The 57,010-nt window shown below is 71.1% G+C and carries 45 protein-coding genes and 2 pseudogenes (2 of these 47 cut by a window edge); 31 read left to right on the top strand and 16 right to left on the bottom strand.

Annotated features, from left to right (window positions below):
• Nucleotides 1-1,225 carry the 5' portion of a phytoene desaturase family protein gene (locus GTZ93_RS22780; RefSeq protein ID WP_139919806.1) on the bottom strand. Its footprint begins 359 nt before the window's first position, so 1,225 of the gene's 1,584 nt are visible here — the first part of the coding sequence; the start codon lies at nt 1,223-1,225; its stop codon lies off the left edge, out of view.
• A gap of 213 nt (nt 1,226-1,438) precedes the next feature.
• Here GTZ93_RS22780 and GTZ93_RS22785 point away from each other — a divergent pair, with 213 nt between their 5' ends.
• From GTZ93_RS22785 to GTZ93_RS22815, 7 genes are all read left to right on the top strand, one after another.
• Complete coding sequence (locus tag GTZ93_RS22785) at nt 1,439-1,924, top strand: chemotaxis protein CheW (RefSeq protein ID WP_121754558.1); 486 nt, start codon at nt 1,439-1,441, stop codon at nt 1,922-1,924.
• On the top strand, nt 1,921-3,681 hold the full coding sequence (locus GTZ93_RS22790) for a CheR family methyltransferase (protein WP_139919801.1): 1,761 nt from the start codon (nt 1,921-1,923) through the stop codon (nt 3,679-3,681). Before GTZ93_RS22785 ends, GTZ93_RS22790 begins: the two co-directional genes overlap by 4 nt.
• Nucleotides 3,682-3,693: 12 nt before the next feature.
• The gene (locus GTZ93_RS22795; protein WP_139919802.1) at nt 3,694-4,311 is read left to right on the top strand and encodes a chemotaxis protein CheW; all 618 of its coding nucleotides are present in this window, start codon (nt 3,694-3,696) and stop codon (nt 4,309-4,311) included.
• On the top strand, nt 4,308-5,951 hold the full coding sequence (locus GTZ93_RS22800) for a methyl-accepting chemotaxis protein (protein WP_139919803.1): 1,644 nt from the start codon (nt 4,308-4,310) through the stop codon (nt 5,949-5,951). Before GTZ93_RS22795 ends, GTZ93_RS22800 begins: the two co-directional genes overlap by 4 nt.
• Nucleotides 5,952-5,954: 3 nt before the next feature.
• On the top strand, nt 5,955-8,105 hold the full coding sequence (locus GTZ93_RS22805) for a hybrid sensor histidine kinase/response regulator (RefSeq protein WP_139919804.1): 2,151 nt from the start codon (nt 5,955-5,957) through the stop codon (nt 8,103-8,105).
• Nucleotides 8,102-9,169, top strand: a complete 1,068-nt coding sequence (gene cheB / locus GTZ93_RS22810; RefSeq protein ID WP_161662981.1) for a chemotaxis-specific protein-glutamate methyltransferase CheB — start codon at nt 8,102-8,104, stop codon at nt 9,167-9,169. Before GTZ93_RS22805 ends, cheB (GTZ93_RS22810) begins: the two co-directional genes overlap by 4 nt.
• Nucleotides 9,170-9,281: 112 nt before the next feature.
• Nucleotides 9,282-11,015 (top strand): sensor histidine kinase, encoded by a 1,734-nt coding sequence (locus GTZ93_RS22815; RefSeq protein ID WP_139919275.1) that lies wholly within the window; start codon nt 9,282-9,284, stop codon nt 11,013-11,015.
• Between the two features lies 1 nt (nt 11,016).
• Here the strand turns inward: GTZ93_RS22815 and GTZ93_RS22820 are convergent, their stop codons facing one another.
• Complete coding sequence (locus GTZ93_RS22820; protein WP_139919276.1) at nt 11,017-11,937, bottom strand: LysR family transcriptional regulator; 921 nt, start codon at nt 11,935-11,937, stop codon at nt 11,017-11,019.
• A 122-nt stretch (nt 11,938-12,059) separates the two neighbouring features.
• On the opposite strand from GTZ93_RS22820, the gene GTZ93_RS22825 reads away from it, so the two are divergent.
• The 3 genes from GTZ93_RS22825 to dctA are packed head-to-tail and all read left to right on the top strand — an operon-like array spanning nt 12,060 to nt 15,994.
• On the top strand, nt 12,060-12,827 hold the full coding sequence (locus tag GTZ93_RS22825; RefSeq protein WP_139919277.1) for an SDR family oxidoreductase: 768 nt from the start codon (nt 12,060-12,062) through the stop codon (nt 12,825-12,827).
• A gap of 55 nt (nt 12,828-12,882) precedes the next feature.
• Nucleotides 12,883-14,664, top strand: coding sequence for a monovalent cation:proton antiporter-2 (CPA2) family protein (locus GTZ93_RS22830; protein WP_139919278.1), 1,782 nt, complete (start codon nt 12,883-12,885; stop codon nt 14,662-14,664).
• 16 nt (nt 14,665-14,680) lie between these two features.
• Nucleotides 14,681-15,994 (top strand): C4-dicarboxylate transporter DctA, encoded by a 1,314-nt coding sequence (gene dctA / locus GTZ93_RS22835; RefSeq protein ID WP_139919279.1) that lies wholly within the window; start codon nt 14,681-14,683, stop codon nt 15,992-15,994.
• Here dctA and GTZ93_RS22840 read toward each other — a convergent pair whose 3' ends face one another.
• Complete coding sequence (locus GTZ93_RS22840; RefSeq protein ID WP_257979254.1) at nt 15,995-16,417, bottom strand: response regulator; 423 nt, start codon at nt 16,415-16,417, stop codon at nt 15,995-15,997.
• 259 nt (nt 16,418-16,676) lie between these two features.
• Between GTZ93_RS22840 and GTZ93_RS22845 the strand changes: the two genes are divergently transcribed.
• From GTZ93_RS22845 to GTZ93_RS22860, 4 genes are all read left to right on the top strand, one after another.
• Complete coding sequence (locus GTZ93_RS22845; protein WP_120577172.1) at nt 16,677-16,868, top strand: hypothetical protein; 192 nt, start codon at nt 16,677-16,679, stop codon at nt 16,866-16,868.
• Between the two features lie 100 nt (nt 16,869-16,968).
• A complete protein-coding gene (locus tag GTZ93_RS22850; protein WP_139919281.1) occupies nt 16,969-18,447 on the top strand; it encodes a sensor histidine kinase in 1,479 nt (492 codons plus the stop codon).
• The gene (locus tag GTZ93_RS22855; RefSeq protein ID WP_139919282.1) at nt 18,429-19,835 is read left to right on the top strand and encodes a sigma-54-dependent transcriptional regulator; all 1,407 of its coding nucleotides are present in this window, start codon (nt 18,429-18,431) and stop codon (nt 19,833-19,835) included. Before GTZ93_RS22850 ends, GTZ93_RS22855 begins: the two co-directional genes overlap by 19 nt.
• Before the next feature lie 401 nt (nt 19,836-20,236).
• Nucleotides 20,237-21,760: a sensor histidine kinase gene (locus GTZ93_RS22860; RefSeq protein ID WP_139919283.1), complete on the top strand. Its 1,524-nt coding sequence runs from the start codon at nt 20,237-20,239 to the stop codon at nt 21,758-21,760.
• Between the two features lie 21 nt (nt 21,761-21,781).
• On the opposite strand, the gene cheB (GTZ93_RS22865) is transcribed toward GTZ93_RS22860, so the two are convergent.
• The 7 genes from cheB (GTZ93_RS22865) to GTZ93_RS22895 are packed head-to-tail and all read right to left on the bottom strand — an operon-like array spanning nt 21,782 to nt 31,439.
• Complete coding sequence (gene cheB, locus GTZ93_RS22865; protein ID WP_139919284.1) at nt 21,782-22,813, bottom strand: chemotaxis-specific protein-glutamate methyltransferase CheB; 1,032 nt, start codon at nt 22,811-22,813, stop codon at nt 21,782-21,784.
• Complete coding sequence (locus tag GTZ93_RS22870) at nt 22,810-23,631, bottom strand: CheR family methyltransferase (RefSeq protein WP_139919285.1); 822 nt, start codon at nt 23,629-23,631, stop codon at nt 22,810-22,812. Before GTZ93_RS22870 ends, cheB (GTZ93_RS22865) begins: the two co-directional genes overlap by 4 nt.
• Before the next feature lie 13 nt (nt 23,632-23,644).
• Nucleotides 23,645-26,014, bottom strand: a complete 2,370-nt coding sequence (locus GTZ93_RS22875; protein ID WP_139919286.1) for a HEAT repeat domain-containing protein — start codon at nt 26,012-26,014, stop codon at nt 23,645-23,647.
• Complete coding sequence (locus tag GTZ93_RS22880) at nt 26,011-28,554, bottom strand: methyl-accepting chemotaxis protein (RefSeq protein ID WP_139919287.1); 2,544 nt, start codon at nt 28,552-28,554, stop codon at nt 26,011-26,013. Before GTZ93_RS22880 ends, GTZ93_RS22875 begins: the two co-directional genes overlap by 4 nt.
• Nucleotides 28,535-28,981, bottom strand: a complete 447-nt coding sequence (locus tag GTZ93_RS22885; RefSeq protein ID WP_120577126.1) for a chemotaxis protein CheW — start codon at nt 28,979-28,981, stop codon at nt 28,535-28,537. Before GTZ93_RS22885 ends, GTZ93_RS22880 begins: the two co-directional genes overlap by 20 nt.
• A complete protein-coding gene (locus GTZ93_RS22890; RefSeq protein WP_139919288.1) occupies nt 28,978-31,050 on the bottom strand; it encodes a chemotaxis protein CheA in 2,073 nt (690 codons plus the stop codon). The genes GTZ93_RS22885 and GTZ93_RS22890 overlap by 4 nt, the downstream gene beginning before the upstream one ends.
• A complete protein-coding gene (locus GTZ93_RS22895) occupies nt 31,047-31,439 on the bottom strand; it encodes a response regulator (RefSeq protein WP_139919289.1) in 393 nt (130 codons plus the stop codon). Before GTZ93_RS22895 ends, GTZ93_RS22890 begins: the two co-directional genes overlap by 4 nt.
• A 202-nt stretch (nt 31,440-31,641) precedes the next feature.
• Between GTZ93_RS22895 and GTZ93_RS22900 the strand changes: the two genes are divergently transcribed.
• Nucleotides 31,642-33,186 carry a sensor histidine kinase gene (locus GTZ93_RS22900; RefSeq protein ID WP_161662982.1) on the top strand — a complete coding sequence of 515 codons (1,545 nt, stop codon included), beginning with the start codon at nt 31,642-31,644 and terminating at the stop codon, nt 33,184-33,186.
• 80 nt (nt 33,187-33,266) lie between these two features.
• Nucleotides 33,267-33,662 carry a response regulator gene (locus GTZ93_RS22905; RefSeq protein ID WP_161662983.1) on the top strand — a complete coding sequence of 132 codons (396 nt, stop codon included), beginning with the start codon at nt 33,267-33,269 and terminating at the stop codon, nt 33,660-33,662.
• A gap of 10 nt (nt 33,663-33,672) precedes the next feature.
• On the opposite strand, the gene GTZ93_RS22910 is transcribed toward GTZ93_RS22905, so the two are convergent.
• Nucleotides 33,673-34,050, bottom strand: coding sequence for a response regulator (locus tag GTZ93_RS22910; RefSeq protein ID WP_139922813.1), 378 nt, complete (start codon nt 34,048-34,050; stop codon nt 33,673-33,675).
• 185 nt (nt 34,051-34,235) lie between these two features.
• On the opposite strand from GTZ93_RS22910, the gene GTZ93_RS22915 reads away from it, so the two are divergent.
• The gene (locus GTZ93_RS22915) at nt 34,236-37,121 is read left to right on the top strand and encodes a sensor histidine kinase (RefSeq protein ID WP_139922816.1); all 2,886 of its coding nucleotides are present in this window, start codon (nt 34,236-34,238) and stop codon (nt 37,119-37,121) included.
• Between the two features lie 35 nt (nt 37,122-37,156).
• Here the strand turns inward: GTZ93_RS22915 and GTZ93_RS22920 are convergent, their stop codons facing one another.
• The gene (locus GTZ93_RS22920; RefSeq protein ID WP_139922818.1) at nt 37,157-38,488 is read right to left on the bottom strand and encodes a hypothetical protein; all 1,332 of its coding nucleotides are present in this window, start codon (nt 38,486-38,488) and stop codon (nt 37,157-37,159) included.
• A pseudogene (locus tag GTZ93_RS22925) lies at nt 38,485-38,979 on the bottom strand (hypothetical protein); the annotation flags it as partial. The gene GTZ93_RS22920 and the pseudogene GTZ93_RS22925, both read right to left, overlap by 4 nt.
• 163 nt (nt 38,980-39,142) lie before the next feature.
• On the opposite strand from GTZ93_RS22925, the pseudogene GTZ93_RS43290 reads away from it, so the two are divergent.
• From GTZ93_RS43290 to GTZ93_RS22940, 3 genes and pseudogenes are all read left to right on the top strand, one after another.
• Nucleotides 39,143-40,570: pseudogene (locus tag GTZ93_RS43290) on the top strand (hypothetical protein); the annotation flags it as partial.
• An 896-nt stretch (nt 40,571-41,466) separates the two neighbouring features.
• Complete coding sequence (locus tag GTZ93_RS22935; RefSeq protein ID WP_139923407.1) at nt 41,467-42,801, top strand: hypothetical protein; 1,335 nt, start codon at nt 41,467-41,469, stop codon at nt 42,799-42,801.
• Between the two features lie 124 nt (nt 42,802-42,925).
• Complete coding sequence (locus GTZ93_RS22940; RefSeq protein ID WP_139923409.1) at nt 42,926-44,569, top strand: hybrid sensor histidine kinase/response regulator; 1,644 nt, start codon at nt 42,926-42,928, stop codon at nt 44,567-44,569.
• Here GTZ93_RS22940 and GTZ93_RS22945 read toward each other — a convergent pair.
• Both GTZ93_RS22945 and GTZ93_RS22950 read right to left on the bottom strand, forming a co-directional pair.
• Nucleotides 44,511-44,921, bottom strand: coding sequence for a hypothetical protein (locus GTZ93_RS22945; RefSeq protein ID WP_139923411.1), 411 nt, complete (start codon nt 44,919-44,921; stop codon nt 44,511-44,513). The two genes, GTZ93_RS22940 and GTZ93_RS22945, sit on opposite strands and share 59 nt — an antisense overlap.
• Before the next feature lie 94 nt (nt 44,922-45,015).
• Complete coding sequence (locus GTZ93_RS22950; protein WP_161662985.1) at nt 45,016-46,980, bottom strand: sensor histidine kinase; 1,965 nt, start codon at nt 46,978-46,980, stop codon at nt 45,016-45,018.
• 274 nt (nt 46,981-47,254) lie between these two features.
• On the opposite strand from GTZ93_RS22950, the gene GTZ93_RS22955 reads away from it, so the two are divergent.
• The 5 genes from GTZ93_RS22955 to GTZ93_RS22975 all read left to right on the top strand — a co-directional run bounded on the left by GTZ93_RS22955 (nt 47,255) and on the right by GTZ93_RS22975 (nt 51,694).
• Nucleotides 47,255-47,707 carry a Fur family transcriptional regulator gene (locus GTZ93_RS22955; RefSeq protein WP_120527796.1) on the top strand — a complete coding sequence of 151 codons (453 nt, stop codon included), beginning with the start codon at nt 47,255-47,257 and terminating at the stop codon, nt 47,705-47,707.
• 180 nt (nt 47,708-47,887) lie between these two features.
• On the top strand, nt 47,888-48,265 hold the full coding sequence (locus tag GTZ93_RS22960) for a response regulator transcription factor (RefSeq protein ID WP_120560878.1): 378 nt from the start codon (nt 47,888-47,890) through the stop codon (nt 48,263-48,265).
• A gap of 47 nt (nt 48,266-48,312) precedes the next feature.
• Nucleotides 48,313-48,798 carry a hypothetical protein gene (locus tag GTZ93_RS22965; RefSeq protein ID WP_139924138.1) on the top strand — a complete coding sequence of 162 codons (486 nt, stop codon included), beginning with the start codon at nt 48,313-48,315 and terminating at the stop codon, nt 48,796-48,798.
• A 203-nt stretch (nt 48,799-49,001) separates the two neighbouring features.
• On the top strand, nt 49,002-50,561 hold the full coding sequence (locus GTZ93_RS22970) for a hypothetical protein (RefSeq protein WP_161662986.1): 1,560 nt from the start codon (nt 49,002-49,004) through the stop codon (nt 50,559-50,561).
• 224 nt (nt 50,562-50,785) lie between these two features.
• Nucleotides 50,786-51,694 carry a metallophosphoesterase gene (locus GTZ93_RS22975; protein WP_139923914.1) on the top strand — a complete coding sequence of 303 codons (909 nt, stop codon included), beginning with the start codon at nt 50,786-50,788 and terminating at the stop codon, nt 51,692-51,694.
• Nucleotides 51,695-51,718: 24 nt separating this feature from the next.
• Here GTZ93_RS22975 and GTZ93_RS22980 read toward each other — a convergent pair whose 3' ends face one another.
• A complete protein-coding gene (locus GTZ93_RS22980) occupies nt 51,719-52,156 on the bottom strand; it encodes a DoxX family protein (RefSeq protein WP_120577140.1) in 438 nt (145 codons plus the stop codon).
• A gap of 218 nt (nt 52,157-52,374) precedes the next feature.
• On the opposite strand from GTZ93_RS22980, the gene GTZ93_RS22985 reads away from it, so the two are divergent.
• The 6 genes from GTZ93_RS22985 to GTZ93_RS23010 form a co-directional block, all read left to right on the top strand.
• Nucleotides 52,375-53,265: a transporter gene (locus GTZ93_RS22985; protein WP_126933367.1), complete on the top strand. Its 891-nt coding sequence runs from the start codon at nt 52,375-52,377 to the stop codon at nt 53,263-53,265.
• A gap of 74 nt (nt 53,266-53,339) precedes the next feature.
• The gene (locus tag GTZ93_RS22990; RefSeq protein ID WP_257979482.1) at nt 53,340-54,008 is read left to right on the top strand and encodes a hypothetical protein; all 669 of its coding nucleotides are present in this window, start codon (nt 53,340-53,342) and stop codon (nt 54,006-54,008) included.
• Nucleotides 54,005-55,312, top strand: a complete 1,308-nt coding sequence (locus GTZ93_RS22995; protein ID WP_139922674.1) for an ATP-binding protein — start codon at nt 54,005-54,007, stop codon at nt 55,310-55,312. Before GTZ93_RS22990 ends, GTZ93_RS22995 begins: the two co-directional genes overlap by 4 nt.
• The gene (locus GTZ93_RS23000; protein ID WP_139922671.1) at nt 55,309-55,866 is read left to right on the top strand and encodes a response regulator transcription factor; all 558 of its coding nucleotides are present in this window, start codon (nt 55,309-55,311) and stop codon (nt 55,864-55,866) included. Before GTZ93_RS22995 ends, GTZ93_RS23000 begins: the two co-directional genes overlap by 4 nt.
• Nucleotides 55,867-56,037: 171 nt before the next feature.
• Nucleotides 56,038-56,562, top strand: a complete 525-nt coding sequence (locus GTZ93_RS23005; protein WP_139922668.1) for a hypothetical protein — start codon at nt 56,038-56,040, stop codon at nt 56,560-56,562.
• Nucleotides 56,563-56,907: 345 nt separating this feature from the next.
• Nucleotides 56,908-57,010, top strand: the 5' end (the start) of a protein-coding gene (locus tag GTZ93_RS23010; protein WP_139922665.1) for a type IV toxin-antitoxin system AbiEi family antitoxin domain-containing protein. Its footprint extends 479 nt past the window's final position; only the first 103 of its 582 coding nucleotides appear in the window; its start codon is at nt 56,908-56,910; its stop codon lies off the right edge, out of view.

Raw genomic sequence — 57,010 nt, forward strand, 5'->3', positions numbered from 1 at the left:
CCAGCATCTTCGGGATGCGCTCGCGCAACGTCGCTTCCGTCTTCGCCCAGTCCACCGGGCGCGCCGTGTTGGGCGTGGGCACCAGCACGTACAGCGTCGAGTGCCCCTTCGGTGCTCCCGTGCCGTCCGTCACTCCCGGGTTGCACACGTAGAAGGGCGGGTCGTCCACGTCCACCGTGCGGTCCTCCAGCGCGTCCTTGTCCGTGCGCCTCGCGCTCTCCGACAGGTAGATGAGGTGGTGCGGCAGGTCCGCGTACGTCGTGTCCAACCCGTAGTACGCCATGAACGTGCTGCACGAATACTTCGCCCGCTCCAACGCCCCGTCCGACAGCCTCGAGCCCTCCCGCAGCTCCGGCGCCAACAGCTTCTGCGCCGCGTACGCCAGGTCCGCGTTCACCACCACCGCGTCCGCGTCCAACACCTCGCCGCTCGCGAGCTTCACTCCCACCGCGCGCCCGGCCTCCGTGCGCACCTGCTCCACCGCCGTGCCCATCCGGAACGTCACGCCCAGGTCCTGGGCGCACTTCATCATCCCTCGCGACAGCTCCCGGAAACCGCCCTGCACGTGCCACACGCCGAAGCACAGCTCGATGAACGGAATCACGCTGAACACCGAGGAGCACGTCGTCGGGTGTAGCCCCAGGTACTTCGACGGGTACGCCAGCGCGTACGTCATCCGGTCGTCGTGGAAGAACGAGTCCAGCTGCCGGTAGAGCGTCTGCCACGGCTTGAAACGCAGCGTGGGCGCGAGCCTCCAGGGCGCGTAGTAGTCCAGGCTGCCCGCGTTCGTGCAGATGAACTTCTCGTACGCGAGCGCGTACTTCCTCCTCCCGTCCTCCATCCAATCCTGGAGCGCACGCCCCTTCCCCGCTCCGAACTTCTCCAGGTCCTGGCCCATCCGCTCCAGGTCCCTCCGCGTGTCCAGGTGCGTGCCGTCCCAGAAGTGCACGCGCGTGTTCGGGTCCACCGGCACCAGCGTGACGTAGTCCTCCAGCTGCTTCCCCGCGCGCCAGAAGATCTGCTTCAGGATGCCCGGCAGCTGGAGGATGGACGGGCCCGTGTCCACCGCGTACTCGCCGTCCTGCCCGAGCGTGAGGCCCTTCATCCGGCCGCCGGGCACCGCGTCCTTCTCCACCACGGTGACCCGGAAGCCCTGCCCCGCGAGGTTGATGGCGGCCGTCAGGCCTCCCGGGCCCGCGCCCACGACGATGACGTGCTGAACCATGTGCCTCACGATGCCCGGCCCCATGCCACCTGGCGACATCCCTTGAGGACGGCCCGGACGAAAAAGCGTTTCCGTCCGGGACTCCTGGCGTCCCGCCGGGCGTTGGCTTCAGGCAGAGGCCCCACGCCATCCCCTCGGAGCGTTCTCTGGAAGACGGGCCCACATCCTGAATCCCCAGGGTGACCTGCCTCCTGTAGCCTGCGACGCGCATCCATGAATCCCCCCTCGGAGGCCGGCCCACAGGAAGTCCTGCTGTTCACCCTGGAGCGGCAGCGCTACGGCCTGCCCGTGGAGGATGTGCGCGAGCTGGTGCGCGCCGCGCGCCTCACGCCCCTGCCCCAGGCCCCCGACGTGGTGGAGGGCCTGCTCAACCTGCGCGGTGAGCTGCTGCCCGTGCTGGACCTGCGCCGCCGCTTCCGCCACCCCGCTCGCGCCCTGTCCCCCATGGACCACTTCATCGTCGCCTCCACCGGTGGACGGCTGGTGGCGATGCGCGTGGACCGGGCCGAAGGGCTGCACGCCGTCACCCCCGGGGAGTGGGACCCGTCTCCCCGGGAGCTGCCGGGCGTGGGGTACGTGGCCGGCGCCGCGAAGCTGACGGACGGGCTGGTGCTCGTGCACGACCTGCGCTCCTTCCTCTCCGAGGCGGAGGCCCTGCAACTCGACAGCGCGCTTGGAGCCCTTCCGGAGCCTGCTTGATTGGCGGCGTCCTGCCCCCGGGCTTCAAGGAGGTGCTCGCCCTGGTGGAGCAGCGCGCCGGGCTCGCCGCGCCCAGCTGCCTGGCCGCCGCGCTGGAAGGCATCCAGCGCGCCATGGCCCGCGCCAACCAGGACGACGTGGAGGTCTACCTGCGCGAGGTGTCGTTCGACAACGCGCTCCTGGACGACCTGCTCACCGAGCTCACCATCGGGGAGACGTACTTCTTCCGCACCCACGAGCACTTCGACCACCTGCGCCGCGTGGTGCTGCCGGAATTACACGAGCGCCAGGGGCCCGGCCACCTGCTGCGCGCGTGGAGCGCGGCGTGCTCCTCCGGCGAGGAGCCCTACTCCATCACCGCGCTGCTGATGGCCGAGGGCTGGGAAGACCACATGACGGTGCGCGCGACGGACGTGTCGCGCACGGCGCTCCGCCGCGCCCAGCAGGCCCGCTACACGGATTGGTCCCTGCGCGGCCCTTCCGCGGACCGCATGCGTCCCCACCTCAAGCAGGAGGGCCGCTTCTACCAGCTGTCGCAGGACGTGAAGCGCCACGTGCAGCTGGGCTACCTCAACCTGGCGCTGGAGACGTGGCCCTCGGCGGAGAGCGGCCTCTGGCAGCTGGACGTCATCTTCTGCCGCAACGTCCTCATCTACTTCAACCGCGCCACCATCGAGGGCGTGGCGCGCAGGCTCCATGCGTCCCTGGACGACGGCGGGTACCTGTTCACGGGTCCGTCGGATCCACCGCTCGGGGACTACGCGCCGTTCGAGCCCGTCCTCACGGAGTGGGGCGTGCTGTACCGCAAGCCCCTGGCCGGCTCGAACGCCGGGCACTTCGTCCCGCTCCAGCCCCTGGCGCCGCTGCGCGCGGATGGCACGCCCTTCACCGCGGGCACGCCGGGTGCTGTCTCCAGCGGTCGTCCCGGTGCGGGTTCGCTCCCCGCGGTGGCCCCTGGAGCCTCCGCGTCTCCGGGAGCCCGGCCGTCTCCGGCGGGAGGTTCCTCGGGAGTCGCGCCGGGGACGTTCACCACCGGAGCGGATGGTGCGACCGCGGGTGTCTCCCCGCCGTGGGCGTCAGGGACCGGCACGTCGGCCTCGGGGGCCGGCTCCTACGGCGGCGCTCCCGCTTCGGGCCTCGGACCTGCCGGCGGTGGTGCGCCCTCGTCGGTGGGAGCCCTCTCTAGTGCTCCTGCTTCGGGAGCTCCGGCGGCTCGCACCGGTGATGCGTCCACGTCCGGAACCCGCACCCGCTTCACGCTCAGCGTGGAGGCCCTGGAGGCCGTACGGGTGGCGCTGGCCCGCGGCGACTGGCGCGAGGCGGCCCGGCGGGCGGGGGCCCAATCGGCCGACCCGGAGGGCGCCCTGGCCGCGGTTCGTGCACTGGCCAACCTGGATCCGCGCGCGGCGCTGTTCGCCTGCGAGGAGGCCTCGGTTCGTCACCCACTGGTCGCCGGTCTGCGGTATCTGGAGGCCCTGCTGCTCCTGGGACAGGCGCGGCTGTCCGACGCGGAGAGAGCCGCCCGGCAGGCGCTCTACCTGGAGCCGGGGCTCGCGGTGGGCCACCTGCTCATGGGCCACGTGCTGCGCCGGCAGGACCAGGCCGCCGCCGCGGCCCGGTCCTACCGCGAGGCGGAAGGGCTGTGCCGGAAGCTGTCGCCAGAGGCGCTGGTGCCGCTGGCGGAAGGTGAGCGGGCCGGAGCGCTGGCGGACGTGGCCCGCGCGGAGTGGCGGCGCCTGGAGCGGACGGAAGGCTAAAGAGGCGAGCGGATGCCGAAGCGCGAGGGAAACATCGACTGGGACAAGGCCCGGGCCCGGATGGCAGCGCTGGAGCGCGCCACCGAGGAATGCGACACCCCCACCGACGAGGCGGCCCTCGCCGCGCTCGACGCGCGCGCCCTCGCCCTGGCCCGCCCGGCGGAAATCCCCGTGCTGCCCGGCAGCCAGCGGGAGATGGTCCGCTTCCGGGCCGCGGGCCAGCTGTATGCCCTGGAGTCGCGCTTCATCCTGGAGGTCATGCGCGCGCCGGAGCTCACCCTGCTGCCGGGCGCGCCGCCGCTCTTGCGCGGCCTGACGCTCCTGCGCGGAGAGGTGCTGCCCGTGGTGGAGCTGGCCCCGCTGTTCGGCCGGCCCGCGGCGCAGGGCACCGGCCCCGTGCTGGTGGTGGGCAGCACGGCCCGCGCGGAGCTGGGCCTGCGCACGGATGAGGTGATGGAGGTGGCGGTGCTGACGGTCACGGAGATGTTGCCCGCGCCCCCCTCCCTGGAAGAGGAAGCGGGCGCGCTGGTGTCCGGCGTCAGCCCCGACGGCACGCTCGTCCTGGAGGGAGAGGCCCTCCTCGCCGACGAGCGTCTCGTGTTCGAGCTTTCCGAAGAAGGAGTCGCATGAGCATCGGGAATCGCATCGCGCTGGGCTTCGGGCTGTCCCTGATGGTGCTGCTGATCATCGCCGGCGTGGCCTTCCAGGGCGCCCAGCAGCTCACCACCACCACGGAAGGCCTGCTGGAGGCCCACAACAACTACAAGATGCTGCGCGAGGCGCGCGCCCTCATCGTGGACGCGGAGACCGGCCAGCGCGGCTTCCTCCTCACCGGCGACGAGAGCTACCTGCGCCCGTACCAGAACGCCATCACCGAGCTGCGCGCGGACCTGGACGCCCTGCGCCCCGCGATGGCGAAGTACCCCGACCAGCGCTCACGCTTCGTGAAGCTGGAGCCGCTGGTCGCGAGCAAGCTGGACGAAGTGGCCGACACCATCCGCCTGCGCCGCGAGCAGGGCTTCGAGGCGGCCCAGGCCGTGGTGAAGACCAACCGCGGCCAGCGGGAGATGGAGGTCATCCGGGAGCTCATCGCGGAGATGCGCGAGACGGAGGAGGACCGCTGGAGGCAGTACTCCGACGCCGCCACCCAGGCCGCGCAGCGCAGCGTCTGGGTGCTGGCGCTGGGCACCCTCCTGGGCCTGGCCATCGTGGGCGTGGGCAGCTTCGTCATCACCCGCGGCATCACCGACCCCCTGCGCAAGCTCACCTTCGGCGCGGAGCAGCTGGGCAAGGGCGACCTCACCCACCGCATCGACGTGCGCGGCAAGGACGAGATGGCCGACCTGGCCGGCGCCTTCAACGCCATGGCGGAGCGCCGCCAGCAGGCGGAAATCCAGCTGGCGAAGCAGTCCGAGCAGCGCGAGCACACGCTCAAGACCGTGGCGGAGTTCGTCAACCAGCTGGCCGGCGCGTCCTCCGAAATCCTCGCCAGCACCACCGAACAGGTGGCCGGCGCCCAGGAGCAGGGCACCGCCGTCACGGAGACGGTGAGCACCATCGAGGAGATCACCAAGACGTCGGAAGAGGCCGCCGGCCGCGCCCGCGCGGTGAGCGAGTCCGCCCGTCACTCCGAGGAGGTGGGCCGCTCCGGCCGCCGCGCCGTGGAGGAGGCGGTGTCCTCCATGGGCGCCGTGCGCGACCAGGTGGAGTCCATCGCGTCGCGCATCCTCGCCCTGGCCGAGCAGGCCCAGGCCATTGGCGACATCATCACCACCGTCAACGACATCTCCGAGCAGACGCACATGCTCGCGCTCAACGCGTCCATTGAAGCGAGCCGCGCGGGCGAGCACGGCCGCGGCTTCGCCGTCGTCGCCTCCGAGGTGAAGGCCCTGGCGGACCAGTCCAAGAAGGCCACCGCGCAGGTGCGGCAGATTCTGGGACAAATCCAGAAGGCCACCCACGGCGCGGTGATGACCACGGAGGAGGGCACCAAGAGCGTGTCCGCCGCCACGCGCGTCGTCACGGAGGCGGGCGCCACCATCCAGCAGCTGGCGGACCTGCTCACGCAGGCGTCGCTCACGGCCGCGCAAATCGCCGCGTCCGCCAACCAGCAGGCCACCGGCATCGGGCAGATCCGCCAGGCGATGCACGACGTGAACCAGGCCACGCAGCAGGGGCTCATCTCGTCGCGGCAGACGGAGCGCGCGATGCAGGACATCAACGCCATGGGCCAGAAGTTGAAGGGGCTGCTCGGGGAGTTCGGGCGCTAACCCATGGATCGCGACAGGCTGGCGCAGGCACTGCTGGACTCGTTCCTGGAGGAGCTGGAGGGGCACGTCGTGTCCCTCAACCGGGACCTGCTCGCGCTGGAGCAGGCCCCGGCGCGCGCGAAGGAGCTCGTCCCCGGCATCCTGCGGACGCTGCACAGCGTGAAGGGCGCGTCTCGCGCGGCCAGCGCCAGCATGGTGGAGAACGCCTGCCACCGCATGGAGGAGGTGCTGGAGCCGCTCATCCACGGGCGCGCGCCGTCGCCGGACCTCTTCGAGCTGTGCTTCGCCACCGTGGACGCGCTGGACGACGCAGGCCGCCGCCTGGCCGCGCGCCAGGACCTGTCCGGCTCACCGCTGGAGGCGCTGCTGCCCCAGTTGGAGCAGGCCGCGCACGGCTCGCCCACCCAGCCTCCAGTGACCGCGCCGAAGTCGGCGCCGCCCGCCCCTGCTCCCCACGAGAAGCCCGCGGAGGCCGAGCCGGAGCTCTCCTTCCCCTCGCAGGCCAGCGGGGAGATGCTGCCGGTGCGCGTGTCCGGGCAGAAGCTGGACGCGCTGCTGGGCCGCAGTGGTGAGTTGCGCGTGGCGATGCTGCGCCTGGAGGGCCACGCCGAATCCCTGGAGGCGCTGCGCGACGACGTGATGGGGCTGCGCGAGCGGGTGCGCGGCACGCAGTCCGAGGCGACGCTGCGCCGCGTGGAGCTGGAGCTGGCGCGGGTGGCGCGCGTGCTGGCGCAGGACCGCCGCGCGCTGTTCCAGTCCTCCACCGGCCTGGATGATGAGGTGCGCCGCGCGCGCATGCTCCCCTTCGAGGAGGGCTGCACCGGCCTGGAGCGCGCCGCGCGCGACGTGGCGCACAGCCTGGGCCGGCGCGTGCGCATGGAGGTGCACGGCGGCGGGCTGGACCTGGACCGCTCGCTGCTCCAGTCCCTGCGCGAACCGCTGCTGCACCTGGTGCGCAACGCGGTGGCGCACGGCCTGGAGGCGCCGGAGGAGCGCGTGCGCCACGGCAAGCCGGAGGAGGGCCGCGTGGTGCTGTCCGCGAGGCTTCGCGGCAGCCGGGTGGAGGTCGCGGTGGAGGACGACGGGCGCGGCCTGGACCTGGAGGCGCTGCGCGAGCGCGCGCGGGCCCGGGGCATGGAAGCGCCCGAGGACGACGAGGACGCGGCGCGGCTCGTGTTCCTGCCGGGCCTGTCCACCGCGGCGAAGGTGACGGCGGTGTCCGGCCGGGGCGTGGGCCTGGACGTGGTGCGCGCCCAGGTGGAGGCCCTGCGCGGCAGCGTGGAGGTGGCCTTCAAGGCGGGCCAGGGCACCCGCTTCACGCTGGACGTGCCCCTCACCCTGAGCACCCTGCGCGTGCTGCTGGTGTCCGTGGGCGGGCAGGTGCTGGCGCTCGCCAGCGAGGGCGTGGACCGGCTGCTGCGCCTGTCGCCCTCCGACGTGCGCGAGGTGGAGGGCCGCATGTCCTGGGTGACGCCGGAGGCGCTGGTGCCGCTGGCGTCGCTCGCGGGCGTGTTGGATTTGCCCCCGGGACCGCCGAAGACGCGGCCCCCCGCGGTGGTGCTGTCCGCGGGCACCGCGCAGGCGGCGCTGGTGGTGGACGAGGTCATCGCGGAGCAGGAGGTGCTGGTGCGCTCGCTGGGCAGCCGCGTGAAGCGGGCCCGGCACGTGGCCGCCGCGGCGGTGCTGCCGGATGGGCGCATGGCGCTGCTGCTCAGCCCCGCGTCGCTGGTGCGGGCCGCGGGGGGACGCCCCTCCGCCCAGTTCTTCCCCACGCCCAAGGAGCAGGTGGCGCGCCGGCGCGTGGTGCTGGCGGACGACTCGCCCACGACGCGCATGCTGGAGCAGAGCATCCTGGAGGGCGCCGGCTACGACGTCATCGCGTGCGCGGACGGCGCGGAGGCGTGGGAGCGGCTGCAAGCGGGCGGCGCGGACGCGATGGTGATGGACGTGGAGATGCCGCGCATGGATGGCTTCCAGGTGACGGAGGCCGTGCGTACCTCTCCACGCTTCGGACGGGTGCCGGTGGTGCTCGTCACGTCGCGTGAGAAGCCCGAGGACAAGGCGCGCGGCCTGCAAGCCGGCGCGAGCGCGTACATCGTGAAGAGCGCGTTTGACCCCACGAGCCTGCTGGAGACACTGAGGCGACTGCTATGAAGACCGAACCGTTGCGCATCATGGTGGCGGAGGACTCGCCCACCGCCCGGCGGCTGCTGGTGGAAATCCTGCGCACCGACCCCGCGCTCACCGTGGTGGGCGAGGCCAAGGACGGCCTGGAGGCGGTGGAGCTGTGCCAGCGCCTGCAGCCGAACCTGGTGACGATGGACATCCAGATGCCGCGCATGGACGGCCTGGACGCCACCCGCCGCATCATGACGGAGGTGCCCACGCCGGTGGTGGTGGTGTCCACGCTGGTGGAGCGTGACATCCAGACGTCCATGGCCGCGCTGAGGGCCGGGGCGCTCGCGGTGCTCCAGAAGCCGGTGGGCCCGGAGTCGCCGGACTTCGAGGCGGACAGCCGCCGCCTGCGCGACACGCTCAAGGCCATGGCCCAGGTGAAGGTGGTGCGCCGCTGGCCGGACCGCGCCGCCGCGCCGCAGCCCCCGCCGGAGGTGACGCCCACGCCCGGCGCCCGCCCGCCCGCCGTGCTGGCGATGGCCGCGTCCACCGGAGGCCCCGCCGCGCTCTACCGCATCCTCTCCGACCTGGGAGGCAGGGACACGCCCCCGCCCCCCATCCTGCTGGTGCAGCACATCGCGCTGGGCTTCGGCTCCGGCCTGGCCACGTGGCTGGGCACGGCCACGAAGCTGCGCGTGAAGGTGGCCGAGGACGGCGAGCCCCTCGTCTCCGGCACGGTGTACCTGGCCCCGGACGACAAGCACCTGGGTGTCACCGCCGATTACCGCGCGCAGGTGTCCGGCGCCGCGCCCATCCAGGGCTTCCGCCCGTCCGCCAACTGGCTCTTCCGCACCGTGGCCCGCGCCTACGGTCAGACGGCGTTGGCGGTCGTGCTCACCGGCATGGGTCAGGACGGCCTGGACGGCATCCGGGACCTGCACCAGGCAGGCGGGCGGGTGATCGCCCAGGACGAGGCGACGTCCGTCGTCTACGGCATGCCCGCCGTGGTGGTGGGCGCCAACCTGGCGCACGAGGTCCTGCCGCTCGGGCAGATTGCCCGCCGACTGTTGGCATTGATGCAGCCCACGGGGCGGCTCATCTGAAGTGTTCGTTGAGTGAAATTCATTCGGCGGAGTGGGTGGCCGGAATGGCGGGCCTGGAACGGAGTGTCAATATCGGGTCCAATCCGGGCATCCCCTCGCCCCCTCTCCCCCGATGAGCGCTTTGACAACCGGTCTGGCCTACGAAGCGGTGTTCGCCGCCATCCCCGACCCTGCCTATCTGTTGGATGGCACGGGCCGGTTGGTGTCGTGTAGCGCGGCGGGCGCCCGGGCGCTCGGCCGTGAGGCAGGCGCGCTGTCGGGGCGGCACTGGAGCGAGCTGGGGCTGCCGCACGAGGCATTGGCCGCGCTGGAGTCCGCGCGCGTCCGCGTGGTGACGCTGCGCGAGTCCACCACCGTGGAGGCGCCGTGGCCGGGTGCGCAGGGCATCCGCCGACACGCGCTGGTGCTCACGCCGCTGGGCACGGACGCGGATGCGTCCCCGGTCGTGCTGGTGACGGCGCGGGCGCTCACTGAAGCCGAAGCCGTCTATTCGCGCGCGCTGGAGCTGGAGCAGGCCGCGCGCGCGGAGGTGGAGACCGCCGAGCGCCGCCGCTCCTTCCTGTACCAGGCGATGACGACGCTGTTCACGCACCCGCCGGATCCGCAGGGCATGTACACGCTGCTCGCGCACCTGGCGGTGCCGGACCTGGCGGACTGGTGTCTGGTGGACGCGCTGGAGCAGGGCCCGTGGGTGGGCCGCGCGGCGGTGGCGTGCCTGGACCCGACGCAGCAGGAGCGCGCCCGGGGCCTGCCCATGCGCACGGAGGTTCGCGAGGACGCGCCCGTGGGCCTGTTGCGCGTGCTGCGCACGGGTGAGCCGGAGCTGGTGCCCGCGGTGACGGAGTCGCTGCTTCGCGCGGCGGCGGCGGAGCCCGCGCACCCGGCGATGCTGGAGGCGTTGCAGGCCCGCTCGTACATGATCATCCCGCTGCGCGCGCGCGGCCACACGCTGGGCGCGGTGACGTTCGTGAGCTCCGGCTCCGGGCGCCGCTACGGCCCGGACGACCTGGCGCTGGCGGAGGACCTGTGCCTGCGCGCGAGCCTGGCCATCGACAACGCGCGGCTGGTGGGTGAGTCCCGCCGGGCCGCCCGCGCCCGTGAAGACCTGCTCGCGGTGGTGTCGCACGACCTGAAGAACCCGCTGGGCGTGGTGCAGCTGGGCGCGGCGCTGCTCCTGCGCGGCACCGCGGGCAAGCCGGGCGGCGAGGCGGTGGCGAAGCAGGCCACGCGCATCAACGACGCGGCGGAGCGCATGTCGCGGCTCATCAGCGACCTCTTGGACTGGGGCCGCCTGGAGGCGGGCCACCTGCCGCTGGAGCTGGGCGAGCACACCGCCGTGGCGCTGGCCACGGAGGCGCTGGAGGCCATCCGGCCGCTGGCGGAGGCCAAGGGGCTGCACCTGGAGGCGGACCTGCCCACGGAGGGCCTGCGCGTGAAGTGCGACCGCAGCCGCGTGCTCCAGGTGATGGGCAACCTGCTGGGCAACGCCGTGAAGTTCACTCCGCCGGGCGGCACGTTGGCGGTGAAGGCGGTGATGCGCGGCGGCGAGGTGTCCTTCGACGTGCGCGACACGGGCAACGGCATCACGCCGGACGCGCTGCCGCACATCTTCGACCGCTACTGGCAGGCGCGCGACGCGGCTGCCCGCGGCACCGGCCTGGGGCTGGCCATCGCCAAGGGCCTGGTGGAGGCGCACGGCGGCTCCATCCGCGCGGAGAGCATCCTGGGCACCGGCAGCGTCTTCAACTTCACGCTGCCCGTGGCGCACGTGGGAATGCCCGTCGCCGCCCCGCAGGCCGCGGCCTCCGGTGGCATGTCGCGTCCGCGCGACACCTACGAGCACTGAGTCAGCGCCCCTTCCTCCGCGCGGGCGGGGTGAGCACCTGGCGCGCGTGCTCCAGGAAGGCGCGCAGCGCGGGTGACACCTGCGCGCGGCTGGGGAAGTAGAGGAAGAGGCCCGGCACGGACGCGGCGTACTCCTCCAGCACGCGGCGCAGCGTGCCCGCCTTCAGCTGCCTCTCCACCTGAGACTCCAGCACGTACGCCAGGCCCAGGCCGGCCTCCGCCAGCCCCAGCCAGACACGCTCGTCGTTGGTGGTGACGGCGCCGCGCACCGGCAGCCGCCACGTGCGCGAGCCCTTCTCCAAATCCCACGGCAGCAGCGCGCCGGTGTTGGACGAGCGATAGGTGAAGCAGTCGTGCTGGAGCAGGTCCTTCGGCTTCACCGGCGTGCCGTGGCGCTCCAGGTACTCCGGAGTGCCCACCACGACGAAGCGGAACGGGCGCGCGATGCGCACCGCCACCATGTCCCGCTCCAGGTACTCCTCCAGCCGGATGCCCGCGTCGAAGCCCTCCGCGACGATGTCCGCCTTGCGGTTCTCCACCACCAGGTCCAGCTCCACCTGGGGATGGCGCTCGCGAAACGAGGCCAGCAGCGGCGTGAGCACGAAGGGCAGCGCGGTGGACGGCAGCGTCAAGCGCAGCGCGCCCGTCAGTGTCCCAGGTTGCGAGGACGCTTCCTTGAGCGCCCCGAGCGCCTGTGCCACGCCCGGTCCCGCCTGTTCCACCAGCCGCCGCCCCGCCGCCGTCACCGCCACGCTGCGCGTCGTGCGCGACAACAGCGGCACGCCCAGCCGCTCCTCCAACTGGCGCACCGTGTGGCTCAGCGCGGAGGCGGACACGCCCAACTCCGCCGCCGCGGCCGCGAAGCTTCGGTGCCGGGCGACAGCGAGGAACTGGTGCAACGCATTGAGCGGAGTGAGAGCCATTCCTGAGCTTTCCTCAGGAGTCCATCCAGATTCCAGACCTACTCCCGGAAGCGCCCATTTCCTATCCCTTGTCCTGTCTCGCGAAAGCAGCACCCTTCCCTAGCGCGAGCAGGAGTCCTCCCATGGCATCCCCCACCCTGCCCCTGTCCGGCCGCATCGCCGTCATCACCGGCGCCTCCAGCGGCATCGGCGCCGCCACCGCCCTGCGCCTCGCACGGGACGGCGCGAGCGTCGCCCTGCTCGCACGCAGCAAGGAGCGGCTGGACGCGCTCGCCTCCACCATCACGCAAGGGGGTGGCCGGGCGCTCGCCCTGGGCACCGACGTGCTGGACGCGCGGTCCGTGAAGGAGGCCGCGAAGGCCATCGCGGGCGAGCTGGGCGTCGCGGACCTGGTCCTCAACAACGCCGGCCTCATGCGGCCCACGCCCATGGAGGCGCACCCCACGGAGGACTGGGAACAGATGATCGACTTGAACGTGAAGGCCAGCGTGCGCGTCGTGGAGACCTTCGTGGAGCCGCTGCTGGCGGCTGCTAAGGCGGGCGGGCCCTCGGACCTCATCAATGTGTCGTCCGTGGCCGCGCAGGCGGTGTACCCGAACTTCAACGTCTACGGCGCCACCAAGGCCGCGGTCACCCACCTGTCCCGTCACCTGCGCGCGGAGCTGGGCCCCCGCTTCGTCCGGGTGATGGCCCTGGAGCCGGGGCTGGTGGACACCGCGCTGCACGACGGCAACACCGACCCGGGCGCTCGGGCCTGGCTGGAGGGCGCTCGGAAGTCGCTCACCTGGATGTCGCCGGAGGAGGTCGCGGGCATCATCGCCTTCGCCACCGCCCTGCCGCGGCACATCAACTTCCAGCAGCTCACCCTCATGCCCACCCAGCAGGCCTGAGCCGCTCCCCACGCCTGTTGCCGAGGTGGCCTTCAGCGTGCCATGCAGGCGGCTTATGTCCTTCCTGCATCAGGCGCTGGTGTTCCTGGCCGCCGCGGTCGTCGCCGTGCCCCTCTTCAAGAAGCTGGGGCTGGGCTCCGTGCTGGGCTACCTGGCGGCGGGCGCGGCCATCGGGCCGTATGGCGCGGGCCTCATCTCCGACGTGGAGAACGTCCTCCACACCGCCGAGCTGGGCGTGGTGCTGCTGCTGTTCGTGATTGGCCTGGAGCTGCAGCCGTCGCGCCTGTGGAACCTGCGCCGCTCCGTGTTCGGCATGGGCGGCGCGCAGGTGGTGCTGACGGGCCTGCTGCTCGCGGGCGTGTCGAAGGCGCTGGGCCTGTCCTGGAACGCGGCCATCGTCGCGGGCTTCGGCCTGTCGCTGTCCTCCACCGCGTTCGCGCTCCAGCTGCTCGGGGAGAAGAACCAGCTCACCGCCGAGCACGGTCAGCTGGCCTTCGGCATCCTCCTGTTCCAGGACCTGGCCGTCATCCCACTCCTGGCCGCGCTGCCGCTCCTGGGCCGGTCCGACACGCCGTCCACGGAGCCCGGGTGGCTGATGGCCGTGAAGGCCGTGGGTGCGGTGCTCGTGGTGGTGGTGGCGGGCCGACACCTGCTGCGGCCGGTGTTCCGCGCGGTGGCGTCCGTACACAGCCAGGAGCTGTTCACCGCGACGGCGCTGCTCGTCGTCGTGGGCACCGCGACGCTGGTCAGCGCGGTGGGCCTGTCCATGCCGATGGGCGCGTTCCTCGCGGGCGTGCTGCTGTCGGAGTCCGAGTACCGCCACGAGCTGGAGGCGGACATCGAGCCCTTCAAGGGCCTCTTGCTGGGCCTGTTCTTCATCGCCGTGGGCATGTCCTTGAACCTGGCGCTGCTCGCGCGCGAGTCCCTGCGCGTGCTGGCGCTGGTGCTGGGCCTCACCTTCCTCAAGGCGCTGGTGCTGTACGGGCTGGGTCGGGTGGGGCTGAAGAAGCCGGGCTCCGCGGAGAGCCTGGCGGTGGTGATTTCGCAGGGCGGTGAGTTCGCCTTCGTCCTCTTCTCCCTGGCCGTGTCCTTCCACGTGATGGAGCGCGAGCAGGCGGACCTGCTGGTGCTGGTGGTGGGCCTGTCCATGGTGGTGACGCCGTTCCTGTCCGCCATCCACGAGCGCTGGGTGGCGCCGCGCTTCAAGAACAAGGGCCCGCAGCGCGAATACGACGTGTCCCCGGAAGAGGACCACCCGGTCATCATCGCGGGCATGGGGCGCGTGGGTCAGGTGGTGGCCCGCCTGCTGCGCGCGCGCCGCATCGGGTTCACCGCCATCGACGCGAGCGCGGAGCACATCGACTTCATCCAGCGCTTCGGCAACCAGGTGTTCTACGGCGACGCGTCCCGGCTGGACCTGCTGCGCGCCGCCCGCGCGGAGAAGGCCAAGGTGTTCGTGCTGGCCATCGACGACATGGCCGCGTCCCTGCGCACCGCGCAGATGGTGAAGGAGCACTTCCCGCACCTGACCATCTACGCCCGGGCGCGCAACCGCGAGCACGCGTACCGGCTGCTGGACATGGGCGTCACCCATCTCATCCGTGAGACGTTCGACGCGAGCCTCACCATGGCCGGAGACGTGCTCCAGGAGATGGGCCTCACCTTCGCGGAGGCCCGCCGGTCCGTGGAGCGCTTCCGCGAACACGACGAGGCCCTGATGCTGGAGAGCGCCAAGGTCTTCAAGGACGAGAAGAAGATGATGGAGGTCATCGTCCGCGCGCGCCGCGAACTGGAGCTGTTGTTCGAGAAGGACGAAGCCGAGCAGAAGTCGGTCTGAGGGGGACGCACGACCAATGAGCGCCGATACCGCTGGCCACTCGAAGTCCTCCCGCCTCTACCTCTGGGTGCTGGCCGCCATCTTCGCGGGGGGCCTGTTGGGCCACTTCGCGCCGTCCACGGCGGTGAAGCTCAAGCCCTTGGGCGACGCGTTCATCGCGCTGGTGAAGATGCTCATCTCCCCGGTCATCTTCCTGACCGTGGTGCTGGGCGTGGCCAACGTGGCGGACATGAAGAAGGTCGGCCGGGTGGGCGGCAAGGCGCTGCTCTACTTCGAGGTCATCTCCACGTTCGCGCTCATCATCGGCGCGCTGGTGGTGACGGTGCTCAAGCCCGGCTCCGGCTTCAACGTGGACCCGCGCACGCTGGACGCGAGCGCCGTGGCCCGCTTCGCCCAGCAGGCGCATGACCAGTCCACCCTGGGCTTCCTCCTGCACATCATCCCGCGCACCTTCGTGGACGCCTTCACCGGCGAGGGAGACCTGCTCCAGGTGCTGCTCCTGGCGCTGCTGTTCGGCTTCTCGCTCACGGCCATTGGCGCGACGGCGAAGCCCGTGGTCGTCCTCTTCGAGGCGCTCTCCAAGGCCTTCTTCCACATGATTGGCACGGTGATGAAGCTGGCGCCCATTGGCGCGGGCGCGTCCATGGCCTTCACCCTGGGCGCCTACGGCGTCACCAGCCTGGGCCCGTTGTTGCGCCTCATGGGGTGCTTCTATCTGGCGTGCGTGCTCTTCGTCGTCGTCGTGCTGGGGCTCGTCGCGCGGGTGACGGGCTTCTCCATCCTGAAGTTCCTGCGCTACATCCGCGCGGAGCTGTTCCTGGTGCTGGGCACGTCGTCGTCCGAGTCCGCGCTGGTGCCGCTGATGCAGAAGCTGGAGCGGCTGGGCTGCTCCAAGTCCGTGGTGGGGCTGGTGGTGCCCAGCGGCTACTCGTTCAACCTGGACGGCACCAACATCTACCTCACCATGGCGGCGCTGTTCGTGGCCCAGGCGCTCAACGTGGACCTCACGTTCACGCAGACGGCCACGCTGCTGGGCGTGGCGATGCTCACGTCCAAGGGCGCGTCCGGCGTGACGGGCGCGGGCTTCATCACCCTGGCCGCCACGCTGGCGGTGGTGCCGTCCGTGCCGGTGGCGGGACTGGCGCTCATCCTGGGCATCGACCGGTTCATGAGCGAGGCGCGCGCGCTCACCAACTTCATTGGCAACGGCGTGGCCAGCATCGTCGTGTCCCGCTGGGAGAACGAGCTGGACCGCGAACGGCTGCACGCGGAGCTCAACGGCGTATCCACTCCCGAGGCCCCGCCCGCCGACGCAGGGACGACTGCCTGATCAGGGGTGCGCCACCGCGTCGCGCACCGCCTCTTTCAGCACGTCCAGGTCCACCGGCTTGTCCAACAACTGTCGGGCGCCCAGCCGCAGGGCCTCCGCGTGCGTCTCCTCGTCGGCGAAGGCGCTGAGCAGCAGCACCGGGCACGCGATGCCCTGCGCGCGCAACCTCCCGAGCGCCTCCAGGCCGGTGCGCCCCGGCATGCGCACGTCGCTGACGATGAGGTCCGGCGGAGCGAGCGTCCCACCGTGGCCCTGCATCATCGCCACGTAATCACCCAGCTCGAAGCCGTCCTCCACCTCCACCACCGTGTAGCCCGCGCGCGCCAACGTGCGCACGAGCATCGCGCGCATCGCGTCGTCGTCCTCGGCCACCAGGATGCGCGGGGCGTGCGTTGCTTCTTCTCGCGAAGGTGCGTTCGTCATTTGATTGCGGAGGAGCATGGCGCATGCCACGTGCGTCGCCCCATGCCTTCAGGGGCCGTGGATCCGTCGTGCCGCGTGGGTCTCCGGGGCATCCTGCCCCCGTCGGGGCAATGTGCCCCAGGCATGCATGGACATCCTGCCTCGCGTTGGCAGCGCCTCACTCGGTGGCGCGCGTTGGCATGGCCAATGCTCTAGCTCCAGTCAGCCCCGCACCCCACACCCCAATTCACACCTCGCGGGCATGACACGGAGTCTCTCCATGAAGCGCACTTCCGCCCTGGTCCTCGGTCTGTCCTTGTCCCTCGCCTCGGGCGCCTTCGCCGCCGAGGCCAAGCCCGCCAAGAGCGCGCCCGCCGCCCAGGCGAAGGCCGGCGCCAAGGCGAAGAAGGCGAAGCAGGGCACCTCCCAGAAGGCCCCCGCCGCCCCGGCCGAAGGCTCGAGCAGCAACTAGCCACGGACTGTCGTGACGCAGCACCCGCGGTACTCGTAGCGTACCTCCCCGGTCCGTGTGTTCCTTCCCCCTCACGCACGAACCGGGGGTTGCCTCTTCCGTGAAGCTCGCTCGCAAATTCACCCTGGCCCTCGTGCTGCTCGCTGTCGCGGTGATGGCCGGGCTCCAGGCGTTCCAGGTCAACCGGGAGCTCGCCCGGTCGGAAATCGACACGCAGCACGACCACCGCCTGCTCGGTCACACGCTGGCCGGCTCCATTGGCAAGGCGTGGCAGCTGGCGGGTGAGTCCGAAGCGCTCACGCTCCTCAACCAAGCCAACCGCTTCCAGGAGCAGGTGCGGCTGCGCTGGGTGTGGCTGGACGGTGGACCGGGCTCCGGCTTCGCGCCGGCGCTGCCCCCCGCCCTGCTGCTCAGCCTGCGCGCGGGCAACGACGGCTGGTTGATGGACGAGTCCACCAGCCCGGGCGTGCTGCGCTCGTACACGCCGGTGTTCCTGGGGCGGCGCATGGGCGCCATTGAAATCACCGAGTCCATGTCCGAACAGGAGATGCACGTGCGCACCACCGTGGTGGGCACCGTCATCGCCACGGCGGCGCTCTCCCTGTTCTTCCTGCTGGCCGCCATGGCCATGGGCCGCAAGCTGGTGGGCCAGCCCGTGGAGCAGTTGGTGCATCTGGCGGGACGGATTGGCGAGGGCGACCTCACCGCGCGCGTGCCCCTGCGGCGCGAGCGCGGCGACGAACTGACGACGCTGGCGGTGGCCATGAACCGGATGGGTGAACAACTGGAGGAGACGCGGGCCCGGCTGGCCACGGAGACGGCGGCGCGCCTGCGCACGGTGGAGCACCTCCGGCACGCGGATCGGCTCACCACGGTGGGCAAGCTCGCGTCTGGCGTGGCGCACGAGTTGGGCACGCCGCTCAACGTCGTCATGGGCCGCGCGAAGATGGTCTCCTCCGGCGAGGCGGAGGGCGACGAGGTGAACGAGTGCGCCCGCATCATCTTCCAGCAGGCCCAGCACATGACCGGCATCATCCGGCAGCTGCTGGACTTCGCCCGGCGCCGCACGCCGTCCCGCGCGCCGGAGGACTTGTCCCTGCTGGCCGAGCGAACGCTGTCCCTGCTCAAGCCCATGGCCACCAAGCGCAGCGTGACGCTGTCCCAGGAGGTGCCCCCGGGCTTCACCGTGGAGGTGGACTCGGGGCAGTTCCAGCAGGTGCTCACCAACCTGGTGATGAACGGCCTCCACGCGATGAACCGGCCCGGCACCTTGCGCGTGCGCTCGCAGGTGCTGCGCGCCACGCCGCCCGCGGACGTGGGCGGCCCGGAGCAGGACTGGGTGCGGCTGGACGTGGAGGACGAGGGCTCGGGCATTCCCGCGGACGTGCTGCCCCACGTCTTCGAGCCCTTCTTCACCACCAAGGACGTGGGCGAGGGAACGGGGCTCGGGTTGTCCGTCTCCTATGGGATGGTGCGCGACCACGGCGGCTGGATTGACGTGAAAAGCGAGCCGGGCCGTGGGAGTTGTTTCTCCATCTACCTGCCGCCAGGGAAGGACGCATGCCAGGCCGCATCCTGATTGTCGAAGACGAGCGCGAGATGCGCGCCATGGTGGAGAAGGGCCTCCAGCGCCGGGGCTTCCAGCCCGTGGCCGTGGCCGCCGCGGACGAGGCGCTCCAGAAGCTTGCCGCCGAGGACTTCGACACCGTCCTCACCGACCTGCGCATGCCGGGCATGGACGGTCTGGCGCTGTGCGAGCGCATCGTGCTCAACCGGCCGGACATCCCCGTGGTGGTGGTGACGGCCTTCGGCAGCCTGGAGACGGCGGTGGCCGCCATCCGCGCGGGCGCCTACGACTTCATCACCAAGCCCATCGACCTGGACGCCCTGGTGCTGGTGCTGGAGCGCGCCGTACAGCACCGCGCCCTGCGCGCGGAGGTGCGCCGGCTGCGCCAGGCCCTGGACCAACGCCAGGACGACGGCGCGCTCGTGGGAGAGAGCCCCGCGCTCAAGCAGGCGTACGCGCTCATCGACCGGGTGGCGGACGTGGACGCCACGGTGCTGATTACCGGAGAGAGCGGCACGGGCAAGGAGGTGGCCGCGCGCGCCCTCCACGCGCGAGGCCGGCGCAAGGAGGGGCCCTTCGTGGCCATCAACTGCGCGGCCATGCCGGAGCAGCTTTTGGAGAGCGAGCTGTTCGGCCACGCCAAGGGCGCCTTCACCGACGCGAAGGCCAGTCGCACGGGCCTGTTCGTGAAGGCGAATGGCGGCACGCTGTTCCTGGATGAAGTGGGCGAGCTGCCCATGACGCTCCAGCCGAAGCTGCTGCGCGCGCTGCAGGAGCGCGTGGTGCGCCCGGTGGGTGGGGACACGGAGACGCCCTTCGACGCGCGCATCGTCGCGGCGACCAACCGCGACCTGGAGCTGGCGGTGGAGGAGAACCGCTTCCGCGAGGACCTCTACTACCGGCTCAACGTCATTGGCCTGGAGCTGCCCCCGCTGCGCGCGCGCGGCAACGACGTGCTCCTCTTGTCGCAGCGCTTCGTGGAGCAGTTCGCGACCCGCACGGGCAAGAAGGTGGTGGGCCTGTCCCCCGCGGCGGCGCAGCGCCTGCTGTCCTACGGGTGGCCGGGCAACGTGCGCGAGTTGCAGAACTGCATCGAGCGCGCCGTGGCGCTCACGTCCTTCGAACAGCTCACGGTGGACGATTTGCCGGAGCGCATCCGCAACTACAGCACGCCGCGCGTGGTGCCGGAGAACACGGACCCGTCGGAGCTGGTGACGCTGGAGGAGCTGGAGCGCCGCTACATCCACCGCGTGCTGGAGGCGGTGGGCGGCAGCCGCACGCTCGCCGCGCGCATCCTGGGCGTGGACCGCAAGACGCTCTACCGGAAGCTGGAGCGCGGGGATGCCGAGCTCCGGGAGAGCAAGGAAGCCAGGGAGCCTCGCGAGGCGAAGAAGCCCTGAGACGGGGGCACCCGGGGCTCGGGCGACCCGCCCCATCCGTTCCAGCCACAACCCTCCGTCATGGACGCAAGGTGCGTCACCCCTCGGGGCGGGCCCCCGCTTTGCTTCGAGCGGGGTATGGTTCCAGGAGGATGCGTCCCGTTCCCGTCCAGAGCCGTGTCTTCTGTCGCGTGGTGGACCTCGCGCACAAAGCAGGCGACAGGAATGTCACTGACCCGTTTCCTCCAAGAGGTTTCTCCCTACCCTCGGAAATCCACGAGTCCGCGTTTCGCGTAAGAGGCAGTCAGGACGCCCGCCGCTGTCCTGGTTCCGTGTTCCGGCATTGAAGCCGGGCACGCTCCGCCGCACTGCTGTGTTTCCCACCTGAAGGAACCCGCTCCCCATACCCCGACGACCCACCGATGGCCCAAGCTCCTGCCCGCCCGCGTTCCCGTCCTTCCGCCCCGTCCCCGACGGAGGCCTCTGGCCCGGGTCTGCAAACGCTGCTGGAGGCGCTGCCAGAGGCCTTCCTCGGTGTGGACGCGGGCTGGCGCATCACCTGGCTGAGCCGGCGCATGCGCGAGCTGCTGGGGCCCCGCGTCCAGCCGGGCGATGACGTGCGCAAGAAGGTGGCGGACGTGCTGGGCTTGAGCCAGCACCTGCGCCTGGACGTGCCCGCCACCGAGCAGCCCTCCTCCGAGCCCTACGAGCACCGCTGGCACGAAGGCGGCTTCTGCTTCGAGGTGAGCACCCGCCCCGTGGACGGCGGCCTGCTGGTGCACTGCCGCGACATCTCCCGCGAGGTCCAGGCCCGCCACGAGTTGCAGCGCGTGGGCCAGCTCTTCCAGGCGGTGATGGAGGGCACCACCGACGCCATCTACATCAAGGACATGGATGGCACCTACCAGGTCATCAACTCGGCGGGCGCGCGCGCCGTGGGCCGCGACACCGTGGCCGAGGTGCGCGGGCGCACCGACGCGGAGCTCTTCCCGCCCGACGAGGCCCGCATCAACGTGAAGCACGACCGGGACGTGCTCAAGGCGGGCCACCCCCTCACCTACGAGGATTCGCATCAGTCCCCCAGCGGGGACATCCGCGTGTGGCAGTCCACCAAGGGCCCGCTGCGCGACCCGGAAGGGAACGTGTTCGGCCTGTTCGGCATCAGCCGCGACATCACCCAGCGCAAGTGGGCGGAAGAAGAGGTGCTCCGGCACACCGAGTTCCAGGAACACTTGATGGGCATCATCAGCCACGACATCCGCAGCCCGCTCGGCGCCATCATGAACTGGTCGCGCGTGCTCGCGGCCGGTGGGCCCGCGGAGGAGACGGCGCGCACCAGCCAGCGCATCGCCACCGCGGCGGTCCGCATCGAACGGCTGACGCGCCTGCTGCTGGACTTCACCCGCGCCCGGCTGGTGGGCGGCGTGGTGATTGAACCGCGCGGCACGGACACGCAGGAGCTGCTGGCCAAGGTGGCGCACGAGTTCCGCGTGGCCTTCCCGAAGCGCGACATCGTCGTGGACCACAAGGGCAACACGCAGGGGCACTGGGACCCGGACCGCCTGGCGCAGGTGGTGTCCAACCTGACGGAGAACGCCCTCAAGTACGGCCCGGCGGACGCGCCCGTGCTGCTGTCCACTCGCGGCCTGCGCAACAAGGTGGTGGTGACGGTCCACAACCAGGGCCGCCCCATTCCGGAAGCCACCCTGCCCCACCTCTTCGAGCCCTTCCGCCAGGGCCCGCAGCAGACGCGCACGCTGAAGATGAGCTACGGCCTGGGGCTCTACATCGTGCGCGAAATCGTGCACGCCCACGGCGGCACCATCGAGGTCACCTCCTCCGAGGGCGACGGCACCACCTTCACCGTCACGCTGCCGCGCCGCGCGCCGCCCCGGAAGGGCCCGCCGCCCGAGCCGCCTTCGCCCCCCTCGCACCACCACCCCTGAAACAGGGCGGTCCCGCCCCCGTCAGACGAAGCGCGAGATGAGGGGCACCAGGCCGTCCAGCGGCGCGTTGCCGTTGGACAGGCCCGCCTCCGCCACCGCGCGCGGCATGCCGTACACCACGCAGGACGACTCCGCCTCCGTGAGCACCACGCCGCCCGCGGCGCGCAGGGCCCGCGCGCCCTGGAGCCCGTCCTCGCCCATGCCGGTGAGCACCAGCCCCAGCGCGTCCCGCCCCCAGACCTCCGCCACGCTCTGGAAGAGCACGTCCACGGAGGGATGGTGCGGGGTGCCCAGCGGATGGCGGTCCAGGCGCACCAGGTTGAGCGCCCCGTGCCGCGCCACCTTCAGGTGGTGGCCCGCGCGCGCCAGCACCGCGCGGCCCGGCACCAGCTCCATGCCGTCGCTCGCCTCCACCACCTCCAGCGCGCTCTGCGAGTCCAGCCGCTTGGCCACGGCCTCCGTGTAGCCAGCGGGGATGTGCAGCGCGAGCACCACCGGCGCCGGAAAGTCCCGGGGCAGCGAGGACAACAACCGCGTCAGCGCCTGCGGCCCGCCCGTGGACGTGCCCACCGCCAGCAGCTTCGTCGACGTCGCGGGCAGGGGCCCTGGGAGAGGGGCACTCACGGCCTCCGCCAGCTCCCGCTGATAGCGCGGCACCGCGCGCCCCGCGATGCGCACCTTCTCCACCAGCTCCGCGCCCAGCTCGTAGAGCCGGTCCGTGGCGAGCGCCGTGGGCTTGTGCACCAGGTCCACCGCGCCCGCCTGGAGCGCGGCCACCGCCAGCTCGCTGTCCGTGCCCGCGCTGCTCACCACCACCACGCGCGGCGCGTCCGGCATGCCAGCCAGCGCGCGCAGGAAGCCCGTCCCGTCCAGCGACGGCATCACCAGGTCCAGGGTGATGACGTCCGGTTTGAGCTCCGCCACCCGCTCCAGCGCGTCCAGGCCGTCGCGCGCGGTGCCCACCACCTCCAGCCCCTCCGCCTCCGACAGCACCTTGCGCAGCACCTTGCGCGCGAACGCCGAGTCGTCCACCACCAGCACGCGCAACGTCATGAGTCCGCCTTGCTGTAGAAGAACGCGCCGCGGCGCTCCTCGCAGCGCAGCGCCGTGCCGAAGCGCATCAGGGATTCGGAGGTGCCCACCACCAGGTGCCCTCCGGGCCGCAGCGTCCGGGTGATGCTGTCCACCACGCGGCGCGCGGTGTCGTCCTGGAAGTAGATGAGCACGTTGCGGCAGAGGATGGCATCACAGCCGCCCGGCTCCGGGTAGCCCTCCGTGTCCACCAGGTTGAGCTGCCGCCACTCCACCCGGGCCATCAGGTCCGGCCGCACGCGGGGACGGCCGTCCACCATGTCCAGCCAGCGACCCATCACCCCCGGGGGCAGCGCGCGCAGGCAGCGCAGGTTGTGCTCTCCCGACTTCGCGCGCTCCAGCGCCTTGGAGCTCAGGTCCGTGGCCAGGATGGACACGTCCCCCAGCACGCCCCGCGAGTCCAGGAGCATGGCCAGCGTGAGGGGCTCCTCGCCGGTGGAGCACGCCGCGCACCACACCCGGGGCTTGCGGCCGGCGCGGACCTCCGGAACGAGCAGCTCGTCCACCAGCACCTCCAGCGCCTGGGGCTCGCGGAAGAAGTACGTCTCGTGGACGAGCAGCGCCTCCACCAGCGAGGCCAGCGTCTCCGGCCCCTTCGGGTCGTAGCGGAGGAAGTAGTAGTAGTCGAGCAGCGAGTCGAACCCGGCATCCAGCGCCCGGGTGGACAGCTTCTCCGCCAGCAGGTCCCGGTCCTCGGGCCCGTAGTGCAGGCCCGAGCGCTGCTCGATGAGCATGGAGAGGATGGCCAGGACCTGCGGGGACAGCGGCAGCGCACTCATGGCCGTGGGTGTCCTAGCGGCCCAGGGCCAGCAGGCAGGCGCGGCGCACTTCGGGGTCCTCGTCGCGGTGGGCCGCCTTGTCCAGCGCCTCGCGCGCCTCCACCGTGCCCAGCGCCGCCACGGCGGGCGCGGAGGCCCGGCGTCCGGCGGGGCTCGCGCCGATGAGCGACTGCATCAGCGCCGCCTTCGCGTCCGCCCGGCGCATGCGCGCCAGTGCCGCCACCAGCAGGGGCGCCGTCGAGTCGTCCGCCGCCTCCAGCGCCGCCATCAGCCCGGGCAGGCGCCCTTCCACGGGCAGCGCCAGCGCGGACACCACCTGCTCGCGCAGCATCACGTCGCCCAGCAGCGACACCAGCTGCTGCGTCGCATGCGAGCCCGTGCGCGTGGCGAGGAAGCCCACCGCCGCGCTGCGCACGCTGTCATCCCGGTCCCCGGCGGCACGCAGGAGCGCGGGCAGCGTCTCCGGCGCGTCGTACTCCGCCACGGCGGACAGGGCGACCAGCCGCGTGGCCGGGTCCTCCGAGTGCACCGCCTCCAGCAGCACCGGCAGCGCGTCCGGCCGCCGGGCCACGCCCAGCCCCAGCAGGGCCGCGCGGCGCACGTCCGCGTCCGCTGACGAGGCCGCCCGGCGCAGCGCCGCCATGGCGCTCTCCGTGTGCATGTGCGCCAGCGCGTCCACCACCGCCACGCGCACCTGGCCCGCGTCGTCGTTGGCCAGCGCGACGATGGCGTCCGCGGCGGCCTCCTCGTTGAGCTTCCCCAGCGACTGGCACGCGTAGTAGCGCACCCACGGGTCGCGGTCGTTCAGGCCGCCCAGCAGCGTGGAGGTGATGCGCGCCTGCTTGTCCGTCTGGCCCAGCGCGCGCATGGCGGTGGCGCGCGTGCGCTCCGACTCATGGCTCGCCGCGGCCAGCAGCGCGTCCACCGCGCGCGGGTCGTCGATGAAGGGCAGGCCGTAGATGGCCGCGTCGCGCAGCCGCTCGTCCGGGTCCCGCATGGCCAACAGCAGCGCGTCCAGCCCGCGCGGGTAGCCGAAGTACGCCACGATGCGCAGCGCCGCCCGCCGCTGGCGCGAGTCCGAGGAGCGCGCCGCCTCCAGCGCCAGGCTCTCCGTCGTCTCACTGCCCAGCGACTGGATGGCGCCCACCACCGCCTGCGACACGCGCGGGTCCTCGTCCGACAGGCGCGCGAACAGGGCCGGCACCGCGGACGTGTCGCCGATGCGCGACAGCGTCTCCGCCGCCAGCGCGCGCACCGTCGCGTCCCGGTCCTCCAGGCACAGGAGCACGTCCGGCACCGCCGCGGAGCGCTTGCCGACGAGCGGCAGCAGCACCCGCCTGCGCGAGCTGTCCCCCTCGCGCAGCGCCTGCAGGATCTGCGCGTCCGCCTCCGCGCCCAGCTCCCCCAGGGCCGCCGCGGCCGCGCGCGACACGCCCAGGTCCTGCGAGTCCAGGAGCTTCAAGAGCCCCGTGGCCGCGTCCGCGCCGCCCACCCAGCCCAACAGGCGCGCCACCGCGGTCTTCTCCCCCGCGTCCGCGCCCGCGATGACCTGGGCCAACCGGCGTCCGGTGGGGTGCGGCTCCGCCGAGCTGGAGCGCAGCACCGACGGCACCGTGCGCGCGCCGCCGAAGCGCTGCACCTGCGCGTCGTGGATTTCGACGAGCGCCACCGCCGCCACGCGCACCACCGCGTCGTTGCCGCGCTGGAGCAGGCCCACCAGCGCGGGCACCGCGGCCTCCTGGCCGGTGCGGCCCAACGCGCGCGCCGCCTCCAGGACGTAGAAGGGGTCGGACAAGAGCGCCATCAGCGCCGGCACGACGGTGGGGTCGCCCGAGCGGCCCAGCACGTCGATGGCGGGGAAGATGCGGAAGAAGTTGCCGCTGCCCAGCGAGGACAGGAGCGCGTCCACCGCCGCGCCGCCGCCCACGCGGCCCAGCGCCTCGATGGCGGCCACCGCCACGTTGTCGTCCGGGTGGACGATGAGCCGCGCCAGGAGCGGCACGGACCGCCGGCTGCGGCGGCGCCCCAGCACCTGGGCGGCGTCACAGACGATGGCCGGGTTGGGGTCGTCCCCCAGGAGCTCCACCGGGCCCTCCACCTCGCCCGTGGCGGCCACCAGCGCGTCCACCGCCGCGGCGATGCGCGCCTCGTTGTCCCGGCGGTGGCGCAGCACCTCGCACAGGGGCTCCACCGAGGCGGTGCCCAGGCGCGCCAGCGCGGACACCACGGCGCGGCGCACCGCCCATGACGACGCGTCCAGCCCGTCCACCAGCACCGGCAGGCTCTCCGGGCCCCGGCGCGCCAGCTGGTCCACCTCTTCCACGCGGGCGCGGTCCTCCGCGGACAGCGACAGCGGGTGTTGCTTCGCGGTCGTGCCGCTCACGTGGCCTGCTCCCGCGTGGTCCGGGACGGCCCCGGCTCCGTGGCGCCCAACAGGCCGCTCAGGTGGCTCAAGCCCTCCACCTGCTCTCCGTGCAGCCGCGACAGCTGCCCCAGCCGGCCCGCGACCTCGCGCACCTCCTGGGCGTTGGCGGCCGTGGCGCGCGCCTGCTCCGCCGTGGTGATGACAATCTCCCTCGCCCGGCCGCGCATGTCCTCCACCGACCGGCCCACCTGCTCCGTCAAGGTGGCCTGGTCCTGGGCGGCCTTCGCCACGGAGGCGACGCCCGTGGCCTGCTTCGCCGCGGACGTGGTGAGCAGGGTCAGGGCGTCCGTCTGCTCATCCAGCGCGCGCGCGGTGGACTTCGCCACCCGGCGCACCTCCTCCGCGCCTCGCACCAGCGACGTGAGCGCCTGGGCCTGCTCCTCCGTGGCGCGCGTCACCTCCTTGGCCAGGGTGGCCACCTGACGGCTGGCGAGCTCTCCCTGCTTGAGCGCGCGGGCCTGCTCCGCCATGGCGCGCGTGGACTGGGCCACCTCCTTGCGCGTGGCCTCCATCGCCTTCGTCACCTCCTGCGCGGCCTTGGCCTGCTCCGAGACGCCGGTCAGCGTGCGCTGCGTGGAGGACGCCACCTCCTGCGCCGTCGCGCCCAGCGCCCCCACCTGCTGGCCCTGCGCCATCACCGCGGTGCTCACGCCCTGCACCAGCTGGCGCATCTGCGCGGTGGCCCGGGCCAGGTCCGTGGAGGCCTGGGCCTGCTCCTGCATCGCGCGCGACACCTTCTCCGCCACCTCCGACAACTGGTTGTTGGAGCGCACCGCGTCGCGCAGCGCCTTGGCCTGGTCCTGGGTGGCCTGGGTGGTCTGCCGCGCCATGCGCCGCATCTCCGTGCCGCCCTGCGCCAGCGCCTGCGCCGCCTGCGCCTGCTCCACCGAGGACGCGGCGATGAGCCGGCCCTGCTCGCTCACCTTCGCCGTGGACTGCACCAGCGCCTGCACCGCCTGCACCTGCTCCGCGGACGCGCGCGACGCCTCGCGCACGTTCTGGCCCAGGTCATCCACGCCCTTGAGGATGGTGCCCAGCGCCCGCTCGGCGTCCCCCGCCAGCGCCGCGCCCTCGTCCGCCGCGCGCATGCCCTCGCCGTTGGCCACGGCCGCCTCGCGCGCCGTCGTCTGCAAGCCCCGGACAATCTTGGCCACGTCACTGCTGGCCGCCGCGGCGCGGTCCGCCAGGGCGCGGATCTCCTCCGCCACCACCGCGAAGCCGCGGCCGTGCTCCCCGGCGCGCGCCGCCTCGATGCTTGCGTTGAGCGACAGGAGGTTCGTGCGGTCCGCGATGAGGTTGATGGTCTGCACGATGTCGCCAATCTCCTCGGCGCGCCGGCCCATCTCCTTCATCACCCCGGACGACTCCACGATGGACTGGCGGATGCGGCCGAAGCCCGCGATGGAGCGCGCCACCGTGACGCCGCCCTCGCGCGCGCTCGTGCCCACGCGCTCCGCGGCCAGCCGCGCCTCCTCCGTCAGCTGCGACGCGCGGCGGGTGGACGACTCCAGCTGCGCGGACGCGGTGGCGCTGGTGGACGCCAGGCCGTTGATGCTCTCCGCCGCGCGGGCCACCGCCTGGGCGGAGCGCGACAGCTGCTCGATGGTGGCCGCGTTGGCGTCCACCACGGCGGCGTTCTTCTCCGAGGTGGCGGCCACCTCCTCCACGCTGGCGGCCACCTCCTGCACGGTGGACGCGGTGGTGACGGCGCTCGCCTCCAGGGTGCGCGTGTGCTCGGCGACGCCGCGCACGCTGCGGGCCACCTGCTCCGACGTGGCGGCCGTATCCTCCACGCTGGAGGCCATGGCGGCCGCGTCACGCCCCACGTCCTGGAGCGTCTTGCCCAGGGACACCACGGCGCCGGACACCTGCCCCATGCGCTCGCCCACGCCCTGCGCGTCCGTGGCCAGCCGGGTGATGCCCTTGGACATCTCTTCAATGGTGGCGGCGACCTCCTCCGTGGTGGCGGCGCTGGTCTGGTTGCGCGACACCAGGTCCTCCACCGTGGCGGTCATTTCCTGCATGCTCGCCAGCAGCTCTTCGCTGGAAGCGGCCAGGTCCTCCGCGTTGGCGCTCACGCCCTTCACCGAGCGCGCCACCTCTTCCAGGGTGGACGCCGTCACGTCCGCGCTGGAGGCGAGCACGGTCGCGTCCTTGCGCACGCTGGACACCGACGCCGTCACCTCCTGCATCGCGGCCGCGGTGGTCTCCGCCTCCTGCTGCACGGCCTTCGCCGCGTCGCCCACGGCCGTCTGGCTGCGCACCAGCGCCTGCACCGCGACGCTCGTCTGCTCCACCTGGGCGGCCACGGACTCGATGGCGCCGCGCACCTGCTCGCCCGCCGCCGCCTGCTCGTTGCCCGCGGACGCGAGCTTCGCCGCCAGCTGCTCGGTGGACTTCACCAACCCCACCCCTTCCGCCACCTGGAGCGAGGCGCGCTCCGCCAGCGCGCGAGCGTCCTCCAGCTTGTGCACGCTGTTACCGTTGTCCGTCGACATCCGCCGCCTCCTCCCCCACGACCCGGGGGAAATCAATGAGCATCACCAGCCGCGGACCCACCTGCGCCACGGCCTTCACGAACCCCTTCGCGCCCTCCACCACCATGGGTGGAGGCGGCTGGATGGTGCGCGGGTCCAGCTTCAACACCTCGCGGGCGCTGTCCACGAGCAGCCCCACGGTGCGCTCGCCCAACTGCCCCACCACCACGCGCGAATCCAGGGACTGCGTCCCCGCCGGCAGCCCGAAGCGGGCGCGCGCGTCCACCACCGGGATGACCCGGCCGCGCACCTGCACCAGGCCGGCCACGTGCGCGGGCGCCCCGGGCACCGGCGTCGCGCCGGTGAAGGACTCCATCTGCACCACGTCCGCCGCGGGCATCGCGTATTCGGTCCCGTCCACCTTGAACAGCACGTGCAGCACGTTCATGACACCCACTCCCCTGCCCTGGTCGCACGCTTGCGGCGGCCCGCGCGCGCCCCGCCCAGCGCGCCCAGGTCCAGCACCAGCGTGGGCTGGCCGTCACCCAGGTCCGTGGCGCCGGCCACGCCAGGCACGCGCACGAGCGGATCCTCCAACGGCCGCAGGACGATCTCCTGCTGTCCCACGAGCCGGTCCACCGCGAAGGCCACCGGCTCCCCGCGCTGGCGCACGATGAGCGCCTTGGCGCCCTGGCCCGCCGCGCTGGCGTCCCCGGTCGCGTCCAGCAGCCGCGCCAGCGACACCAGCGGCACCGCCGCGCCCCGGCGCTCCACCAGCCCGATGCCGTCCGCGCCCGCGGGGCGCACCACGCCCGCCACGTCGATGAGCTCCTCCACGGTGCCCACCGCGACCGCGTACCGGCGGCCCGCGCACTCGAAGACGATGGCGTCCATCAGCGTCACGGTGAGGGGGACGCTCAGGGTGAAGGTGGTGCCCACGCCCTTGCGCGTGTCCATGCGCAGCTCGCCGCCCAGCTGCTCCACGACGATGCGGCGCACGATGTCCATGCCCATGCCCCGGCCGCTGGTGCGCGTGGCCTCCTGGCGCGTGGACAGGCCGGGCCGGCACAAGAGGTCCAGCAGCGCGTCCGCGGAGTCCGGCACGGGGGCGTTCGCCGCCTTCGCCACCGCCTTCGCGTCCACGCCGCGTCCATCGTCGCGCAGGGTGAGCTCCAGCTGGCCGCTGGCGCGCGCATGGCAGCCGAGGCGCACCAGCCCTTCCTGGGCCTTGCCCGCGGCCTGGCGCTCCTCGGGGGACTCCAGCGCGTGGTCCACGGCGTTGCGCACCAGGTGCACCAGCGCGGGCAGCAGCCGGTCCGCCACCGCCTTGTCCAGCTCCGCGTCGCCCACGTCCAGCTCCAGCCGCACCGCCTTGCCCGTGGCCCGGCGCAGGCCGCGCACCAGCAGGGGCAGCCGCTCCAGCACGTCACCCACGCGCACCATGCGCAGCCGCAGGATGGCCGAGCGCAGGTCGCGCAGCTGCCGGCCGTTCTCCTGGAGGATGGCGGTGATTTCCCGCGTGGGCGCGCCCGCCTGGGTGAGCGCCGCCACCGCGCGCGTCAGCCGCGAGCGGTTGACCACGAGCGCCGCCAGCCACTCCATGGCCTCGTCCAGCCGGGACACCTCCACGCGCAGCAGGCCACCACCCCGGCGCACCTCCGGCTCGTCCAGCTCTTCCTCCAGGACGGCGGGACCGAGCGCGCCCTCCTCGCCAACCGGGACCCCGTCCTCGGGCGCCGGCTCGGCGGGTCCGGCGGCCTCCAGCGAGCGCACCGTGGCGGGAGCACCGCCCACGGCGTCCAGCAGCACGGCGTCCTCCGCGCGAGTCATCAGCAGCAGCGCGAACGCGAGCGACGCGCCCCCCGCGGCGGCGCCGGACAGGGGCAGCACCTTCACGATGTCCGCGAGCTTCGCCACACGCTCGCGCACGGTGTTGATGTTGAGGCCCTTCGCGGCGCGCTCCGACGAGGGCACGAAGTCCAGCCGCAGCGCGCGCTGGCCTCCGGCGAGCCCGCCTTCCAGTTGCTCGCGCTCGGACGGGGCCAGCTTCGACGCGAACGCGGCCTCCGCGTCCAGCTTCACGGACCGGGCCCGCTTGGGGGCCGCGTCCCGCACCTGCGGCCCCAGCGCCTCCAGCCGCTCCAGCAGGTTCGCGGGCGCGGGCGATGCCGTCTTCCCGGCGCCCAGCTGCCGCACGCGCAGCTCGATGGCGCGCAGGCCCTCCACCAGCGGCTCCACGCTGGACTCGGGCAGCCGGCCGCCAGCCTGATCCGCCAGCCGCAGCGACGCCTCCATCCAGTGCGCCAGGGACACGACGGGCTCCACGTCCACCATGGCGGACAGGCCCTTCAGCGTGTGCAGCGCGCGGAACAACTCGCGCACCGCGCGGGGCTGGGCCTGCCCCTTGCGGACAGCCTCCTCCACCGCGAGCAGGTCCTTCTGCGCGGCGGCGAGCAGCTCATCCGCCTCCGCCAGGTAGGCGGGGAGGAACTCCGCGAACTCCCCGTTTCCCGTCACCCGCGCGGCGCCTCGGCCGGGAGCTTCTCCAAGAGGGCCCGGGCGGTGCCCTGAATGGAGTCCGGCGTGAAGGGCTTGGTCATGAAGCGGTCCGCGCCAGCCTGCAGCGCGCGCTCGCGGGACGCCTCGTCGCCGCGCGTGGTGACGATGATGATGGGCAGGTTGCGCAGGTGGTCCTGTCCGCGCACGAACTCCACCACTTCGATGCCACCGATGTCCGGCATGTTGAGGTCCAGGACGAGCAGGTCGTAGGGCTTGAGCGACAGCTGCTCGATGGCCTCCAACCCGCTGGATGCCTGCGTGAAGCGACTGTCCGGATATGGCCGCAGGCAGGCGACCACCATGTCGCGCATCACCTTGCTGTCATCGACGACGAGTACCTCGGGCATGGCGTCCTCTGGAAACGACCGGCCAAGCTAGATCGATTCCGACCCGCTGAAAGAAATGAGTCATCTGGCGCGCATTGAACGTTGGCTGGTCCACGCCCGCTCTGGACGATGTGCCACGGCGGGCGACGAAGCGCCACGACTGCCCGCGCATCCGGCACCCTGCGCCCTCCTGATTATCCGCCCCAGGGACCGAATTCCATCCATGCGCCCGCCTCCTCCGCCCGACGCCTCCTTCCCCCGCTTGCCGGGCCCGCCTCCGCTCCCCCTGGAGCGCGCACCTTGTGTCTGGGTGGTGGATGACAGCGCCAGCGAGGCGCGCTTCATCAAGACCGCGCTGGGAACGGGCTTCCAGGTGGAGACGTTCCCGGACGGCGCCGCGATGCTCGAACGGCTACACACCGGGCGAGCACCGGATGTCGTGGTGTTGGATTGGGAGATGCCGGGAATGTCCGGTCCAGAGGTCTGTCAGTTCCTGCGCGGACAGCGGGAGACCCAGGCCCTGCCGGTGCTGCTGCTCACCGCGCACGACCGGCCGGAGGACCTGGTGCAGGGCCTGCGCGCGGGCGCCAACGACTACGTGTCCAAGCCCTTCCGTACGGAAGAAGTGCGCGCGCGGGTGGACGCGCTCGCGCGCACCAAGCGGCTGGTGGACGACGTGCGGCGCTCGACCGAGGAGAAGGCGGAGGTGTTCGCGCAGCTGGACGCGCTCCTCACGTCCTCGCCCGTGGGGCTGTCGCTGCTGGACCGGGACCTGCGCTTCGTGCGCGTCAACGCGCGCATGGCGAAGCTGGACGGTCTGTCCGTGGACGCCTACCCGGGCCGGACGCTGGCGGAGGTGCTGCCCCGCTTCGCCGCGCGGCTGGAGCCGCTCCTCCGCCGCGTCATGGAGACGGGCGAGCCCGTGGAGGAGCTGGGCTTCACGCTGGAGCACCCGGGCGACCCCCACGGCGAGCTGTACGTGATGGCCAGCTACCACCCGGTGCGCACCGCCCGGGGTGAGGTGGTGGGCGTGGGCAGCGTGCTGGTGGACGTCACCCGGCTCAAGCAGGCGGAGGCGGAGCTGCGCGCGACCGCGGAGTTCCGCGAGCGCTTCCTGGGCATCGTGGGCCACGACCTGCGCAACCCCCTCAGCTCCATCCGCATGGGCGCCAGCTTCCTCGTCGCCAGCGAGCAGCTGCCCCTCGCGCTGGAGCGCACCGCCAGCCGCATCATCAACAGCACGGACCGGATGACGCGGATGATCACCGAGCTGCTGGACTTCACCCGCAGCCGGCTGGGCAGCGGCATTCCGTTGAACCCGGCCGCCACGGACCTGGGCCAGGTGGCGCGCCAGGTGGTGGAGGAGCTGGAGCTGGTGCACCCCCGCCGCACCGTGAAGGTGACGTCCACGGGCCCCCTCACGGGGAATTGGGACGCGGACCGGCTGGCGCAGGTGCTGAGCAACCTGGTGGGCAACGCGCTCCAGTACAGCCCCGCGGACACCACCGTGGAGCTGACGCTCGTGGGCGAACCGGAGCAGGTCCTCGCGCGGGTGAGCAACCCGGGGGAGACCATCGCCCCGGCGGAGCTGGAGACCCTGTTCCACCCCTTCCAGCGCGCGCACACCGGCGCCCACGTTCCGTCGGGCCTGGGCCTGGGCCTCTTCATCTCCGACCAGATTGCCCGAAGCCACCGGGGCACGCTCACCGTGACCTCGGACGCGCAGCGGACGGTCTTCACCCTGACGCTGCCCCGGGCCGGTGCATGAATCACGGAGGGCGCACGCCACCCCGCTCCCGCGCCTCCCGGCCGTCCAGGCCCACGGGCCCCCTGGAAACGCTGGAGCCCGTGCCCTACCGTGCAAGCGTGTCCACTCCGCAACACCGCACCACCCTGCTCCTCGTCGAGAACAACGAAGACGTCCGCGAGGCGCTGCGTGAAATCCTGGAGTCGGAGGGCTACCGCGTCCTCACGGCAACGAACGGCCAGGACGCGCTGAACCTGCTGGCGGAGCAGGAGCGGATGCCCTCCCTCGTCCTCCTGGACCTGGTGATGCCGGTGATGGACGGACACGCCTTCATCGAACACCTGCGCGGCACCGGCGCGCTCGCGCGCATGCAGGTGCTGGTGCTGACGGCGCACCCCACGCTGCCCTTGCCGCAAGGCGTGGCCGGACGGCTGGGCAAACCGGTGAAGCTGGAGGCGCTGCTGGACGCCATCGCGGTGCACACCGCGACGGCGTGAAGCCGTGCGCTCAGGCGGCGGCGGGACAGTGCCGCGCCACCATGGCCAGCAGCTCCGGGATGTCCACGGGCTTGCGCAGCAGGCCCACCGTGCCCGGCGGAGCCTTGGCGGAGAAGTGGGCGGTGAGCATCAACACGGGCAGCTCGCGGTAGCGCTCTTCCTCCCGCAGCCGGTGGAGGAACTCGTGTCCGTCCATCACCGGCATCATCAGATCCAGCAGCACCAGGCAGGGCTGGTTGTTGGCGGCGAGGACGTCCAGGGCTGCCTGGCCATTGGCGGCCTGGAGCACCGTGTAGTCCTCCATCTCCAGCAGCTCCGCCACGACCTCGCGCAGGTCTGGTTCGTCGTCAACGATGAGGATGGTGGAACGCGCGGGGGTGCTGCTCACAAGCAGCAGCCTACGCAGGTCGTGCCGCTGGCGCCAGGAATGACGTGCCTCCCTGCCCCTCGCGGCGCGCGGAACCTCCACGCGGGGCAGGCCCCCGCCCGCGCGCCTGTCGGGAATCGCGAGCGAAACCAGGCGGGTCGGTTGCACCGGGAGGCCGGAGCCCCTACCCCCATCTCTACGGCCCCATGAACCTCGTCGCGGACTTCATCAAAGGGAACCTGGACGTCCTGGTGCGGCGCTTCGCGGAGGCCGCACGCGAGCTGGAGAGCACGCAGGGACTGAAGCCTTCGGAGCTCATCTCCACGATCCCGGAATATCTCCATGCGGTCGCGGCCATCTGCCAGCACGGCGCCACGCCGGAGCGGTTGGAGACGCGGACGCGCCTGGAGGAGGCCCACATCAACCTGCGGCTGCGCGTGGGCGCCACGCAGGAGGACTCGACGGAGGAATACACGCTCCTGGGGCGGCTCATCCCCCAGCTCTGGGAGGACGCCCAGCCGGCGCGCAAGCCCGACGCCTCGGATCTTCAGTGCCTCTTCCAGCAGATAGAGGAGGCCATGGAACACGTGGTGTTCCTCTTCTCCGGCGACTCGCTGGAGGATCGCCAGCGGGAGAAGCGCTTCCTGCGCCAGATGGACGCGCTGGCGCCCCGGTCGCTGGAGCCCGGCACGGACATGCGGGGCCCGCTCAAGCCGCTGGTGGAGCTCATCGCCCGAGCGATGGAGGCCGCCGGAGCGGAGCTGTTCCTCGTGGACGCGGGCGGCCGGAGGTTGTTCCCCGCCGCGCACACCCTGCACCTCGTTCCGCCTGCCGGCCGGTGGGCGGACACACAGGGGCCGTCCTTCCTGGGCCGGGTGGCGCGCGCCGAGGAGCCGCTGGTGCTCGCGCAGGCGCGGGGGCTGGAGGACTTCGAACGCGAAGGGCTGGAGGCCAGTGCGTGGAGCACCCTGCTGGGCCTGCGGCTGTGGCCCCACGGCGCCCTGATGGGCGTCCTCTGCGTGGGCTTCGCGGAGGCCCGGCCGGTGCCGCCGCAGGCCAAGCGCTTCCTGGAGACGCTGGTGGAGTACCTCTCCGGCATCCTCGACCGCGCACTGCTGATGGGCCGGCTGAGCGAGGCCCACGCGCGGATGGAGGCGTCGGAGACGCGCTATCGGCTGGCCAGCCAGGCGGCCGCGGACACCGTCTGGGATTGGAACCTCCTCACGCAGAAGGTCGCCTGGAGCGGGGAGACGCGCAGGCTGCTGGGCTTCGCGCCCGAGGAGATAGGCCCCCTGGCGCAATGGTGGGTGGCGCGCATCCACCCGGAGGACCGGGAGCGGGTGGAGCACGGCATCCACGCGGCCATCCAGGGCACGCAGGCGCGCTGGCAGGACGAGTACCGGTTCCTCAACCGCCAGGGCGACGTCGTGCGGGTGCTGGACACGGGCGTCATCCTGCGCGACGCGGCGGGCCGGGGCGTGCGCATGGTGGGCGCCATGCAGGACGTCACCTCCCGATGGGAGGCGGAGAACGGACACGAACAGCAGCTGCGGGAGGCGCGGACCGCGCGCGTCCAGGCGGACACGGAGCTGAGCCAGTTGCACGCGCTGCTGCGGCAGGCGCCCGTCGCGCTCGCCATCCTCCGGGGGCCCGCGCACGTCGTGGCGCTGGCCAACGACCGCGTCTGCCAGCTCTGGGGCCGCACCAGTGACCAGGTCCTGGGCCGTCCCGTGCTCGAAGCGCTGCCGGAGGTGGAGGGCCAGGGCATCCGGGAGCTGCTGGACGGAGTGCTCACCACGGGGGCGCCCTACGTGGGCCACGAACTGCCCGTGCGGCTGGCGCGGGCCGCGGGCGGAGCCCTGGAGGAAGCGTACTTCAACCTCATCTACCAGCCGCTGCACGAGACGGAGGTCGGCCTCCAGGGCATCCTCGTCGTCGCCAACGAGGTCACCGAAGCCGTGCAGGCCCGTCAGCGCGCGGAAGACCTGGCGGGGACGCTCAAGGCCAGCGAGGAGCGCCTGCGGTTGGCGCTGGACGCGGCGGACATGGGCAGCTGGGACATCGAGCTGACCACGGGCCGGGGCACCTGGGACGCGCGCTTCCGCGCCATGCTGGGCCTGCCCGCGCAAGGCGAGGTGCTGCTCGACGAGGCCATGCGCTTCGTCCTGGAGGAGGACCGGCCCCTGGTGGAGCACGCGATGGAGGAGGCCGCTCGGCCCGGAGGCTCCGGCGAATACGCGTGCGAGTTCCGCGCGCGGCTCCCGAGGCCAGGCCAGGCCGAGCGATGGATCTCCGGGCGGGGCCACGTGCACTTCGGGCCGGACGGACGGCCCCTGCGGTTCGTGGGCACGGGGCTGGACGTGACGGAGCGCAAGCTGGCGGAGGAGGCGGCGCGCCAGCGCACGGAGTTCGAGCAGTACCTGGTGGGCATCGTGTCGCACGACCTGCGCAACCCGCTGAGCGCCATCACCCTGGGCACGTCGTCGCTGCTCAAGCGCGAGGACCTGAGCGAGCGCGCGACGAAGGCCGTCCTGCGCATCCAGAACTCCGCGGAGCGCGCGGTGCGGATGATCCGCGACCTGTTGGACTTCACCCAGGCGCGCATGGGCGGCGGGCTCCCGGTGCAGTGCCAGGATCTGGAATTGGGGGCGCTGGTGCGTCAGGTGGTGGAGGAGGTGCGGATGACCGCCCCGGAGCGCGACCTCCAGTTGTCACTGCCGCAGGCGGGCCTGCGCGGCTGCTGGGATCCGGACCGCGTCACGCAATTGCTCATCAACCTGCTGGGCAACGCGCTGAAGTACTCGCCGGAGGACACGCCGGTGGCGGTGCGTCTGCGGGAGGTGCCCGGGAGCATCCTGCTGGAGGTGCACAACGGCGGAGCCCCCATCGCCTCCAACGTACTGCCCCGCATCTTCCAGCCCATGCAGCGCGGGGCACCGGGCATGGACGCGGCGACGCGCAGCGTGGGCCTGGGGCTCTACATCGTGCGGACCATCGTGCATGCGCACGGAGGCACCATCGACGTGACGTCCACGCGGGAGGCGGGCACGACGTTCACGGTGCGGCTGCCGCACGCGGACGCGAAGAGGTAGTACGGCTGGCGTGGAGTTGAGCGAAGGGCTCTCCATCAGGCCCGGTGCCGCTCCGCCTCGCGGAAGAACTGGGTGAGCGAGGAGTCCAGCAGCGACTGGCGTGACTGCATGTAACGACGGGCGCGGAGGAAAGGCAGCCAGACGCGCTGGCCGACACGCACCTGGGACTCCTCCAGCTTCCGCCGTGGCAGCCACTCCCCGTTCAGGTGTTTCACCAGCACGTCGCCCAGGTAGGCCCCCACGGCTGGGGCGGTATGCCCGTCGATGAGGTCCCGCTTGTAGCGCTCCGGAAAGTTCTCCCGCCAGAAGTGGAAGTCCAGGTCCGTGAGGGACTCGGGCGTTGCGGCCATGATGGACGGCACCTTCGTGTGCAGTGCGGCTACGAGTCCTTCAGCCAGGTCTCCGTAGGAGGTGAGGACGCGCTCCGGATTCCCCACGTCCGAGGGCAGGGCGGCCGGGAGCCACTCCTCCGGCTCCGGAGGCCGGAAGGCGTTGAGCTCGGCGATCTTCCGTTGCCGCTCGCTGATGGCGAACGCGTCCGGCAGCCGCGAGAGGAACGGAGCCACGTCCGGGTGGAATCGCGGCTCGACGGGGACGAGTGCGGCGCTGCGCTCCCTCAGCGTGCGCAGCACCGTGTCGAAGTCGAGGTCGGGCCGAAGGTGGACATGGGCGCGGGCCTGGGCCACTCGCGCTTCGTCTCTGGCGAAGTCCGCGGCGGTGGGCCACAGCACCAGGAGGACGGAGCCGTTGGGGAGTTCTTCCACGAGGTGCGCAGGCGTTGAGAGCACCCGTTCGCGACCTACGCCTTCCACGAGCTTGGGACCGAAGACATTGAGCCAGAACACCTCGTAGATCTTGTCGAAGCCATCCCTTTGCGAGGCCTTTTCATCACGACCGAAGTACGGAGCTCCTGCGAGCTGCCGATCCGCCATGCCATGAGCCATGGCGTAGTCGACCAGGTAGTGCGCAGCCAAGGTCCTGATCATATCTAAAAACATGAGACACCGCCCTCGGTCTGAAAACAACGAGAGGGGCTGAACACCAAGGCTACAGCTCAACTGATTTCCTGATGGAGGAAGATCGAGATCGAGCGTCAACTCAACCAAGGGCTGTGCACGGTAAAGTGCGACGGATGTTCCATACTCATCGCGCTGCTCCTCCAACGCTTTCTTGATGGAGGCGCGCGAGTATTTTCGCCGGTGCGCTCCCTTCACAACATCCGGCATCCAGCCTTCGGCGTGAGACTCCAGCGCTGCGAGGAAGGGCGTGAGCTCGGTGTCCGATTCGGCCCGATGGCCAAGTGCCCCGTCCAGCAGGAATCGCAGGCGATCGCCTGCTTTCGGCTCAAGAGAACTCATTGCCTTCATTGAAACAGCACCTCCACTCCTTTTGCCCTACTTTCAGCTCTATTCACAGCACGCCCAAGGGCATCAGGATCCAATGGCTTGAAGGTCTCTTCATAGATCAATCGGACCCTTTTGATTTGCGCCGTCTGTTCGAGCCCAGGCCTACGGATATTCAACGTCTCACCGTAATACTTCAGTGCGGCTCTTGCGTCCGCAACCACTTGAGCAGCCAGAGCAGCCCCATCAAGGCCAAGGAGGTCCCGACTCTTGAAGCTGAACGTCTCCACGCGAGGCTTCGGGCCCGCAGCGGGCCCTTCTTCGATGACGAGCACGTCCGCGAAGCGAAGGTCCGCCTTCGCCACGCCCACGTGCGTCTCGATGCGCGGCTGGTCGAAGTCCTTGAGCCACCGCCGCTGCGCCCGCGGCAGGGCCGCATCCGCTTCCAGGAGGGACACCATGGTCTGCTCGAAGGCCAGGCCCCGGGCATACCGGTCCTCCAACTGAAGGTGACCCGCGAGCGATCCAACAGGGCGGCCCATGACAGGCGCCATGGCGTGACACGTCTGTCCATGACCTGTCTGGCGCCCTCAGCGCAAAGCAATTGCCTGCGGCCCTGTCGGACCGAACGGGAAGACTCTGTCCTTTTCCCTGCCGGGGCTTTCCAAGGAGACGCCGATGTTCATGCGCTGGAGTTGGACCGTCGTCTTGCTGCTGCTGTTCCCCGGGGCGGGAGGGGCGCAGGAGGTGGTTGCCCCGGAAGACTTTGACTCCATCGTGAGCAGGCTGGAGGAGGCCATTTCGGCCGGGTCTTCCGGAGAGGAAGGCGAGGGAGAGGCGCAGCCCGGGGAGGAGACTTCTTCGCCCGCCACGTCAGACTCGGCACCCGCATGGACGAACCTGCTGCGCATGGACGCGGCGACGTTGACGTTGTTGCCGCGAAGGGGCGAGGGCACCGACGAAGGCTTCGTGCAGGTGGAGCCCATGGTGGCCTTGGGAAAGGGCGAGTCATTGCGCCTCATTCTCGGTGCGCCGGTGCGGCTGCGGCTGTGGGGCGGAGGAGAAGGGGCCGGCCTCGTGAGGAAGGAGGACTGGGACACGCTGTCCGACTGGGGGCAGGTGGTGCGCCTTTTCATGGTGGGTGGGGACACGCCCAACTCGGTGTGGCTGGGGATGATGGAGGGCTACTCCCTCTTGTCCGGGCACCTGGTGCGGCGCTACGGCAACCGCATCAACCCCGACTCCCACCCAGCCGGCGTCATCGCGACGGGGACGCTGGGGCCGGTGTACGCGGAGGTCTTCGCCTCGGACGTGCTGAGCGCTCGCCTGACAGGGGCGGAAGTGGCCCTGGATGTACAGCACGTCCTCTTCGGCCGCCCCCCTGTCCCGGGGCGCTACACGCTGGCGCTGTCGGCGGTGCATGACTGGGGGCAGGTTGGAGGCACCTCGAGGCCCATGACGCTGGCGCACCTGGACGCCACCGCCGTGGTGCTGCGGCGCGGGCGCAAGGGCAAGAGGGTGGAGGCGCACCTGCTGGGCGGATGGGGCGGACGCCCGGGCGAGGGTGGAGCCTGGGGCGCGGTGGCGGGCGTGGGCGTGGATGCGCTGACGCCGACGGTGGACTTGCGGGCCCGGCTGGAGGGGCGTCTGCAGCGCGGAGGTTTCCGGCAAGGCGTCTTCGGCCCGGACTACGAGTTGGCGCGCTTCCAGGTGGCGGGCCTGGCCTCCGTGCCGCTGGCGGAGGCGTCCTTCCCGGAGGGGACTTCCGCCTACGGGGAGGTGATTCTCAGCTGGGACGCGGTGCGCCTGAGTGGCATGCGCCAGCGACACCTCTTCCTCTCCCTAGGAGTGGAGGCCTTCTCCTGGGGCCGGGTGGACGTGGACGGGCGGGTGGAGGCGCAACTCCTCCACCGGGACTTCAGCCTGGGCGTCGGCGGCCTGGCGACGGCCATAGGCCAGCCGGGAACGCGCTACCTCGTCTCGGGAGAGGCCCGGTGGCGCTTCCTGCGAGGCAACCTCTACGCGCTGGGGCAGGGCGGCACATTGCTGTTTCCCACGCCGGACGGGACGCTGCGGCCGGGCGCCTTCGCGGCCATGGGGGTGGGGGAGTGGGGAGAGGCGGGCGCACTGGCGCTGTACGAGGCGCGAGGCAGCATCGCTCAAGCACAGGCCACGTTGGCGGTGCGGTATCGCGAGCCGCCGAGTGCCGCCCCCGCCGGCGGGGGCGCAGCGAGAAGGGGCGGTATCCGGCCCTCGATGCCCTCCGAGGCAGCTGGACTCCCCGCGGAAGTGGCGGAGGCGAAGTTCAAGCAGTTGGAAGCGGAGTTCCCAGGAGAGCGCCTGCCGATGAACGTGGCGGAGCTGACGAGGCACCGTCAGGCCCTGCGGGAATCGGCTCCTGCCGAAGCCTCTGCGCAGCCACTCTGGGCCGACTACGTGGCGTACCTGGAGACTCGGGCCGCTGAAATCAAGAAAGGGATTGCGGAGAAGGGGCCACTGAAGTGGGCGGGCTACCAACTCGTGCGTGACAGGTATGCGCGGGGCCTGGCCTTCGAGCAGACCATGGTGTCCCTCCTGGAGGCGGATGCCGCCCTGCCGCGGGCGCAGCGGCGGTGGCTCAAGGACCTCGACCAGCCGCGCATCGAGACGCACGTGGGGGTGGCGAAGGTGGACATCCGCTTCGCGGACGTACTCGTCATCGAAGAAGGGCCCGCTGCTGGCCCGAGTCCCCGCGTGGAGACATTCAGCTTCAAGAGTCGGGAGCTCAAGCTGCTGGATAATGACGCACTGGTCGCGCAAATGACTGCGGATGCGAGGAACGCGCTGAGGTACTACGGGGGGAAGCTGGAGGTCTTGCGGAAAGGGATGCGTCAGAGCGCGCAGGTCCAAAGGGTTCGACTCGTATATGAGGGCGGAGGGCTCAAGCCCAAGAAGGCGGAAACGTTGGAGGCAGCCATGAGCGAAGCACAGGAAAAGGTGAGCGAGGTGGAGGTGATGGTCCAATGAACGTGCTGGATGCTCACAGCTCAAGTGCGGATGACAACTTCCTGTTTTCGTTTGAAGGCGCCTTTGACCAGATGGCCGAGGTGGAGCGAGAGGTCGCGCCCTTTCTTCAGGCGCTGGCTGTCTGCGCTGGGAAATGGACGCCGGATATCGTCAGAGGAAAGCGCAGGCGCAAATTTTCCCGCGAAAATGTCTGGGTATCCCTGAAGGAGCGCCGCGACGAGAACAGCACGTCCATTGGACTCTTTCGTGCGCACTCGCCTGAACTGGACATGATGCTCAGTCTGCAATTTCCTCCGCTCGCCCCGAAGCTACGAATTTGGATCGACGTGAAGCCCCTCTCACTCTTTTCTGAGACAGAGGAGTGCAGAAGGTTCATCGAAATGGTTCGGGCGTGGGCGCGCCACTACCCGGCACCGTATGCTTCGGCTCACAGCATGGCTGACCGTGAACTGGCGGGCTTCCCTCATTTCGGCCGCGAAGCGCAGGTGTCTCGGAGGGATGGTTTCGACAAAGTTCATGAGGTGTGTTGGCTGAACGTCTTCGGCCTGAAATTGGTGGAGACCGTAGGCAGGGAACGGATGCTCTCGACGCCTGCGCACCTCGTAGAAGAACTCCCCAACGGCTCCGTCCTCCTCGTGCTGCGCCCCACCGCCGCGGACTTCGCCAGCGACGAAGCGCGCATGGCCCAGGCCCGCGCGCATGTCCACCTGCGGCCCGACCTCGACTTCGACACGGTGCTGCGCACCCTGCGTGAGCGCAGCGCCGCGCTGGCGCCAGTTGAACCCCGCTTCCACCCGGACCTGACGCCGCTCCTCTCGCGTCTGCCGGATGAGGTCGCCATCAGTGAACGTCAGCGGAAGATCGCTGAACTCAATGCCTTCCAGCCACCCGAACCGGAAGAGTGGCTCCCGGCCGCCCTGCCCTCGGACGTAGCGAGTCCAGCGCAGGTCCACAGCGGCTACGTCGACCTGACCGAAGGCCTCGTGGCCGCCCTCCATACCCAGGTGCCCAGCATCTTCGACGCGACACCGGAGTCCCTCACGGACCTCGACTTCTACTTCTGGCGGGAGAACTTCCCGGAGCGCTACAAGCGAGACCTCATCGACTCGCACACCGCCCCGGCCCTGGGGGCCTATCTGGGTGGCATCCTGGTGAAGCGCCTGGGGGGGACCTGGATTCCGCGACAGAACCCCGAAGAGTCTCAGGTGCGTGTCGGCCAGCGCGTCTGGCTGCCCTTCCTCCGCGCACGCCGCTACATGGAATCCCGCCAGTCGCTGCTGACGCACTCGCTCACGCAGTTCTTCCGGGAAGCAGAGCGACACAGGTCATGACAGGAGCCACGCGCGTGCGCGCAGCGCGACCGGCTGTCCACCGGGCAACCGCCCCTGACGAGGCCGCTGCCCGCCGTCACTGGACTTGGATCCGACGAACGCACTAGGACCCCATCCATCCCCGATGCCCTCTGACACCCCGACACGCCCCGACCCGGCGGCACGCCCCATCGTGTGGCTGTTGGAGGACTCGCCCACCGAAGCCCGGGCCACGCAGGCCGCGCTCGCGTCCGCTTGTGACGTCGCCGTGTTCCCCGACGGGGCCGTGCTGGTGGAAGCGCTTGGCATCCAGACGCCGCCGGACGTGCTCGTGTTGGACCGGGAGACGCCTGGCCTCACCGGCCTGGAGGTCTGCGCCTTCGTCCGGAGCATCCCCGCCACGGCCCGCATCCCCGTCCTACTGCTCACTTCCCATCAGAGTCCCGAGGACGTCGTCGAAGGACTGGGCGCGGGCGCCAATGACTACGTCTTCAAGCCCTTCCGCGCCCAGGAACTGGTCGCCCGCGTCCTGGGTCTGGCCCACTGGAGCCGGCAGCAGCGCCAGCGCGAGACCCGGGTGACGAAGGAGCTCGACACCCACCGCCAGAGCCTGTCCGACGAGCAGGCCCGCCGGACCCTCGCGGAGAGCGCGCTCGAGGAGGTCCGCGCCGCGGAGCTGCGCGCCTGGAACAGTGAACAGCGCTTCCGGCTGGCCGCTCGCGCCACCCAGGACGCCATCTGGGAATGGAACCCCCAGACAGACACCCTGGAGTGGAGCAGCGGCGGACAGGACCTGCTGGGCCCGCTGGACGACCCGCGGGTGCCACGCCTGGACTGGTGGCGGAGACACATCCATCCGGAGGACCTCGCCGCCGTCCAGCGCGGCTTCAGCGAAGCCATCGAAGGCGGCGACGACGTGTGGCGCGGCAGCCACCGGTTCCGCGACGCGCACGGCGCCTGGCGGGACGTGGAGGAGCACGCCCTCATCGTCCGTGACGAAGCCGCGCGCGTCGTCCAGGTGGTGGGCGCCCTGCGGGACGTGACCGCCCGGAAGCAGCTGGAGCAGGAGGCACGCCAGCGCGGTGACTTCGAGCGGCAGCTCATCGGCATCGTGAGCCACGACCTGCGCAGCCCGCTGTCCTCCGTCCTGCTGTCCTCCACGCTGCTCCTGGAGCGCGCGGGGCTCAACGACTCACAGCAGCAGCGCGTGCACCGCATCCGCACCGCCACCGAACGGGCCGTGCGGATGATCCGCGACCTGCTCGACTTCACCCAGGTGCGCCACGGCGACTTCCCCCTCAAGCTCCAGGGCGCGGACCTCCATGCCCTGGTGGAGACCGCCGTCGAGGAGGCCCAGACGCGCGCCCCCGGACGCGTCTTCCAGGTCACCTCCGCGGGCGACGGCGCGGGAACATGGGATGCGGACCGGCTCTCCCAGGTGGTGGGCAACCTGCTGGGCAACGCGCTGACCTACGGCGACCCGGATGCCCCCATCCAGGTGCGCAGCCTGGGGACGGTGGACACGGTGGTGCTGGAGGTCCACAACGCGGGCGCTCCCATCTCCCCGGAGCTGCTGCCGCGCCTCTTCGCCCCCCTGGAGCGCGGCACCCCCCACCAGGCAGACCGCTCGGACCGCAGCATCGGCCTGGGCCTCTTCATCGTGCGTCAGGTGGTGCACGCCCACGGCGGAACCGTGAGCGTGACGAGCACGGAGGAGGCGGGCACCACCTTCACCGTGCGCCTGCCTCGACAGCCCCCCGCTTCGCCGCCCGCTTCACCGCCCGGGTGAACTGGTCGATGTCGTAGGGTTTCAACAGCAACTCGATGACATCTGTCCCCGTGTATTCCTTCGCGCCCTCGCGGTTGGTGGTGGTGAGCACGAAGGGGATGCCCGCGGCGGCGGGATTCGCGGCCAGCTTCTGGAACGCGTGCCAGCTCAGGTCGAAGGGCACGCTGATGTCGTAGACGATGACCGCAGGCGCCGTCTCCCGCACCAGCGTGGCGAAGTCCAGGGGGCCACGGATGACGTCCTGCACGCGCACGCCCTTCGTCTGGAAGCCCACCCCGTCGAGCACCTCCTCCAGCGCCTCGATGAGATCCTCGCTTCCGTTGAGCACCAGCACGGTGGGTCGCTTTTTCATGCGGGGAAGTTGCGTCCTTCCTCCCGGATGGACAGCGGCGCACGTCCACCGGATGTGGATCATCCAACAGAGGTGCCGCCCGCCCGGACGGCCGTCAGGCGGGGCCCACCGGAGGCCCCGCTCGGGGCAGTCGCACCCGGAACGTCGCCCCCTGCCCCAGGGTGCTCGTCACCGCCACCTCGCCGCCGTGCGCCTCCACGATGCGAGCCAGGCGGTACAACCCCAGCCCCAACCCACCGTAGTTGCGCGCGGGCACGGCGCGCTCGAAGCGGCGGAAGAGGCCGTCCACCCGGTCCGGCGCGATGCCGATGCCGTGGTCGCGCACCACTAGCCAGGCCGTGGACTCGTCCGCCTGGACCTCCAGCTCCACCGGCTTGCCCGGGCCGAACTTCACCGCGTTCACCAGCAGGTGCGTCACCACCTGCCCCAGCCGCAGCGCGTCCCAGTGCCCCACCGCGGACGCCACGTCGCGCACCACCAGCAGGCACCCCGCGCGCGACGCCAGCTCCTCCGAGCGCAGCACCACGTCCCGCACCACCTGCCCCAGGTCCACGGCCTCCAGGTTCAGCCGGGGCGCGTGGCCCTGCATCTGCGACACGTCCAGCAGCCCCTCCACCAGGTCCGCCAGCCGCTGCACCTGCCGGTCCGCCGCCACCAGCGCGCGCTCCAACCGCTCCGGCGCCACCTGGCGCTCGAGCTTCAGCGCCGCCGCCGTGCCCTGCACGCGCAGCCGCAGCGCGGCCAGGGGCGTGCGCAACTCGTGCGCGGCCACCGCCAGGAACTCGTCCCGCACGCGCACCGCCTCGCGCGCCTCGCGGTACAGCCGCAGCTGCTCCGTCACGTCGCCAATGATGCCCGCCATGCGCACCGGCCGGCCCTGCGTGTCGCGGATGGCCCGGCCCCGGCTCACGCACGAGCGGTAGCCCCCGGCCTCGTGCTTCAGCCGGAAGGACACGTCGTAGGGCGCGCCCTGCTCCAGGTGCAGCGCCAGCGCGGACGCCACCGGGTCCCGGTCCTCCGGGTGCACCCGCGCGAGGAAGGCCTCCGACGTCCCCGCGAAGTCCTCCGGCTTCAGCCCCAGCATCTCCAGGAGGCGCGGGCTCCAGTACATGCGCTGGTTGCGCACGTCCCAATCCCACACACCGTCATAGGAGCCGGACACCACCAGCCGGTAGCGCTCCTCGCTCTCGCGCGCGGTGCGCTCGGCCTGCTCCAGCAACCCCACCCGCCGCTCCAGCTGGCGCACCATCGCGTACAGGTGCGTCTCCGTGGACAGCTCGCCGTGCACGGGCGCGGGCAGGGGCCCCTCCGCGCGAGACTCGCGCAGCAGCGTGGCCACCAGCTCGTCATCCCCCTGTGAGCGCCGCACGAAGGCGTTGGCCCCCACGTTGGCGGCCATGCGCAGGTCCAGCTCGTCCGGCGAGGTGGCGTGCGTGAGGATGACCGGCACGCGCGCGAGCTTGGGGTCCTGGCGCAGGGCCAGGCACAGCCGGAAGCCGTCCAGCCGGGGCATCAGCACGTCCGCCAGCACGATGTCCGGCGGGTGCCGCCGCGCCAGCTCCAGCGCGAACATCCCGTCCTCCGCTTCCATGAGCTCGAAGCGGAAGGGCGCCAGCGCCAGTTGCAGGAGCTTGCGGTAGACGGGGTCGTCCTCCACCACCAGCACCCGCAGCGCGGCCTGGCGGCCTGGCGCCTCCCTGGGCAGGGCCTGACGCACCGCCTCCACCCGAGCCCCCAGCGACATCCCGGTCGCGAGGAACCCCGCCACCGGCAGGCCCGACCGCCGCAGAGCGTCCTGCTCGGCCGGTGGCGCCTCCACCCAGAGGGAGGCACCGGACGCGGCCAGCGCCTCACGCAGCGCGCCCAACCGCCCCGCCTCCGAGGCCAGCAGCGCCCCCGCCGCCAGCACCAGGTGCACCGGCGGGGACTCGCGCAGCGCCTGCACCAGCGGCTCCACCCCCACCGCCAGCAGCACCCGCCACCCCTGCCCCTGGAACGCCAGGGACAGGAGCTCCCGGTGGGAACCCGGGGCTTCGACGAGCAGCAGGGTGGGCTTCATCGGGGGACTGGAGGAGGAGGACGAGCGCGGGCGACAGGTCGTTCTGGAAGGTGGGACCCCAACGGCCCGCCACCAGGGTGTGGAAAGGGCGCAGTCTGGTGACGGGGGCCTCCGAGTCAAGGCAACCCTTTGGAAGTGTTGGAAGTTGGAAGGCCACGGACCAGGGAGGCCTGGCGCTGGCCTGCCGCGTCACAAGTACAACCGGGCTACAGGTACACTTCGTTTGCACAGGCGTGGGGGGACGTGGGCGCGGCGGTGTGTTATTCGACCGCCCATGGGTGCCAAGAAAGTCACGGCGCAGGAGAAGCTGACCGGGTTCCAGGACCGGATTCGCGCCGCGGGGCTGCGCAGCACCGCCCCCCGGGTGGCCGTGCTGCGCAAGCTGGAGACCGCCACCGCCCCCATGAGCCACGCGGACCTGGTGGAGGAGCTGGGCGGCGAGGGCTACGACCGCGTCACCATCTACCGCAACCTCACCGACCTCACCGAGGCCGGCCTCGTCGTGCGCGCCGACCTGGGCGACCACGTCTGGCGCTTCGAGCTCAAGCGCGCCGGCGCCACCGAGCACGCCAACAACCACCCCCACTTCACCTGCACCGACTGCGGCACCGTCGCCTGCCTCCCTGAAGAGTCCGTGCGCCTCACCACCGCCCGGGGAGTTCCCCGCGCCGTGTCGCAGCGCGCCGTGGAAGTGCAGCTGCGCGGTCTCTGCGACCGCTGCGAGTAGCCCCCCCTCCAGCCCGCCAGGCGAGCCCCCGCTGGGGATGTGCTCACTGGTAGGCAGCCGCCTACATAGTGAGCTTCCGCTCTCCCGCCCCCGGACACAGATTCGTCCTGGCGAAGCGGAGGCCCGCCGTCCCGGCTCGGGGGACGGCGTGGGCGCTCCAGGGTTCGCAGGGGGATTGGGATGGAAGCCCATCACACGTTGCTGGTCGTCGACGACGACATGGACATCCGGGATGCGCTCCAGGACGCGCTGGAGCTGGAGGGCTACGCCGTGCAGCTGGCGGCGGACGGGCTGGAGGCGCTGGAGCGGCTGCGCTCGTCGGAGCCCCGGCCACAGCTCATCCTCCTGGACCTGATGATGCCGCGCATGGACGGCGTCGCGTTCCGCGAGGCGCTGCGCCACGAGCGCGCGTGCTCGGACATCCCGGTGGTGGTGGCCAGCGCGGACCTGGACGTGCGCGACACGGTGGATGGCATGGGCGTGGCGGGCTACCTGCGCAAGCCGCTGGACCTGTCCGCGCTGCTCACCACCGTGAAGCAGCTCTGCCTGCCCGTCTGAACATTGAGCACGGGGACACGAAACCCATCCACGAAAGGAAGCGGACCATGAAGAAGCTCATCATCGCGGCAGTGCTGTGTCTGGGAACGACTGCCTTCGCGCAGGAACCCACCGGCACCCCGGAGAACCCTGCGCCGAGCGCGCCCAGCTCGCGTCAGCACGGCCGCCGGTCCACGGGCATCGAGGCCCAGCAGGTGGGCCCCGCCATCGGTGACGCCGCGAAGAGCGTCGTGGGCGCGCAGACCTCCAAGGAGGCCGCGGCGCAGACGGGCGTGTGGAAGGAGAAGTACGCCTTCGACATGGAAGGCACCGTGAAGGCCAAGGACAAAGACGACATCACCCTGGCGCGCAAGGACACGCTGCCGGAGGTGAAGCTGGAGGTGCGCGACAAGACGAAGGTGACCCTGGACGACCAGCCGGCGAAGGTGAGCGACCTGCCGGAGGGCGCCAACGTGCGCGCGAAGTTCCAGCTGGAGGGAGATGACTCCGTCGCGCTGGAGCTGAAGGCCACCTCGCCCAAGCCCAAGAAGTAGTCCGGCCGTCGGACAGGTTCTTCAATGCCTCTCACCGGGCCCGCTTCCCACCAGGGGAGCGGGCCCGGCTTTTTTACTGCCCCTTCAGGGTCGGCCGCTGCCCTGGCTGGGAAGGAAATTGCCCTCTCTCCAGGGAATGCCGCACGGACAGCCTGATCTCCAGGGCGGGTACGCCGCTTGCTTAGGTGGCGCGTAGGGAGACCATGGTGAATCGACGACTGCTGGGGCTGGGCGTGTGTGTGGGGGCGATGGTGCTGTCGGCGTGGGGTTGCGGAGGGTCCGACGGGCCCACGACTCCCATTGATGACACGGACAATGTCGACCCGAGGCCAGGGGTGGATGCGGGGACCGGGGGCGACACCGACGCAGGGACGGACGCGGGCACGGATGCAGGCACGGACACCGACGCAGGGACGGATGCAGGGACGGACGCGGGCACCGACGCCGGGACGGACGCGGGCACGGATGCCGGCACCGACGGCGGCACGGACGCGGGCACGGTGGATCCATGGCCCGCGGATCCGGTGACGAACTATTCGGACCGCTACGGCATCGGCAGGGTGAAGTCGGTCAGCGTGGACCTGGGCAAGAACATCTGGGTGCTGGACGGCGACCGCATTGGCGTGGTGCGCGCGGACACGCAGAAGCTGGTCTGGGTGGGAGGGCCCGTGGGTCAGGCGGCGGAGGGCCAGCCCTCCAGCGTCATCTGCGGCGGCGAGGCGGGCCGCGCCTACGTGGGCTACTACGCGGACGACCTGGGCGTGGATCCAGAGTGGCCGGACATCCACACCAACTTCATCGTCACCGCGAAGCCGTGCGAAATCCCGGTGAACGAGACCACCTGCTTCCCGTTCAGCCCGCGCCGGCTCCAGTTCTACAAGCAGGGTGACGTGGACGCGGTGAAGCTGGACGCCAGCGGCCAGGTCGTCCTCGAAGGCCACATCAACCAGTCCCGCCGCGCCAACAAGGACGCGAACGGCAACCCCTTCATCCAGACGGGCCCCACCGTGGTGGATGGCGTCAGCCTGGGCATCCGCAACAGCAACGACCACCACTTCGACGAAGACCGCGCCATGTACAGCTGCACGTCCGTGCTGCGCGGCCCGAACAAGGGCGACGTCTTCTTCGGCTCCAACCACGGCGTCACCCGCATCCGGGGCCTGACCTACAACGCCCACCGGCACCCGGTGTGGTTCGACGCGCGGGGCTCCCAGTACGCCGGCTACACCTACGGCCTGGGCATCTCGCCGGACGGGGACGTGCTCATCGCGAACGAGTGGAACTTCGGCATCGTCACGCCCGACACGAAGCTGGAGAACTGGGACGACACCACCACTGCGGGCATCAACCAGCAGAAGGTGAAGTCCTCCTACCTCCCGGAGGTCAACTCGCAGGAGACCTTCGACTCCTGGCGCGGCTTCCAGCAGACCACGGACAAGAAGTACTACCTGGGCAGCAAGGACCTGGGGCTGTGGGAGATGACCATCCTCTCCGCCACCAACCCCTTCCAGAAGGGCACCCGCGTCGGCGCGGACGTGCCGGCGCTCGGCGGCATCAACGCGCTGGCCTCCACCAATGACGGCTCGCTCTTCATCGGCACCAACACGGGAGGCCTCTACCGGCTGACCCCGTCCAAGACGGTGGAGAAGGTGGCGGACGTGCGCGGCAACAAGGTCCTCCAGCTCGTGTACGACGGCTCCGGCACCTCCGGCATGCTGCTGGTGCTGACGTCGGAAGGCCTGACCGTCCTGCGCGGCCACTGAGCAGGACTCCCACCCTGACGCCGGGGCGGTGCGCATGTCGCACCCGGCGCAACGGGGGGGTGATGGTTGCCTGGAAGGCGCGGGAAATGTTCTGGAAGGAGGCCCGGTTCTGCTTCCGCCCCCGTGCCTTCGTGCAAGGGGGCAGGCGGGCCGGGCCCCCGGGCTTCACGGCCCCCCGGTCTGCTCTCTACAATCGCCTCGCCCCGCCGGAGGAATCCGAACGCATGCGCCTGAGACTCGCCCGCCGCCGTCACGCCGCTGGTGCCGCCGCCTCCCTCGCCATCTCCGAGGCGGTGGAACCCCACGGTCGCAACGAGCTCCAGGCGCGAGGCCCCGACCCCTTCCGGCCGGACCGGCGCCTGCGATGGAGGGATCACTTCGTCCTCACCGAGCACCTGCTCCAACTGGACAGCATCCACCCGGTGCATGACGGCCTGCGCATCGCGCAGCTGTCGGACGTGCACGTGGGCCAGGCGACCAGCGACGTGCGCATCCGCCGCGCGGTGGCCGCGGTGAACGAGGCCGCGCCGGACCTGGTGTTCCTCACGGGCGACTACGTCACGCACAGCCCCAAGCCGCTGCCGCGCGTGCGCCAGCTGCTGCAGGGGCTCAACGGCCCCGTCTTCGTGGTGATGGGCAACCACGACCACTGGGTGGACGCGCCCTACCTGCGCATGTCCTTCGAGGCGCTGGGCTACACGGTGCTCCAGAACGAGCACCGCGTGGTGAACGTGAAGGGCGCGCCCCTGACGGTGCTGGGCATCGACGACGGGCTCACCGGCAAGGAGGACGTGGAGGCCACCTTCCGTGGCGCGCCCACGTCCGGCACGCGGCTGGTGCTGGCCCACACGCCGCCCACCGCGGAGAAGCTGCCCGCGCACGCGGGGCTGGTGCAGTTCTCCGGGCACACCCACGGAGGGCAGTTCATCGTCCGGGGCCTCACGGAGGCGATCTTCCGCCGCGCGGGCCAGCCGTACATCCGCGGCCACTACCGCGTGAATGGCAACCACCTGTACGTGAACCAGGGGCTGGGCTTCGGCTTCGGCGGGCCGTACCTGCGCCGGGGCAGCACGCCGGAGGTCGCCTTCTTCACCCTGCGCACGCAGCAGGCCGCCCACGTCGGGACGATCTGATCCACGGGGCGCGCCCGCGCGAGTTCAGCGCAGGGGCGTGCCCAGCTTCATGCCGCCCAGGGCGTTCTCGCGCTTCTTGCGCGACAGGCTGAAGGGGCCGGGCCCGAAGTAGACGATGAGCAGGGCGCCTCCCGCCATGGAGAGGTTCTTCATGAAGTGGATGAGGTTGTTCTGCGCCTGGACGGGGTCATCCATCTTCCAGAAGTGATGGACCATGAAGGCGGACGCCACCAGGAACACCGCGAGCATGGCCGCGCCCAGGCGGGCGAAGGCGCCCAGCAGGACGCACAAGCCCCCCACCACCAGCACTCCGCCGGACACCAGCACCGCCGTGCGCGGGTCGGGCACCCCGGACGCCTGGGCGTAGGCCGTGAGGGCCTGGAGCTGGATGAAGTGATTGAGCCCGCTGGTGATGAAGATGACCGAGAACAGCAGCCGTCCCAGCGGTGCGAGCAGCCCCATGAATGACCTCCATGCCTCCGGCGTGTCCTCCCTCAACGCGGACGGGTCGGTGTCATTCTCCAGATAGGCACGGATGGACGGGCGGACAGCCGGCCCCCGCTCCCCTGCCCGCTCCCCAGGCCGGGGGACGACCGGTGCGTCCCCGGGTTGACGCACCGGCGGGCTGCGACAACACGCCGCACTGCGCCGGGACGGGGGGACGCTAGGGTGGCCACGCCTTGAGAACCCCCACCCTGGCCCTCCTGAGCGCCGCGCTGCTCCTCGTGCCCACCGCCCCGGCCTGGGCCTGCGCGAGCTGTGCCTGCGGCGACCCCACCCTCACATCCATGGGAGGCGAGCAGCCCTTCGAAGGGCGGCTGCGGCTGTCCACGATGCTGCGCGCGTGGGGGCACACGGAAGGGGTGACGGGCGTGGACGCGCAGCGGCTGCGCGAGCTGCGCATGGACGTGGCGGTGGCGTACGCGCCCAGGCCCTGGTTGGTGCTGGCGGTGAACCTGCCGCTCCAGGCCCGCGAGGTCCAGGACGTGAGCCTGGGACTGGAGCGCGGCTGGGGGCTGGGCGACATCGACGTGACGGCGAAGGCGTTCGTGTGGAAGGACAAGGAGTTCTCGCCGGACCAGCTGATCAGCGTGGTGGGAGGGGTGAAGCTGCCCACGGGCCCCCGGCTGCACGCGAGGGACGGCACGACGCTGGGCATCGACGCGCAGCCCGGAAGCGGCTCCGTGGATCCGATGGCGGGGCTGGCGTGGCAGGGCTTCCGGGGCAACTGGTCGTTCCTCGCGAGCGCCCTGGGCTTCCTGCCCTCGCGAGGGCGCGACGACTTCCGGCTGGGCGCGTCGGTGCGCACGCAGGTGGCGGCGCAATACCAGCCGTCCCCCACGTGGGCGGTGCGGCTGGGCGTGGACACCCGGGCGGAGAAGGCGCCGGACACGAACGGCACGCCAGAGGAGGCCGGAGGAGGCTTCATCGCGTACGCGTCGCCGGACGTCCTCTTCAGCCCGGGCATGGACGTGGTGGTGCAGGCCGGGGTGCGCATTCCTGTCGTCAACCAGCTGCGCCGGGTGTCGTCCACGCCCATCGCGGTGCTCTCGCTCGCGTACGACCTGTGATGATCCGCGCCTCGCGTCTGGGAGGGTTGGGATTGCTGTGCGCATTGAGCGCATGTGGAGAGCGCGTGGACGGCATGACCGTCACGCTGGGGCTGGAGCACCGGGCCACCGCGCAAGGTGTGCAGGCGGCGGGAGGCGAGCGTTCCTTCACGCGAGCGGACGGACAGGTGCTCACGCTGACGCGAGGCTACGTGACGCTGGGCAGCGTGGAGTTGAAGCCGTGCGAGGAGGCGCTGGGGTGGCGGCTCTTGAAGGCGCTGTCTCCGATTGGCACCGCGCACGCGCACTCGGTGGGTTCGCCGTTGAGGCTGGGCACGCCGCACGTCAGTGGCCTGGAGCGGCCGGACGGGAGCGTGCTGGCGCTGGGCACGGTGCGGCCGCCGCCGGGGCGCTACTGCCGGGCGAGGCTCACCTTCGAGCCCGCGGACGCGGACGCGGAGGGCCTGCCTGGAGCGGACAGCGGCGTGGACATGCTGGAGCACACGCTGTGGCTGGAGGGGACGCGGGTGCCGGCGGGAGGCGGTGAGCCCCAGCCCTTCCGGCTGGTGACGTCCAACATCGCCACGGTGGACGTGGTGCTGGACGGGCTGACGCTGTCCGAGGACGAGCCGGCGGCCGAGCGCACCTTCGCGCTCGCCTGGGACACGTGGCTCGCCACGGTGGACCTGGAGTCGCCCGGGGCGGCGGCCTCGGCGCTGGACACGGTGGCCCGCTCCGTGGCGATGTCCTCCGTCGCGCCATGACGTCTTCTCCGCCGCCCTCCTCCGAACCCTCGCTCCGGGCCCGCATCAACCTGGTGTGGCTGCTGAGGCTGCGCTGGGGCGTGCTGGTGGGCCAGGCGGTGCTGGTGGCGGTGGCGGCGTGGGGCTTGAAGCTGGTGCTGCCGGTGCCCGCGCTGGTGGCGCTGCTGGGCGTGGAGGCGGTGACGAACGCGGCGGTGCGCGCGGGGCTCGCGAAGGCGAGGCCGGTGGCGGAAGCGGCCATCTTCGGGCTGATGCTCTGGGACACGCTGGTGCTGACAGGGCTGCTGGCATTGAGCGGCGGAACGCACAATCCCTTCACGACGCTGTACCTGGTGAACGTGGCGCTGGGCACGGTGCTGCTGCCGCCGCGCCGCACGTGGGCGATGCTGGGCTTCACGCTCTTGGCGTTCGGGTCGCTGTTCGTGTTGCAGGACGTGACGCTGCCGGGATTGGAGAGGCCGGACCACGCGGAGCTGATGCGGCTGCACCTGAGCGGCATGTGGGTGGCGTTCGCGGTGGCGGCGGGCTTCATCGTGTATTTCATCCAGCGCGTGACGCGGGCGCTGACGCTGCGTGAGCAGGAATTGGAGCAGACGCGGGCAAGGCACGAGAGGCAGGAGAAGGTGGCCTCGCTGGCGACGCTGGCGGCGGGAGCGGCGCATGAACTGTCCACGCCGCTGTCCACCATCGCGGTGGTGGCGAAGGAGCTGGAGCGTGCGCTCGCGGCATCACAGACGTCCGAGTCCGTGAGAGAGGACTTGAGGCTGATCCGCCAGCAGGTGGACCGGTGCCGGGACGTGCTGGTGCAGATGTCCGCGGACGCGGGTCAGACGACGGGCGAACCCTTCCAGCCCATTCCACTGGAGCGGCTGGTGGAGGAGACGCTGTCGGAGCTGTCCGGCCGTGAGCGCGTGAAGGTGGACGTGCCGGAAGCGCTGAAGGCGCATCCCGTCCACGGACCGCCGAGAGCGTTGGCGCGGGTGCTGAGGGGCCTGGTGAAGAACGCGCTCCAGGCGACGCCCATGGGCAGGGGCGTGGAGCTGCGAGTGCTGCCGCAGGGCACGGGAGCGCGGCTGGAGGTGCGCGACGAAGGCCAGGGCATGCCGGAGACGGTGCTTCAGCGCGCGGGTGAGCCGTTCTTCACCACGAAGGCGCCGGGCGAGGGCATGGGGCTGGGGCTGTTCCTGGCACGCTCGCTGGCGGAGCAGTTGGGCGGGTCGCTGGAACTGCGCTCGAAGGCAGGAGAAGGCACGACGGCGAGCCTGAGTCTGCCGGGTGCGGACGCGAAGGAGGCGGCGGCATGAGCACGGCCCCAGTGGATCAACGTCCCAGCCTGTTGATGGTGGACGACGACACCACGCTGCGCGAGCGATTGGCGAGGGCCTTCCGCGAGCGCGGCTGGGACGTGACGACAGCGGGCAACCACGACGAGGCAATGGTCGCGGCAAGGCGTGAGTCACCGGAGTACGCGGTGGTGGACCTGCGCATGCCGGGGCACAGCGGGCTGGAGCTGGTGCGGGACCTGCTGGCGGTGGACGCGTCCACGCGAGTCATCGTGCTGACGGGCTACGGCAGCATCTCCACGACGGTGGATGCCATCCGGCTGGGCGCGGTGAACTACCTGCCGAAGCCCGCGGACGCGGACGACATCCTGGCGGCGTTCGCGCGCGCTGAAGAGGCACCCAACGTCGCGGCCCCGGAGACGCTCCAAGCGCCGTCCCTGGCGCGAGCAGAGTGGGAGCACATCCACCGCGTGCTCGCGGACAGCGCCGGAAACATCTCCGAAGCCGCGCGCAAGCTGGGCATCCACCGAAGGTCACTCCAGCGGAAGCTCCAGAAGTACCCGCCGTCGCGCTGACGCGAAACTCTTGGCCCGCGACGAGAGGTCGGACTACACGCAAAGGCAGAATCAATTCGTCTCTTCGGCTGTGCCGCCTAGCTGGATGGCTTCGCCAAGCCTATAATCAGGCTTGGTGGGCAGTCCTCCTCCAGCCCGGTAAAGTGTTGTGTCCTTCCCCAAGGAGCACGCGTGGCTTCGACGAACAAGAAAGTATCGCGCAAGGAACTCGTCCCTGAGAAGATTTGGGGAAACAGCACATGGACGGTTCGGTCGGGACAGCTGATCCAAGGACCTGGCCGTCCTGGAGGAAAGCCTCGCCTCTTCACCGTACTCGCGGAGAAGATTCCTTATGAAGCGCTGAATGCAGTGCGCAAAGACATGGAAGCAGCGGGCATAAATGCTCGAGGAGTTTATGTAGCGCACGACTCCATGGGATACGCCCGATACGTAGGGCGCGGCGAGATCTTCCAGAGACTTAAAGCCAGGAAGCGAGTTCAAGAGCTGGAACTGGCCTACTTCTCATTCTACGTCGTAGCGGAACGGAACCACGAAAGAGAAATCGAGACACTTCTCATTCGCGCAGCAAGCCCTCTCCTGGCATTCAACGACAAGAAGAAGCATGCAAGCATCTATCCTGGGAACATCAGGGATTACGAGCCAGGCACATCCTTCTATGAGCGCCATTACAAGAAGGGAAAGAAGATTTCCTCCTAGCAGTTTGGTCCTACAACTGTAGTTCGGAAGCCTCCACGGGCCCCCTCCTGTTGAAGAAGCAGGAGGAGAGACTTTCCGTGCAGCAGTCACGGCCACAGAAGCGCGGCACCGAAAGTCCAGCTAGTAGACCGTCTCTTGGCGGAACTAAAAGCAGGCGCTTACCCTGCGGCTCGAATCCGAGCCCTCTGTGGAGATCCTCGTCGGTAACGACGAAAGGCCCCCGCCAGCTACGACCAACCTCATTCGGGGGCGTTCCCAGCTCAAAACTACAATCCCAGTTTAACCTCTGTGCGAATAGACGCCCGCATATCTGCACGAAACTAAAACCAGATTATACTTTCGTGCATGAGCACCGAGCCCCCAATCAAGCCGGACTGGGACAAACTCTACCGCGTGGCCGAGACACAGGAGGGTCACTTCACGACGCAGCAGGCTGCCCAGGCGGGCT

The organism is Corallococcus exiguus, assembly GCF_009909105.1.
Taxonomy (GTDB): domain Bacteria; phylum Myxococcota; class Myxococcia; order Myxococcales; family Myxococcaceae; genus Corallococcus; species Corallococcus exiguus.

What these genes read in the sequence shown, in the direction of transcription:
- GTZ93_RS22960 (WP_120560878.1), top strand. Translation starts at nt 47,888, where the DNA reads ATGGAAGCCCATCACACGTTGCTGGTCGTCGACGACGACATGGACATC.
- GTZ93_RS22820 (WP_139919276.1), bottom strand. Translation starts at nt 11,937, where the DNA reads ATGGCTCTCACTCCGCTCAATGCGTTGCACCAGTTCCTCGCTGTCGCC.
- GTZ93_RS22940 (WP_139923409.1), top strand. Translation starts at nt 42,926, where the DNA reads ATGCCCTCTGACACCCCGACACGCCCCGACCCGGCGGCACGCCCCATC.
- GTZ93_RS22990 (WP_257979482.1), top strand. Translation starts at nt 53,340, where the DNA reads ATGACCGTCACGCTGGGGCTGGAGCACCGGGCCACCGCGCAAGGTGTG.
- cheB (WP_139919284.1), bottom strand. Translation starts at nt 22,813, where the DNA reads ATGACGTTGCGCGTGCTGGTGGTGGACGACTCGGCGTTCGCGCGCAAG.
- GTZ93_RS22970 (WP_161662986.1), top strand. Translation starts at nt 49,002, where the DNA reads ATGGTGAATCGACGACTGCTGGGGCTGGGCGTGTGTGTGGGGGCGATG.
- GTZ93_RS22800 (WP_139919803.1), top strand. Translation starts at nt 4,308, where the DNA reads ATGAGCATCGGGAATCGCATCGCGCTGGGCTTCGGGCTGTCCCTGATG.
- GTZ93_RS22980 (WP_120577140.1), bottom strand. Translation starts at nt 52,156, where the DNA reads ATGGGGCTGCTCGCACCGCTGGGACGGCTGCTGTTCTCGGTCATCTTC.
- GTZ93_RS22825 (WP_139919277.1), top strand. Translation starts at nt 12,060, where the DNA reads ATGGCATCCCCCACCCTGCCCCTGTCCGGCCGCATCGCCGTCATCACC.
- GTZ93_RS22945 (WP_139923411.1), bottom strand. Translation starts at nt 44,921, where the DNA reads ATGAAAAAGCGACCCACCGTGCTGGTGCTCAACGGAAGCGAGGATCTC.
- GTZ93_RS22845 (WP_120577172.1), top strand. Translation starts at nt 16,677, where the DNA reads ATGAAGCGCACTTCCGCCCTGGTCCTCGGTCTGTCCTTGTCCCTCGCC.
- GTZ93_RS23000 (WP_139922671.1), top strand. Translation starts at nt 55,309, where the DNA reads ATGAGCACGGCCCCAGTGGATCAACGTCCCAGCCTGTTGATGGTGGAC.
- GTZ93_RS22935 (WP_139923407.1), top strand. Translation starts at nt 41,467, where the DNA reads ATGAACGTGCTGGATGCTCACAGCTCAAGTGCGGATGACAACTTCCTG.
- cheB (WP_161662981.1), top strand. Translation starts at nt 8,102, where the DNA reads ATGAAGACCGAACCGTTGCGCATCATGGTGGCGGAGGACTCGCCCACC.
- GTZ93_RS22830 (WP_139919278.1), top strand. Translation starts at nt 12,883, where the DNA reads ATGTCCTTCCTGCATCAGGCGCTGGTGTTCCTGGCCGCCGCGGTCGTC.
- GTZ93_RS22860 (WP_139919283.1), top strand. Translation starts at nt 20,237, where the DNA reads ATGGCCCAAGCTCCTGCCCGCCCGCGTTCCCGTCCTTCCGCCCCGTCC.
- GTZ93_RS22815 (WP_139919275.1), top strand. Translation starts at nt 9,282, where the DNA reads ATGAGCGCTTTGACAACCGGTCTGGCCTACGAAGCGGTGTTCGCCGCC.
- GTZ93_RS22975 (WP_139923914.1), top strand. Translation starts at nt 50,786, where the DNA reads ATGCGCCTGAGACTCGCCCGCCGCCGTCACGCCGCTGGTGCCGCCGCC.
- GTZ93_RS22795 (WP_139919802.1), top strand. Translation starts at nt 3,694, where the DNA reads ATGCCGAAGCGCGAGGGAAACATCGACTGGGACAAGGCCCGGGCCCGG.
- GTZ93_RS22870 (WP_139919285.1), bottom strand. Translation starts at nt 23,631, where the DNA reads ATGAGTGCGCTGCCGCTGTCCCCGCAGGTCCTGGCCATCCTCTCCATG.
- dctA (WP_139919279.1), top strand. Translation starts at nt 14,681, where the DNA reads ATGAGCGCCGATACCGCTGGCCACTCGAAGTCCTCCCGCCTCTACCTC.
- GTZ93_RS22920 (WP_139922818.1), bottom strand. Translation starts at nt 38,488, where the DNA reads ATGAAGGCAATGAGTTCTCTTGAGCCGAAAGCAGGCGATCGCCTGCGA.
- GTZ93_RS22855 (WP_139919282.1), top strand. Translation starts at nt 18,429, where the DNA reads ATGCCAGGCCGCATCCTGATTGTCGAAGACGAGCGCGAGATGCGCGCC.
- GTZ93_RS22900 (WP_161662982.1), top strand. Translation starts at nt 31,642, where the DNA reads ATGCGCCCGCCTCCTCCGCCCGACGCCTCCTTCCCCCGCTTGCCGGGC.
- GTZ93_RS22885 (WP_120577126.1), bottom strand. Translation starts at nt 28,981, where the DNA reads ATGAACGTGCTGCACGTGCTGTTCAAGGTGGACGGGACCGAATACGCG.
- GTZ93_RS22965 (WP_139924138.1), top strand. Translation starts at nt 48,313, where the DNA reads ATGAAGAAGCTCATCATCGCGGCAGTGCTGTGTCTGGGAACGACTGCC.
- GTZ93_RS22915 (WP_139922816.1), top strand. Translation starts at nt 34,236, where the DNA reads ATGAACCTCGTCGCGGACTTCATCAAAGGGAACCTGGACGTCCTGGTG.
- GTZ93_RS22785 (WP_121754558.1), top strand. Translation starts at nt 1,439, where the DNA reads ATGAATCCCCCCTCGGAGGCCGGCCCACAGGAAGTCCTGCTGTTCACC.
- GTZ93_RS22840 (WP_257979254.1), bottom strand. Translation starts at nt 16,417, where the DNA reads ATGACGAACGCACCTTCGCGAGAAGAAGCAACGCACGCCCCGCGCATC.
- GTZ93_RS22995 (WP_139922674.1), top strand. Translation starts at nt 54,005, where the DNA reads ATGACGTCTTCTCCGCCGCCCTCCTCCGAACCCTCGCTCCGGGCCCGC.
- GTZ93_RS22955 (WP_120527796.1), top strand. Translation starts at nt 47,255, where the DNA reads ATGGGTGCCAAGAAAGTCACGGCGCAGGAGAAGCTGACCGGGTTCCAG.
- GTZ93_RS22805 (WP_139919804.1), top strand. Translation starts at nt 5,955, where the DNA reads ATGGATCGCGACAGGCTGGCGCAGGCACTGCTGGACTCGTTCCTGGAG.
- GTZ93_RS22895 (WP_139919289.1), bottom strand. Translation starts at nt 31,439, where the DNA reads ATGCCCGAGGTACTCGTCGTCGATGACAGCAAGGTGATGCGCGACATG.
- GTZ93_RS22950 (WP_161662985.1), bottom strand. Translation starts at nt 46,980, where the DNA reads ATGAAGCCCACCCTGCTGCTCGTCGAAGCCCCGGGTTCCCACCGGGAG.
- GTZ93_RS22880 (WP_139919287.1), bottom strand. Translation starts at nt 28,554, where the DNA reads ATGTCGACGGACAACGGTAACAGCGTGCACAAGCTGGAGGACGCTCGC.